We start from the raw sequence: 57,671 nt of genomic DNA on the forward strand, positions 1-57,671 counted from the left end.
GCATTCCGCCGAAGTATGCGGTGTCAAATGTCGTGGGATATTTAAAAGGGAAGAGTGCGATTCAGATCGCACGGAAGTTTGGCGTGCGGCAGAAGAACTTCACGGGCGAGCATTTCTGGGCCCGCGGATATTTTGTCTCGACGGTTGGATTAGACGAGAATATTGTTCGAGCATACATCCGCAACCAGGAAGAAGAGGACGCGTGGTACGACCAGATGAAGCTCGTCATGGGATAAACCGCCAAGGGCGGCTCATGGGTTTATGGGCGCCTTTGAGGCGCTCACCATCTCAAGCCACCGGCTTTGCCGGTGGTATTTGACTGAGTGGCCTCCCCTGTGCAGAAAACGCTGGGTCATTATACTGTCAGGTGGGAAAGATTTTATGTGACGGTGTTTACAATATGTCGTCAAATGTCGCTTCACTTTTAATGGGACATTTTGGGTTAGTACCTGTAGCTGACGCCCTGGCCGTCAGGGTCGTGCACATATTGATAAAGTGACGCAAGTTAAGCCGAGGCGATCAAGTTTCCACATCGCTTCCTTGCATGCGGTACAGGTACTGCGGCTACGACGACTTCGCTCTCATCCTTCGCAATAAACGTTCTTCTGCAAGGGATCGTACAACGAGATAAGTACCTAATCCCTTACAGCCTATACAGGTTCTGAGATTCACACGGCTTCGCCCTGTTCCTTTGCAATAAATGCACATTGTCGACACATGATGAATACTTGGACCCTCTAGCATATAGTTCTCCTGACTTTGGGTAATGAGGTACTAAAACCAGTTTTGGCTGGATATGTAGCGGGGTCAAGCAAGATAACATAGGGTACGTCAAGATTAGATTTCGAAAATGTGATTAATTCGTCATTGTTTAAGTGTAAAAAGGCATTAAAAAAGACGGCAACTCACCCTTTTTTCCGAACTCGCCTGAACCCCGGAATGGACTTCCCCCGGTCTAGCGGGCAAACCGGGCAATTCAATTCTCTGTTCGTTGGCTAACAAAGTACGAAAGCATTTCTCTGAGCATAACGAGAAAACCGAAATGACAGGGCGACTAGGGCTGGTAACGGGGAAGGGGTTGGCGTTTATTCAGAGGCGGTTGAATAGTAGGGAGGAGATGAGTGTATGGGTTAATTAAGAGCGGAGGGGCGTTCAGCGTAACAATGGCGCTGGAAATTGCAACCTCTGTTTGACCATGCGTCTCATCTTGTCACTGAATCAATTCCCTAATAACTTGCTTTTTTTTATCACCAACTATCCATAAATGGACGTAATTTAAGACTTGATAGTAAATCTGCCCTGACTTGGGGCGGCTATCAATTTTTGATTTATTCCAAGTCTAGTCATTGGGCAATTATTAGCATTTTTTCGGTGTGAATCGCCCCGGATTTCATGGAGGCTGTTTGGTTTAAGTTAGACTTCTACCGTGGTCATTTAATAGTTTACCTCAGCTTCAGCCGGTGGAATGTAACCGATAGGTTCGAGTAACCGGTGGTGGTTAAACCAAGATACCCATTCCAGGGTGCTCGGCGATGGATCAGTTCGGCCTTGTACAGTCCGTTGATTGACTCAGCCAAGGCGTTGTCGTAGCTGTCTCCCCGACTGCCTACGGAAGGCTCAATTCCAGCTTGGGCAAGGCGTTCCGTATAGCGAATGGAGATGTACTGGGATCCTCTATCGCTGTGATGCACCAGAGCATCGGATTGCTTGGGCTGGCGAGCGTAGAGTGCCTGCTCCAGGGCATCGAGGACGAAGTCCGTGTGCATGGAGCTGCTCACGCGCCAACCCACGATGCGCCTGGCAAATACGTCGATGACAAGGGCCACATACAGCCAGCCCTGCCACGTTGATACATACGTGAAATCTGAAACCCATAGCTGGTTTGGGCGATCGGCCTTGAATTGACGATTGACCCGATCCAATGGGCAAGGTACTGCCGCGTCGGTAATCGTGGTTCGCACAATCTTGCCACGCCGCACGCCCTGGCGTTTCATGAGCTGCTCCACCGTGCAGCGAGCCACAGGGTGACCTTCACGGTTCAGTTGTCGCCAGACTTTGTCAGCGCCGTAGACCTGCATATTGGTTTGCCAAACCCGTTCAATTTCTGGATTCAACATGTCCTCGCGCTTGGCGCGAGCACAACGCAATGCAGGATTCCTCTGCTGTGCAGCAGAGCGTCGATAGCCTGACGGGGCAATCTGCAACACCTTGCAGATCGGCTCGACCCCATAGGTATCCTGATGCTGGTCGATAAACTGCCTCAGGACTTGAATCGGCGGTCAAGTTCCGCCTAGGCGAAAAAAGCGCTCGCCAGTCGCAAAATCTCATTGGCTTTGCGCAGTTCTCGAACTTCGCGCTCCAGTGCTTTTAACCGGTCACGCTCGGTGCCTGTCACGCCATCGCACATGCCAATGTCGATCTCGTGCTTACGCACCCAATCATGCAAGGTCTGGGGAACACAACCGATCTTGGGCGCAATGGATTCAACGGTTGCCCACAACGACGGATACTCGCCACGGTGTTCGAACACCATGCGTACCGCACGTTCACGTACTTCGGGGGAAAACTTGTTTGATTTCTTCATGGCTCCATTCTCTCAGATGTTGGAGCCTTCTCAAAACCCGGGGCGGTTCAGGGAGAATATTATGTATACAGCGACTATTAAAAAAATCCTTCAGATATTCATTGTCAAATGTGTCTTAAGTAGCATTTTAATTTCAAATTCCGCTAATGCCGCAATCATTTATGATCAACCGGGAAGTACACTTCCTGGTCTAAATTCCGACAATAGAGGTATTTACGACGACTTCCAGCTAGCATCAAATTTCATCCTGACAAGATACGAATGGACAGGCGGCACAGTGTCCTTCGCGTCTCCTCCCGGAGACGCACCCCCGTCCCTCTTTGGAGGGATAGCTGAAGATGCTTCGGGTCAACCCGATGGTCCTGTTGTTGACATATTTAATATAGTAGTCAACCCTCCGACCGCAGTCTTTCTAGGCTCAACTTCATCTGGTGGTATAACCAGTAACGTTTACAGATATTCGGTTGATCTGACCAGCCCAATAACCCTCCAAGGGGGTCAACGATATTGGTTAGGAATTAACGGGTCTTTTTCCCATCTCCAGCTGATCCTACGTTAGAGTGGCATTGGGCGTTTGGTTCTGGAGGGAATAACCAGGCGCTTCTTTTTACCGGATCAGTTCCAAGGACACCCATAGAGGCTGATTTCAGCTTTACATTGATTGGATCGGCAATTACTTCTGTTCCCGAACCTAGTCTGCTGTTGCTACTTGGGATCGGTTTACTAGCATTTTACTTCAGTAGCCGCCTAAACTCCCTTGAGGCCACCCCGGCATAAGCGCGAGGATCGGGCGAACCAAAGATGCCGCACAACGTAACAAGCATATCAAATGCCAGTGCGCCAGGTTCGCTAAAAGAGCCCAGCGGACCAAGCAAATCGAGAGATCACCTACGGCTTGTAAAGTAGTAATTCTGGCTTATTGTTAATGAAAAAATTCCGAATTTCCCACTTGCATTTTTCGAGAAGCACCGTTCGATAACTTATAAAATGAGGACAATCTGCACTTCTCATGACAGAGAAAAATGACGGAGAATGGGGGGCGTAGAAAGAACTTACTTGAATTTGATAGCATCACCGTTGCAAATAACGCTTTCCGAGCAGTCATAGCTGTTATCGCGCTGACGGTCACATTGCAAATTAATGATTGCATCTGCGCCAGCTTGTTGAGCCCAATAACGAGTTTGAAGAACCGCTTCTCTTGTCGTTGCGGCATGACCCCACATAGAACTCTTACAAGAGATACCATGGACGGTTGTTACGGTCTCGAATTGCCGCTTAATCCGTTTTGTTTGAGTATAAATCTTAATTCCCTCCAAGGCATCGAGTTGTTCCGGTGATAACTGATGAATGCTCGCTACAGGTGGAGGCTTCGTGGTACCGCAGCCAGAGAGTAATAGTACCGAAAGCAAAATTAAGGCATTATTTCCAATTTGCATAGACTCACCCGTAAATTTTATAGGAATGGGTAGGGGAGGTCTTTCCATATCAAATAAAATAAAAAGGATGGCTTATTAGACCATCCAAGGAGGAGAGAATTACGCCCAAACTCCGCGCCCAATCTTCCCATTTTGACGCGATGTTTGTCTAAGCAGCGATCTGCTGATCAGTTACGCTGCATATTCCAGTAAGGGTATTTCAATATCGCTAATTTAGCCTAGCAGGTTTTACCGTTAATACAAATCAAACCCATAAAAAACAATTGCATTTTCCGGAAAGCGCTGATAGAAGTATTCTATAGAGTGAGAAATAGTCACTCCAAATACCGCCGAAAGGCGGTTTTTTATTTCTAACCCACTGCTAATCCAGTGGGTTTTTTTTGGGTAACGGATCTAAGGGTGCTATCCCCATGCTTGGTCCCACCTTGCTTGCCCAGAATACAATGGTTTCCGGGAAGTCTATCAGCGGTTCTTCATGCTCATAAGAGCCTAAAAGAGCACCATCGGGACGATTAACAATAATGTTTCCGAGGCGCTCAATATTGCCTTCTTGGGCTCGCAGGTAGAAGACGTATTTAGGCATTTTGTAGTTTTGAAAACGAAATGCCGTGACGGGTTACGTATAGGTTAGGAATTTTTGGGCGCTAAGCCAACGCTATAGCTTTCTTTGCGTCCCCAAAACACCTTAGATTCCGGCCATCCCACGAGGATGCCAGGGGCCTAACGGACCATCCCAGCAAAAAGTGACGTGATTGTTGCGCTCGATAGTTCCTTCTGTGGTGCGGGTATAGGGGACGTATGTATTCATTTCTACCTCCTTCGCTAGCCCATCTCACTTTTAATACATTTTACTGGACAAAGTTACTTTATGGTAGGACTAATCATCGGTGCAGTAGTTCTTATACTGGTTAGTTTCGGCGGCGGCTGGGCTGTGAAAGATTGGAAGGATGGGGCCGAGGTTGCCCTGGCGGTAGCCGCAAAAGAAAAGGTTGAATCGCGCAATGCGATCCTGGAAGCGGCGAATACCAGCTGTGCCACTGACATCAAGGGCGTGAAGAAGGGGATCGCGCGGTAATTGTCAGCTAGGTGGAAGAGCGCGAGAAGACAGCATCAGCCGCTATGGCGCAAGCCGAAGTACTGGTAGCGCAGCGCAAGAAGGAAATAGCCGCGATCAAGAATCTCCCGTCGGTACCGCCAGAGCCGGAGGCGCAGTGCGCGGCTATTGTGTGGGAACAGAGAGAATACGTTCTAGCCCGTATTCAGTCCGTACGTAAATAGGAGAGAACATTGTCGTCCTGCTCTAGCATTTCCTCCAGGTGCGCCACGTTCTCTTCTTCCACATCGATAAACGCCAGATCATGCTTGCCGTTGTAGCGCGGGACCGCATCTCGCCACGTGCCATCGCAAGCAAGGGAGAGAGCATTTGCCGCAAACGATCCCTGATTATTGGCGAAGACGATTTTGTAACTTTTGGTTGCTCTCATTTTAGTTCTCCTCTTGATTTAGCTTGGTTAATCGGTTGCTGGGCATCCCCGCTCTGCTCTTAGATGCTCCGAAAGTGCGTTTGCTATCGAGTTGATCGAGCCCTGAATTTTCATATTCATGAAAAGGGCTTCCCATATTCCAAACTGGGATCAAATCCTAGTACAGATTGCGAGATAGTCAACTCAGAAATTACGAAACCTGCCATTGAGCGGGTTTTTTTTAGTCTAATTGAATTTTCTGAGATGTGAGATCCGGTGAAAGGTATATGACACTCTGGATTTAACTAGACAGGGGGCGATGGCTGAGATGGAGGATTGCTTGGAAGGGCATGGATTGATAGGGGGGATCGGCATTGTGCTATTTGACTGGATGAATCGTTATAAAATCCTTAGCGGTTTTTTTCATAAAATCGTATTTGCTCCTCGCTCGCTGGTTTGCATGCAATATATCCTGTTGACTTATCACCGATGATAACCGCCTCATATATTGAACCGCCCTTGTTTAAACACATAGCAAACAGGTCATTGTCTCCTTTAAACTTTCCCGCAACGAACGATACGACTATCGCAATGGAAACGATGATGGCAACGATAATTCTCATACCATCCTTTTCAATTCATTCGCAGAAGAAAATTACATGCTTCACGGATATTATAATAATTCTTACCGCAGGGCGTGTATGCAATCAATGCTAACCTCGGGAAGCTCTCAGGCGAGGTGACGTGAAGCGATGTGTAATTTTAGTTGACCAAGAACCCCGCCAAGAACGGCGAGGACTCCGCCAACAACTACAGGGACAGCTTTAATTAATTCAGCTGAAATTGTGGGATCGGACATATATTTACTCTTGTTAAAAACAATCACGTAAGCCAAATTCATCCGTAAATTGTATATGATCCAAAAGGTGTCATAAGGCGGGACAGCTCTCGTGACCTAGACAGTATGGTTTCAATTGCTCTTCAAAAGATCTTGGTGGGGCCGGAAACGAATAGCATCCATTCTCCTTGAGCCAAGGTCGTATTGCCAACGTTAGAGACTTTCAGTAGCTCGGATAATAAAGCGTCGTGAGGATAAAGATAGACTAAATTTACATGCCTGAAACAGACCCATAAACCTTTATCTTGGTATTTTTTTTCGAAGGTAAGACGCCCTTTCAATTGGACGCGTAAGATCGCTGAGCCGTCAAAGGGGACAGCCAGAAAATCTGCGCCGTTCCAGTCGTCTGTGAGACGGTACGTAGCAAACCCGAAGTCTGCCAAAAGACAGGATACCTTCTGGAAGTTAAAGATTTCCTTCTGGCGTGAATTCAGGTCGGCGTACTTTATGCGCTGAAACGTTGTCATTATTAGACTCTAAGGGGTCTAGCACCCAAACTCATCCGTAAATATCTAGGTTTGGGCAGGCTGTTGCGCGACCTTCAACGTACGATGGAGGCGTCGTTAATAGCGGCGACAACCTCGGCAAACGCAGTGTGCAGAAGACTCTTGTTCTTCGGGAATCGATTTACAAATAGGGGGCTCGGATGCGGAATTTGTATGATGCGAAGCACGGGGTTGAATCGCCGAAGCAAAGTTTCCGCTCTGGCTGCTTTTTGACCAACTAACACCACAACCTTTAAGTTTGGAAGCAGAGGTAATAGTGATCGAAGTGCAGGTTCAGCATCACGAATATCATTTAAGGTAACTGGTCGAATCTTTTGTCCTGTTCCTACATACCACGGCACTATATTCCATACGACGGTTCGTCGTCGATCAAGTCCCGCGTGTCGGTTGAATGTGAAGAAATTCTTTGCGGTTTCGTCAGGGTTATTTCTGGAAATAAAGCCAGATTTGACGGCCCGAGATCCAGGAGCCTCAAGTAAGAAAAGGCACTCAGCAAGTGTACCTCCATCGAAAGGGTCAAAATTTGGGATCTCATCGGTCAAATCCTGTTGGGAGCGAAGATCTTCGACAAAAGCTGTGAGAGGCGCAATGTGGCTTGCTGACAGCTGAGTTAAGCGGTGCGCGCGGATCGCAGCATCTCCGAGCGACTTTGGTTCATCTACGTGCGAGTGGTGGTTGAGATTAGAAAGCGAATTAGGCATGAATTATGGCGGAATCTGAATTGACGGTCGGAGCTAGCTCATCTGTAAATTGTATAGGAATACGCACCTGCTAGTCTGCTGACCAAGTGGAAAGTTTCCTTGCAATTCCCGGGAAGGCTGATAGAAGTATTCTATAAAGTGAGAAATGCTTACTCCAGATACCGTTGAAAGGCGGTTTTTTTATTTCTAGCCCACCTATAACCCGGTGAGTTTTTTATGCGCGGCTATCGAGGGAAGGCTGTACGCGACCAGTTCTGATGAGTCTGAGCGAGAAGCACAAGTTGGTGCCAAACCAATGGTATACCCAGTCTGGGTTCGCCAGAAAACTTTCGATTCAGGCCAACCCGTAAGCTGTTCCTCATGCATATAGGGGCCAAGCTGATCATCCCATTCAAAATTGGAATCGTCACGTGAGATAGCCCCGTCCTTAGTTCGAGTATAGATCGCGTAGATGGCCATTTTTTTCGTGAAATAATAATACCTTACGTCTATGACGTAAACTAGGATCCATCCGCGTTGCGGATATAGGGGATTAGCTGGCTCATGACACGTATGACGCAAGTAGAGAGAGTAAATATTGTAAGTGACGCGCTACGCGATTTGTGTCAGGGAAGTGTAAAGATCTGTCAATACTCCGTTCGGGGATAAAGCTGCGCGCGCCCGTGGAGGGGCGCAACTCAAAGATTGAAATGCGGTGACTGAGAAGAAGAAACCTGCGACTGTGCGTAAGCCTGCATCGAAGAAGGTGAAAAAAACGTCGTTTTATAGAGGAGTAGAAACTTGGGGAATAGTTTTCCGCTGCTGAGGCTGGTAGACTTATCCAGGCTCAACAGGCGGAGATGATCATGCGACGCTTATTGGTTTTCTCGATAGTGGGGTTTGTTTTATCTGGCTGCGCGGCAAAGGTCATAAGTTCCAGCCCGCAAACGGTTGTAGTGCGTGCACCCGATACGGGTTATGCAGAAGCACAAGCGCTTGCCGATAAAGAATGCGGCAAAAATCAGCGATATGTCAGAATGATTAAGCAGCCGACTCCGTTCGCAACTGAATTTGTTTTTGACTGTACTCAATAACTCTCATACTTTCAAGAAGCCGCCCCCCCAGGCGGCTTTTTTCATTTTGAAGAAAATAAATGGCATACACCGAGTTTAATGGTGAGCTTGATGAAGAATTGCCGGGCTATGTCGAGTTCAATAGCAGACTTAATAAGCCCAAAGCAGAAGGTGGCTTCTTTGCTTCTGCCAAACGTGCGGCTGGCGCTGGGATAAAAGGCGCTGACCAAGCTGCCGCTGACTTAATCCCTGGGGTCGAAGGATAACGCGCTCAAGAGGTACGGTCAGAGCGTTATCGATTCAGCTTGGGGACATCGCCGGTAAGCCAGGTAAGGCTGGAACCGAAGCAACCAGCTGCTGCATCGTCCATGGCCGGGATTGTCGGAGCGAGGGCTGTTGGACAGGGCATTACAGCATCATCTCTCTTGTCCGGCCCTGCCGCGCCACTCGTTGCCGCCGCCGGTCAGGTTGAATTGCGGCGCTGCCATCCTTCGGCGGTATCCGTGACAAACAAACTCTGGATGACCCTCAAAACCAGAAATCGGCGAAGGCCCATATAGTCGCCACTTTGGACGCGGCTACCGTGGGAGCCATTGAATCCCGCTTTGGTCCGCAGAATGGGCACTGACCGCAATGACGAAAGAGGGTAGAGCCCAACCGGCAGAGAAGTTCGCCGCTATCACCTTGAAAGGATCGATTGGGAAAGGTGCAGTGAAGGGCGGGCGATTGAGGGTCGGAAGAACTCGTACAGAACCCGTTGAGCAGGTCGCATCATTCGATGACCGGTGCACATCGAAGAATGTTGAAGAGACGTTGTTTGGTGGCGCTATGGACGCAATCTGCTGCGAGGCAGGAAGCCGGAAACGCTGCTTACACCCGGTGAGCCTCAACCAAACGACTTCCGCCAGGAATTAAGCCCCAGAAATACCCGGGTGGGGAACCTTCATGTACCGCGATGACGCCACCTTGCAAGCCACCTTGAATGGTCAAATGGGTACGGCGCTGGGCTACGGCATTGACGAGAAACCAGTCGGCGCGGATCAAGTCGTGACCACGCGTGACCAGAACGGAACGGTGATTTAGGACGTGGCGACGGATGGCCATCCGGAAGTTCAGCAGGGTACCGTTGCTGTGGCGGGGCCTGATGGGTTAGTGGAAGTCAGGCCAGTCCAGGGCGATGGTGGAGCAAACCGCTGGGGTAGAACGAACCAAGTTGTCTAACCTTGATGCTCGTGTGCTTGCCCAAGACTCCGCGAATTATGTTAAAACGTCTGAAACAAAGCAGGAGAATTGCAATGAAGTCACTGTACAATTCGGACATATACCCGGATCAAGTCCGGGAAATGCTATTGCAATCGGGACCGGTAGGAATCGAAATCGCAAACCGGTGGATGATGGGGTGGCCAAAGAGAGTGGTGCAGCTTCTGGTGGAGGACATGTATGAGGGCGCGTTTCAGTATCAGCTTTTGCAGGAAGAGGACGTGATAGCGAGAGCGTCCAATCTCAGCCATCTGGCGCCAATGGAGATCATCGTCATGTCGGGCCTGAGCTTGGAACCTCCGGAAGTTTAGAAGACTTCACGCCTCCTGCTTCCCAATCCGCTCCTAGCAGATCAAGTCACACAAGTCGGCACATCAATAATTGCTTGCATTTCTCGGGAAGCGCTAGTAGAAGTATTATATAGAATGAGAAAAAGTCACTCCCAATTTGAAAATCGGCTAACCCACTCACGACCCGGTGGGTTTTTGCATTTCTGGCCTGCCAACTCGGCGGGCTTTTTTATGGGCGAAGTGAAATGATCAGTCCAGCAATTACAGCAATCGTAATCGCGGTGCTGGCGGCGCTTCCCTTCGGTGGTGGGTTTGCCCTCAGTGACTGGGGGTCGGCGGCGCAGATATAACGGCTAAACTCCAACAATGCAATGTGGTCCGCTGCCAATGACAAATGTATTACCGATATTCAATCTACACGGATGGCGCTAGAAGCATTGGTTGTAGCAGCCAATCGTAAGAGCAAGTAATGCCGCTCGCTGTTGCCCTTATCGTTGCTGCGCTCGCTGGTGGCGGCAGCGCATGGATGATCAAAGACTGGTAGGAGATTCACCAATGGGCGCTAAGCCAACGCTATAGCCTTCTTCGTGTTCCCAATACACCTTAGATTCCGGCCATCCAAATAGGGCCTCTTCATGCCAACCAAAACCTAAGCGGGCAGGCCAGCAAAAAGAAACAAAATCGTTGCGCTCAATTGTTCCTTCTGGCATTCGTATATATGGGACATATGTAATCATTTTTTACTCCTTGCAATAATATATCTTACTTTAAATACTTTTTACAGTCAAAAGTTACTATAGATTATGTTAGGATTAATCATCGGTGCAGTAGCTCTCATACCGGTTGGCTTCGGTGGCGGCTGTGGCGTCAAAGGCTGGAAAGATGGTGCCGAGGTTGCGCTGGCTGTGTGTGCAAAAGAAAAGGTCGAATCACGCAATGCGATCCTGGTAGCGGCGAACGCCAATTGCGCCACCGATATTGAAGGCGTGCGTAAGGGTGTCTCGGTAGTTGTCTTCCAGGTGGAAGAGTGGGAGAGGGCAGCTTCAGCCGCTATGAAGGCAGCGGACGTCCAAGTAGCGCGGCACGCATTGGATACCGGGCAATTCGGTACGATTTAAAGTGCCGGGATGCTGTGGTGATTGAAATTCGGAGGAAAGTTTACGACACGCTCGGTGTGATTGGGAGTAGAGCGATGGAGGAAATGGCGGTGGAGCTAGAGGGGCCTGAGTTGATTAAACGAGAGCGGCATTACGCTGAGTGCAATTGCCGACGTTCTGCAAGTTTTGTGAGCTGAAATAGCGCATCCATTCATGGCGAATGACAGGGCAGCAACCCCCAAATCGCGATGGTGCTCACCTATGGAATCGATCCTTTTCACACCAAAGTTAGGGTTATACCTAGGGTTTGTTCCCCTTAGAACCTTTATCCCCGTTATTCTGGTCATATCGTTCCGTACCGTCTGTACTGTATCTGGAATTGTCCTGTTTGCTGCCACTCGAAGGCTTGTTACTTTTTTGGGGCTGCTTCTTTTCGGCTCCATTGCTAGGTGGGCATTTTTCTCTCAAGTAACCGGAATCACCCGGTCCTATAGAATCCGACGTGTCGCATTCTTTCGCCGGCACCTCCACATTTTCCGCGGCCTGCACTATCCCCATGCTCGTCATGCTAAAAATAAATGTGCTAGCCAGCACCCATGATTTTGCCGTTAATACTGAAGACTTCATGATACGCTCCTCAACTCAGAACCCAGCGACGTTGCTAATGATGCATCAAATATATGTTGCAGAAAAATTCGTGAGAAGATGACCCCAAGATACCCGTATCAAGCATGCGCGGTACCTGCATGTTATGCAGGCACCGCGGCTACGACGACTTCGACCTGATCCTCGGCAATAAACGCGCTCCCGCAATGGGTCGCGCAACCAGATAAGTACCTATTCCCTGGCATCCTATACAGGTTCTGAGATTACTACGGTTTCGTCCCGTTCCTTTGCAATAAATGCACATTGTCGGCACATGATGAATATTTAGATCTTCTAGCATATAGTTCTCCCGACTTGGGGTAATGCGCATATAGCTGTCAAAACCGCCACATAATTTTTGAGGTACTGAGACTAATTCTTCCGGTTAAATACTTATGCTGCTAATGCGAAATCTGATAAGTTTGATGTCAACCTTATTACCGTTATTTATTGGGCCAAGAATTATGTTTTGCTTGGCTGAGTCCAATCGTAAAGCTAACATCGTAAGCGATAAACTTACCGGCTCATCTGAACTCCCTACCTTCCACCTGCAAGATCGCTGAGTACACTGGAACCACTAAGGGGGAACACGAAAGCAAGTTAACATAGTGGGTGTCAAGAAAAGATTCCGAAAATGTGATTAGTTTGTCATTGTTAGAAGTGTTAACAGGTCTTAGGTTGAAACTTGGAAATGGGAGATCAGGTGAAAAGCTTACGATACTAAAGGGTTGGGGATAGAGTGATGGCGCAAGTGTCGGCGGCGGTGGCAGCATAGGTCAATGGTGGTGTGCCACCGGTGAAAGCTTACTTCCCCATAAATGTATAAAGTGTGAAGAAATAACTTACCAATACGACACCGATCAAAGATCCACCCATTACTAAACCAAAAGTTCCCGCATCAAATACACGAATTCGTTCGATCTGGTATCGCTCTGATAAAAAATTGAAAATGATAGAAACCTGTATGGCAAAAAGAAATGCTGGAATTGAGGAAGTGAGACTTTGTGAGTGTGACCATATGGTCCAAGTAGTTTTGTTGGATTCGACCGTTTTCATAAAGGCACCCCCTATTTGTGTAAAGAAATTATCCCATGTGGATAAGTCAATGGCGTGAGTTTTTATGATACGGAGAAATTCAAGTATTACTACCAGAATTGGTGTGCTGGCCAGGGCAATTAAAGGAAAAAAGACAGCAGTTAATACAAGGAAAGTTATAAAAGTATCGCGGAATGAGATTGAAAGCCTAAAAATAAAAAATGCGCAGTAAACCGGCAACACCAGTAAGAAGGATCCTATCAATAGGATTGCAGCTATGCTTGAGTAGAACTCCAAGCTAAACGGATCGATATTATAAAATCTATAGATAGCGCCTTGCGCAAAAAGTATCGTTACAAGCGCCCCTGCAAACCAAATCTTTAATGCGCGGGTTACGGCATCAGGAGTATCCGGGGTTTCATCTAAAATTGATCTACACATCTTTGATGGATTCATGATGGTAGCTACCCATGCGCGAACACTATCGATAGTGACATCAAACGGTTTGTATAGCTCCTCGAATTTCATGCTAATTCTTTTTTTTGGAATAAATAAGCCATAAAAAACCCGCTACTATGAGAAATTGGGATGTCGCGAATACTCCGTGCATCACTGCGCTGCTTAGGTCAAATGAGTCCTGATCAAAATAAAATATGGCAATCCATATTGCTGTAAGTCCAAGAGAGACTAATCCAAATAAAGCTGAAAGCGACGCGCAAATAATAATTCTAAATCTGTTTTCTGACAGAATGCCGAACGCGAGTCCCCTTAAGAAAAAACCCAATGCGACAGAGATAACAGCTATTCCGATCAACCAATAGATAGATATAGTCGAAGAATCAATACCAATTTCGTTACGAACACTGAGCGGCAACCTAAACCACCATGATGGGGAGCTCAGGACCAATACTGGCCCGGGCACCAAGAACCACCATCCTGATGTAAGGTAGAGATAAGACATCATGCCTTCAAAGATCTTTCGAAAGTCAAATGTCTTATCGTTCACAGTACCCCCGCCTCCAATATCCATGCGGTTTTTGATATGTTCCGCGGTTATACTCCCTATATTGCATGGCAGATATGTAGCAGTCAGCTGAACGCTTACGCACTAAAATATATCGGGTATTTTTCTTCTGTTTGGTCAGGTAACCGAACAGCTCCACGACAAGACTCTTCTCAAGCGTCGGGCGCAATAGGCTTGCGGTTGATCAGAGATCAGGCAGCTAACGGTTTTCTTTCATCCATCGCCACGGTGGGATAGGGTATTTAGTCGACCATAATCCCCGTTTAGCAGCCCGGGCCTCAGCTTGTAATTTGTAGAGTTCGGGATCTTTCGCGTGCCCTTCATATACCCAAGCCATCCCGCGTTTCACTTGCTCTGCACTGACATCCAACCCATTGCATTTGACTCTGGCTAAAGTGCGTCCATATTGATCCTTTGTTATGGATGTCAGTTCTGCCTCGATCCAGAAACAGAGGTCGGAAAGGGATTTTTTTGAACGCTTGGTATAAGGCTGCTTGCTTTCTGGCGCATCAATTTCCGCCAACCGCACTCTTACCATTTCTCCATCGATTACGATGGTAAGTGAATCGCCATCAACAATCTGGACCACCTGGGCACGGATTACCTGGTCGGTAAGGTCTGCGGCTGCCGGGAAAGGCAGAGTAATAGAGGTAATAAGAGCAATAGCAATAGTAATGGAGCGCATTTGACTTTTAACCAAAGCGGCAAACCAAAACCTACGTGAAAGGGTGATACAACTGTTTTTAATCGCCGCGATAACCACCAACTAGAGGAGTAGGCGGGATAAAGGTATCGCCACCCAGCATGCATTTAATCATAGCACTGTCTTGCAATTCTTGCTCTTCATGGATCCACAAGAGTATTTACTATTATAAATGATTCCTGATTTCACTTTTACAATGGTCTCACATTAGTTTTTGCCATCATTCTTGGAAGGAAGCTGCTCAGTGTTTTAGCTATCACTGTTGTGTAAATCGACTCTCCGCCCATTTTCTGGCATTGCTTCAAAGGTCCCTTGCAGAAAGGATTATTCAATCTCATCCGGTTGCCGGGTTCAGGACGATTCAATCTCAAACGCCCTATGCAATAGTACCGCATCTACTCCTACTCGCTCACAGGGTTTTGGGCCGGCAATCTGCAAGAATCCGAGCAGCCGTTTTTGCGCCGCTACGTGATTGGGTACAACCTCGCAGATGAGGTCGGTTACCCCATTCATCAAGTGTGAGTAAACATAGACAAAGTGAAACAGTGCGCCCATGACCGCACTTGTCGGTTGACCGGGCATGATGACGAACCTGCATAGTTCCGCCAGTTTCCGGCCTGAAAGCCGCATAGCGTCTAGTTCATGGGAATACGTTGCATCGCCGTATAATCCGTTAGCGGAATCCAATCGCATCATTACTGTGCCAACCACCATGCCGCATAGTTCGGCATCGAATACCATATCCGCGGATGTCATGATGTGATCCGCGGAGTAGCCCTTCCTCAAGTATGATGTTTTTACCAGACGTTCTGAGCGATCAAGGGATTTCGCGGCGCTTACGACGTAGGGACCGAAGGTTGCTTTCATGCGCCTCCCATCCATCGAGTCGGGCGTCAGACAAGCGTGGTGCAGTTTACCGGGTTGATAGTTTGCCTCCATGTACTCACCTCCCCGTGAGTTGTTCCTGGATTGAGGCATATGAATTACTCATGTTCGGTCACGCCATTCCGACATTACTATTGGTGTGCCGATTGATACGATTGAGAAAAGCCAAGCGCATATTACGACCTTCATGTTTTAATCCCTGCCGCTACTTCCCCCAATTGGTAGGGAAACATGCATGCGAGTTGAGGCTTTGCCATTGCATATGTCGCGGAATTAAAGGTTTCTGACCAAGCCCGCTGGTTAAGATCAGTTCAGCGATGCGATGGTAATGTGTGTCTGGAAGAGAGCGGAATGGTTCCGTCATTGAATCCGTATATTTCTTTGGGAGAAATTGACCTTATGACATTCTACCGGTTTTAGACGCTTCAGATACTGGACTAAAGTACACTCCCCGATTAAAACGGTTGGACTCGCAGTGATCTTGTATTTGATCGATCCTGATGAAGGAGTGGTTCTCCCATAAGACAATCTCGCATGACACTGAATTTATCTTCAAGCAGGAAGAAAAAAATTACGCAAAACTTTATTATGAATGGTTCTTTGGGGGAGTGCGGGCCCATCATCGTAAAAATCATTTATTAGTGTTGAGCAATTTCTTTAAAAGATCATCGCTGGATTGCCGAACTGATTCGAGTGCGCCATGCAACTCCAGGAGGTTCACACGGATATATTCTTTGCAGTAGCGGCAAGAAAGCCTCGGTTCATACTTTAGCCGCGAGATGGTTTCGTCGAACTTCCCGTGACAGTGAGGACACGTGATCACGATCAGCTCGGAATCGAAATTGAAGTGCAAAGGAACTCCATTGGCGGAGCGGGTTGACGTACGAGACGAAATCTTATCATGATTGGTGGAACGCCAGGTATGTGAGAAGACTAGAGATGAATATCTATTGTTCAGGCAGCGATTCCGTGATGGCTCGGCCCATAGGCTGACATGATCAGGTGCGGATCAGATGAGAGCTATAGTTTTGTTATCAGATCCTGGGCGTCAAATGGAGCCCTCACTTTGATATCGTTGTCAAAATAACAATAGAGATCGCGAGACTGTTGTTGTGGCGGGGACTGCGCCGAGATGAGATGCGCGTCATCTGGTTGGGAGCCGGTGCGCCAGGTGCGCATTCGCACTGACCAGCGCGTCAGCGCTTCGGGAGTGTAGCCGCTTGCATAAAGCACCTTGTCACCATGTAAGCGGAGATAGATGAAATCGGCGGTAATATCTTCCAGGTAGGGCCATTTTCCCGCAGTATCCGCGATAACCAATGCAATATTGTGTTCACGCAGTAGTCGCACGAATGAATCATCGATGAAGCTTTCATGCCGGATCTCAATCGCGTGGCGCAATATGCGGTTGGCGTCAATCGCCAAACATACGCGCCCGGTCATGTGAGGTTCGCGACGACGGGCAAGACTTAACGCCTGGCTGGTGTCGCGCGGCAGAAGCTCGAAAAAATGCTTCAGTTTTTCTGGATCATAATGGAAGCTGGGTGGGAATTGCCATAGAATGGGGCCGAGTTTTTCTCGAAGTTTGAATATTCCCGAAGCAAAGAAATTGGCGAGCGGGCCATCGACATCATGCAAGCGCTTGATGTGCGTGATATAGCGCGGCCCCTTGATGCTGAAAACGAAGCCCGGCGGCGTGTCGTTATACCAGCGCTCGAAACTTTCCGGCCTTTGCAGCGAATAAAATGTCCCGTTTATTTCGATTGTCGGAAATTTACCGGAGGCGTATTCGAGCTCGCGATGCTGTGGAAGACCGGGAGGATAAAAAACGCCCCGCCATGGCGGATAGCGCCAACCCGAAATTCCAATTCGAATTTCACCCATCACTTATCAATCCTGGCCGCGCGGAAATTCCTCGCCGTCGCTGGCATAGGTGGGCGGTACGTAGAAATTGAGCGTAGCAACATGTTTGGCCCGTATTGAGAATTTCATGTTTGTCGCCGTATTCTTCTTCCAGATGGGGCGTTCACTATACATCCAGCCATTGGTCAGCGTTGCGGTGCGATTTCCGGAACTGCCTTCCGCATCGCCAAGCGGTAGAATCATCTCTGCTGCCCGGGAGCCAATGGCCGCCGAGAACGACGCGAAATCCACATCTGAATCTTAAGTTCTGCCGTTCCAATCCACAAAATTGGACCATAAAAATACAATACGGTTTCGAGATGAAAGAATGTGCTTGACGCTCATCGTCGTCGTTCACGGATAACGCTGCGTTTAAGTGCTGCGCAGGAGTGGTCTTGCAAGCTTGAGATTGGTTACGAATCGGCGAGACTCATTATCCTTGTTTGGCTTGGGCACGCGCAGCAGAAATGAGGGATGGACAGTAATCAATAATAATACACCCGATATATATTTGGTTGTGGCGGTACAAACAGGCACGGGGCCGAAGACGAGGAAGCGGACGAGGACGGCGAAACCTATGCTTCGCTGGAAAAAAAGAGCGACGCCATCCAGGGAGAGATAGCGGCATTGAAAGAATCGCTGGAAGAGCTGAACGCCGTCGACCTTGCCATTGCGGGTGTCATTGTTACTGTTGACCATGCGGGCGAATTACGCATCGAGCGGGGTTTGATCCGGAAAGAGGACATGAAGAAGCTGCCCAACGCGCAGGGAGCGGAAACAGGGTTGGCAGGAAGTGGGCAGAGCGAAACGGAGAAGCCTGTGCACTCGGAAAAACTCACGCGCATGCTCACCGCGCACCGCAGCGCGGCGATTCAGGCAGAAATCATGAACCGGCTGGAAATTGCGCTGGCGGCACTTGTCCATCAACTGGCATTGCAGGTTTTCGGGAGTGGCTACCGGACTAACCGGATCGTGCAGGTCAACATCGAGCAAACCTGCCTCAAGAAGAATGCGGAGAACATCGGACAGAGCCGCGCAGCGATAGCAATCGAGGAAAAGCGTGTGTATTGGACAGAGTGTATCGAAGCAGCAGGGTAGGGCGGCAAGACGCTGTTCGGGTGGCTGCTGGAACAAGACCCTGCAGGCTTGCACAACCTGCTGGCGTTTTGCACGGCGGTTTCGATTAATACCGTATCGGGGAGGGAGCATGCGCCATCGATTGACGTGGGGGCAATCATGACCGCCTTGAGCTTGGACATGGCCGACTGGTGGGAACCTACACCGGAGAACTACCTTTTGCATGTATCCAAAGACCGGATTATTGAAGTGGTGGGAGAGGCGGTTTCCCTTCAAATAGCGCAGACCATGACGAAGATGAAAAAGGGTGAACTGGTCGAGTCGGCGAATGCGAAACTGTCCGGCTTGCGCTGGTTACCGGGAAATTTCAAGGTGGCTTCCACACAAGGAGAATAGTCCATTGCCGTTACAGGCCCGCAAGGGCCTGTAACCAGGAGCTCTAAATTCAAACCTGAGGAATTTTCGGTGGATCCGGCTTACATCCCCTGCATCGTTGCTGGCTTTGTGTACCGTCACTCATTGCACTGGAAACGAGGAACTCGCCATTTAGCTCAAACTCAACCTTAGCCTTGGATTCCAAGCTTTATGAATAAATAATATTAGACAATCTTCCCAAGGTAACTATAAGCTCTTCCATAGAGTCGATCAATATTTAACTTTAATCATGCCGAAAGTTTCCCCCGATCACCCGATTGGTTCCAGGATTGTCCAGCTGCGGCGTGAATACAGCCTTACCCAGAGTCGGCTAGGGGAAATGTGCGGCGTGACCAAAGCTGCCGTATCGACGTGGGAGAATGGCGTTGCCATGCCGGAAATAAAGAAGCTGCTTATTATCCGTTCCAAGCTTGTTTTCTCCTTTGACTGGCTCATCACCGGAGAAGGCGAGATGAGCAGGGCATTCGATATTATGGCCAACTTTACGGAGCGGCGCCATGCGAGCAGGCGCGATAGCCGGTGGTACGACAGGCGGCAGGTGCTGGACAGGCGCGACAGACAGCAGCACGACCGGCGCAAGAATAGCGGCGCCGTCTGATTCTTGGCAATACAGCATCGCCTGAAGCAGGCTGGGACTGAAGATCAAGTTTTTTTACCGCTACACCCTTAATTCGGAGAATAAAAATGAGCACTCGTTTCCGCTTCCGTGGTCTAGTGTTTCTGGGACTTGTTGCCACCGCGATGAGCGGGCCAGCATTGGCCGCATCGGTGGTCTACACTTACGATGCGTTGGGGCGGCTCTCCAAGGCCACCTACAGCACCGGTGCAATCATTACTTATGCCTACGATGCGGCCGGCAACCGCACTAGTGCTGTCACCACCGGCGCACCCTGACAGGATCGGTCTTCCCCCAGTCGTTTCCAGGCCCACTCAAGCGATCAGTCCGCGGCGACTTTCCCAGCCGTTTTATACTCAAGGAGCATACCGGTATGTCACGCTGGCAGATAGGCTTCGCTGCATCTCTCGTTTTATTGTCATCGGCCGTCACGGCTCAACCGGCTTCCTCCGTGGAGCAGTTGCCCGGCATGACTCGGCTTATCCTGGAGCCGGTCACGCCCGAGGAATCCGAACGATTCATACGCAGCCGGCCAGCCCCTATCAACCTTGTGTCCCCCTTGCCGGAGCCTTCATTGCTTCCCGGCGCGCAACGCGCTGCAGGTGCCACCGCTCCGACGGGCCCCGCATCCATTGCGGAACTCGCCCGCGCCCTGAAGAACGACCCCGACCTGATCTACGAATACGTCCGCAACAACATCGAATTCTACCCGGTGTATGGCATGCAGAAAGGTGCGGTGGGAGCGATCCTGGACGGCCAGGGCACCGCCCTGGACCAGGTGGACCTGATGGTGGCGCTGCTGCGGCAGGCGGGGTTCACAGCCAACTACATGAAGGGCGACATCAACCTGGATCCCGCGCGAGCCAGGGAATGGCTGGGGGTGGACACCGGCAACGCCTGCGCTGCGAGTCGCTTAGTGGCGAGTGGTGGAATACCCACGGTCTATACGCCAGCAGGGCCGGTCAATTGCTCGCTGCCTTTGCCGCCGCCGGTGGCGCTGATCAACTTGAAGATTACCCACTTCTGGGTCGAAGTGAACATTGGCGGCACCAACTATTATTTCGACCCCAGCTTCAAGCCGCATACCATCAAGACCGGCATCAACCTGACCGCTGCCAGCGGCTATAACGCCGCGACCTATCTCACCCAGGCGAAGAGCGGCGCAACCATTACCGCGGATACCCTTCGGGGGGCAAACCGTACCAACATCCGCAACAACCTCTCCACTTATGCCACAACGTTGGCCAATTACCTGCGCGTCAACCTGTCTGCCGCCACGCTGGACGACGCCATAGGCGGCATGACCATTATTCCGCATTCGGGCGGCAACCTGCGCCAGACCGCATTGCCTTATCAGGCCGCGCCTCCCGTCAGACTGAATGCAGCCGACGTAAACTCCTATAAAACTGTCTTGACAATCGATTATAGAAATGCCGCGGACAATGCGACTATCCTTTCCGCTTCCCTCACATCAGATGCCATCTACGGCAAGCGCCTGACCATCACCTACAACGGCTCGCACCAGCCGGTGCTGATGCTCGACGGTACTATATTGGTAACCGGCACCGCCATCCCACTCGGCACGGAGAGCAAGATCAGATTTGCCGTGACGCATCCTTATCCCACTAACCAGCCCATTGAACAGACGATCAAGGAAGGTGGCACCTACCTGATCGGCAACGGCTGGGGCCCCGCGGGCCGTGGCGTGATCGAGCTGCACCGCCGGCGGCTGGAGGAGGCAAGGGCCGCGGGAATCAGCGACGCTTCCGAAGTGGTGCTGGGATCCAGCCTGGCCGTACTCTCCTCGACCTGGGTCGGACAGCTCACCACTGCCGGGCGCATTGGCGACCAGTTGAACAATGCAAATACCCTGTACCATCATATGGTGGGCATTGCCGGCTACAATACCGCTGCCTACGTCGACTTGCCCGGGAACCTGGTAGCCAACATCAGCCGTTCAGCGGACAAAGCGAGAGAAACCACGACATTCTACAACCTGGCCACGCATGCCAGCATCCTCGAATCCGTGGCCGTGCAGCAGACTTCCGGCATCAGCGCCGTCTCCACGGTCAAGCTGATCGACATCGCGGCAATCAATAACGACTGGATCTACAGCGCCACATCCAGCAATTACGCTGCCGGCATCAACATTCAGAATCTGCTGGTGAATTGCTCGCTTCAGCAGAAAAGCGACTTCCTGGGAGCAATCAATAGATCGCCCGGCAACAACCGGCTGATCCTGCCCGGCAGATGCGGCCGGGGCGAGGGCAGCTGGACAGGGGTGGGGTATTTCGTTATCAACTCGACCGGCCTGGGCATTGGTGCCATCATCAACGGCGCCCTGGGTGGCTTCTCGACGCTCCCGCAATCGGCGTCTGCCTATGCTGGAGCTTCCTTTACCAACACCTGGAGCCAGCCTTCCCTATGGTACTCGACCGGGAACACCTGGCGTGATCCGATCGACATGACCACGGGGGATTTTCTGTACAGCAACGACGACATGAAAGTCGGGGTGGGCGATTTCCCGCATGCGCTCACCTTCCAGAAGCTCTACACCTCCAGCGCCCGGCTCCAGGCAGGTCCCCTGGGCAAAGGCTGGAGCCACAACTTCGCTTCCACCGTCACGGTCGGCAGCGACGGCTTCCAGGGCATGGGCGAGGACTCCGCGCTGGACGCGGTGAACGCCCTGGTGGAGCAGATGGTATCCTTGGACCTAATGTCCGATGCCGCCAAGCCCCTGGATAAAATGGTTATCGCCACCCTGGGCCAGCGCTGGTACGGCGATCAGCTGCTCGACAACACGGTGATCGTGCGCCAGGGCCTGAACGGCGAAGTCTTCGTCAAGCTGCCTGACGGCACCTACAATCCCCCGCCCGCCAATCCGGCGCGGCTCATCCTGAACCCTGACACGACTTACACCTACGAAACCCTGACCCGCGACCGCCTGAACTTCAATACCGCTGGGAAGATCGCCACCTTTGATCATGCCAACGGCCTGCAGGTCAAATTCACCTATACCGGCAATGACCTCAGCCAGGTGCAAAACAGCCTGGGGCGCACCCTGACCTTGACCAACGCGTCGGGGCGCGTCACCGCGGTGGGCGACGGCACCCGCAGCATCGGCTACGGCTACGTCAGCGGCAATCTCCAGACCTTCACCGATGCCGATGCCAAGGTCACCACTTTCGACTACAACGTGCCGGGCCGGCTGTTCAAAATCCTTTATCCCGCCAATCCTGCCAACCCCGCCGTCACCAATGTCTATGACACCCTGGGCCGGGTGCAGACCCAGACCAACGCCAATGGCAAGCTCTATACCTATTACTTCGCCGGCTCGCGCTCGGAAGAAGTGGGACCCTACAGCACCAGCAATGTCTCCTATGTCGATGCCTTCGGCAAGGTGCTCAAAGCGATCGATCCGCTGGGCAAGGTCATCCTCAATACCTACGACGGCCAGACACGCCTCATAAAAACCGTATTGCCGGAAGGCAACAGCGTGGAATACGCCTATGACGATGCCCCGTGCAACGATATTCCCGAAAAGCGTTGCACCCACAACATCAAGACCTTGAGCAGGCTTGCCAAGCCAGGTTCAGGAGTTGGCCCGTTAATCACGAGCATGACGTATGCTTTTTTCTTCAATAAAGTGGAAACGGTGACTGATCCCAAAGGACTCGTCACCTATTATTTCTATAACTCCTTGGGAGATCTCCAAGGCATATCCCGGCCGGAGAACGTTGACGGCTATCGGTCTTATATCATCTACAGTTTCGCCCTCTACACCCCCGCCGGATACCCCACCTTCACGCTGCCGATCAATCTGCTTTACAATAAAACGGAGCTCATCGACGTGAACAACCCAACCAGCTACAACAGCGCCAACAAGTATGTGCCGCTGACCACTATTGCGGATTCCGGCACGGGCAATCTCAACCTGACTACCACTTATACCTATGACGCCGTGGGCAACCTGACCGTGGTCAACGGGCCGCGCACCGATGTCACCGACACCGTCACCACCGGCTACGACAGCGAGCGCCGGCCTACACAGGTAACCGACGCCCTGGGCAAGCTGACCAAGCTGGCCTACGACACCGATGGCAACCTCATCCGCACCTCCGCCCAGATCGGCACGCAATGGCTGGTGTCCTGCAACACCTATACCTTGAGCGGCAAGCTGCTCAAGGCATGGGGGCCGGGCCAGACCGCAGCCCATGATATCTGCCCGGCCGCGGCCGCGCCGGTTGCGGTGACCGATTACGCCTACGACGACCAGGACCGGCTCTTCCGCACCACCGAGAACCTGCCGGCCGGCGAAGGCGGCAACCGGGTGACCGAGACCATGTATTATCTGGATGGCCGCGTGCAGAACGTCAAGCGTGCGGTGGGCACGGCACTGGCCCAGACCACTGCCGCCTACACCTACACCAACAACGGCCTGCCCGCCACGGTCAAGGACGCAAAGAATAACATGACCACCTACCAGTACGACGGCCATGACCGCCTGTTCAAGACGCTCTATCCCGACAAGGTGACAGCCGGTGTGTCCTCCGTCACCGACTATGAGCAATATGGCTATGACGACAACGATAATCTTGTCACCACGCGCAAGCGCAATGGGCAAACCGTCACCGCCGTCTACGACGCCCTCAACCGCGCCCTCAGCCGCAGCTATCCGGATCCGAACGACAATGCGACCTTCCGCTACGACATGCGCGGCCGCTTCTCTAGCGTCTCCACCAGCGGCCATGCCCTGGGCTACGTGTGGGACAATGCCGGGCGGCTGAGCAGTGTCTCCCTGAATGGGAGCCCGAGCCTTTCCTACCAGTATGACGCCGCCGGCAACCGCACCCGCATCACCTGGCCGGAGGCCACGCCGTTCTATGTCACCACCACCTACGATGCGCTCAACCGGCCATGGGTCATGAAGGAGCTCAATACCACCAACCTGGCCACCTATGCCTACGACGACCTGTCACGGCGTATGACGGTGACGCTGGGCAACGGCACCACGACCACCTATGGCTATAATACCCAGTCGGCCCTGCTCACCCTGACCCAGAACCTTGCCGGCACGGCGCAGGACAACACCTGGACCTATGCCCGCAACCAGGCGCAGGAGATTTCCACCAACACTGCCAGCACCGCCGCCTACCAGTGGAGCGGCTACGCCAACGGCACCAAGTCCTACACGCCCAACGGGCTTAACCAGTACACCGTGGCGGCTGGGGCCACGCTCGGCTACGACGCCAACGGCAACCTGAGCGGGGATGGCACCTGGACTTACGGCTACGATACCGATAACCAATTGAGGAGCGCCAGCAAGACCGGCCTGGCGGCCAACCTGGCGTATGACGGCCTCGGGCGCATGCGCCAGACCACTATTGCCGGGACCGCCACCAAACTGCTGTATGACGGCACGGATCTCGTGGCCGAATACGATGGCGGCAACGCCTTGCTGCGCCGCTATGTGCATGGGCCGGGCATCGACGAGCCGCTGGTGTGGTACGAGGGCAGCGGCACCGGCAGCAAGACCTGGCTGTACGCCGATCATCAGGGCTCCATCGCCGCCACCGCCAACAGCGCGGGCACCTCCACTGCCACTTACACGTACGGCCCCTTCGGCGAGCCGAATGTGACCACCGGCATCCGCTTCCGCTACACTGGCCAGCAGTGGCTGTCGCAGCTGGGCCTGTACCACTACAAGGCGCGGTTCTACTCGCCCGCGCTCGGCCGGTTCCTGCAGACCGATCCGATCGGGTATGGGAGCGATCTCAACCTGTATGCGTATGTGGGGAACGATCCGGTCAACCAGACGGATCCAGATGGGAACGCTGCGCAATTCTTGGTGCTTCCGGCAATAGGGGGCGGACTCAATGCCGTATTCCAGGGGTATGAGGCGAGCCAGTCGGGAGCGAGCACGTACGGGATTGCCGCCGCAGCCGGCAAGGGCTTCATATCCGGCTTTGCGGGAACGGCGGCGGGGCTTGTAGCTGTGGCTGGGGGTCCAGCACTTTCCGGGGCGGTAGGCGGAGCAGTGGAAAATGTAGTCAACTCGGGATTGAATGGCAAGATACCGAATCTGGCAAGCGTTGCCACAGCGGCTGGCATTGGAGCGGCATTCGGAAAGGGGGCAGCAATACTGTCTCCAATTATAAGACGCGACGTGCTGGGGGATGTTTATAAAACCCCGGCGAGTTACAGCCTGGCCCCCCAGAACGCCCAGAACATCCAGACCCCTGCCCAGGTTGCCACCGTCAATGCCACCCGCATGACCGACCAGACAATTAGCTCAGGCCTGGGCGGGGGCAGCGTCCAGGCGGTGGGCGGACTTGTCGGCAGGGCTTTCAGAAAACCGTAATTAGCGGCTATGGATCTTGACACGTCAGGCCGCGACCTGCTCGACATGGCGGGTGAGTGCATGGACAGGGATGATCTCGGCAATGCCAGGGAACTGATCGCGATGGCGATCGCGCAGGCGCCGGCGAATGGGAATATCGTTTTCGATGCATCAGGTTTGTTTCGCTATGCAGAGCTCTATAGCAGCGCACGGAAGGTGATTGAGGATTTCCATGAAAGAACTGGGCTAAAGCTGTATATGAGTGTTGACCGTGAAGAAATCATTCAATGGGAGCAAGCCAACCAGATGATAGACGATGTGCCGGTCTTCGATCTGGCCGAGGGGCCGCTGCAGTTCAAGAGGCTGTCGGATCTGGAGCGCGGAAGCTTTTCCAGCTATGTCACGACTTCAACCCCCGTCGAATTCATCGAAGCCTCGGAACAGGGACTGGCCATCACCCAGTCCAGAACAAAGTATGAGTTCAAGTGGGATGAGATCGCCCGCGCGAGCATCGTTACAAGAACCATCTATAAGGGCGTAGGTTTGTCAAGCACACATTACCCGCAAAAAATCTGCACGCTGGAGGCGCCGGGGAGACTGTTCCAGTTCGATGTTTCGTCGACTTACCCGGACTTCAGGGGCGTGGTGCTGCTACGCGCCATATTGACCAGGTACCTGAACATGGAATTCATCGATGAGCGCAAGCCGGGATTCAAGGTGGCAAAGGATGACCCGATCCGCAACCTGAAACGTGAACACCTTATCAGGATGGGATTGATAGCGGGAGGGATCATCCTGTTTTCCTTGTTTCTACATTTTAACCAGACGCCTTCCTGACGGACATTTTTCTGTCCCTGAAATCAAAAGATCGAGCAAACCAGGTCCCGCAATGCTTTCAAGTGCATGATTTAACCCGTATCCATTCCACCCCTTCAAGGATCTTCAACATGAAAATAAAGTTAGAGCTGGGCAGCATCGCTTTGGCTGTGGCTGCGCTTGGCGCAACACCGGCGGCCCTCACGACTATCTGTTCAAACCATTCTATCCCGACAAGGTGACGCCCAACACGTCCTCCGCCCCCGACTACGAGCAGCATGACTATGACGACAACAACAATCTTGTCACCACGCGCAAGCGCAATGGGCAAACCGTCACCGCCGTCTACGACGCCCTCAACCGCGCCCTCAGCCGCAGCTATCCGGATCCGAACGACAATGCGACCTTCCGCTACGACATGCGCGGCCGCTTCTCTAGCGTCTCCACCAGCGGCCATGCCCTGGGCTACGTGTGGGACAATGCCGGGCGGCTGAGCAGTGTCTCCCTGAATGGGAGCCCGAGCCTTTCCTACCAGTATGACGCCGCCGGCAACCGCACCCGCATCACCTGGCCGGAGGCCACGCCGTTCTATGTCACCACCACCTACGATGCGCTCAACCGGCCATGGGTCATGAAGGAGCTCAATACCACCAACCTGGCCACCTATGCCTACGACGACCTGTCACGGCGTATGACGGTGACGCTGGGCAACGGCACCACGACCACCTATGGCTATAATACCCAGTCGGCCCTGCTCACCCTGACCCAGAACCTTGCCGGCACGGCGCAGGACAACACCTGGACCTATGCCCGCAACCAGGCGCAGGAGATTTCCACCAACACTGCCAGCACCGCCGCCTACCAGTGGAGCGGCTACGCCAACGGCACCAAGTCCTACACGCCCAACGGGCTTAACCAGTACACCGTGGCGGCTGGGGCCACGCTCGGCTACGACGCCAACGGCAACCTGAGCGGGGATGGCACCTGGACTTACGGCTACGATACCGATAACCAATTGAGGAGCGCCAGCAAGACCGGCCTGGCGGCCAACCTGGCGTATGACGGCCTCGGGCGCATGCGCCAGACCACTATTGCCGGGACCGCCACCAAACTGCTGTATGACGGCACGGATCTCGTGGCCGAATACGATGGCGGCAACGCCTTGCTGCGCCGCTATGTGCATGGGCCGGGCATCGACGAGCCGCTGGTGTGGTACGAGGGCAGCGGCACCGGCAGCAAGACCTGGCTGTACGCCGATCATCAGGGCTCCATCGCCGCCACCGCCAACAGCGCGGGCACCTCCACTGCCACTTACACGTACGGCCCCTTCGGCGAGCCGAATGTGACCACCGGCATCCGCTTCCGCTACACTGGCCAGCAGTGGCTGTCGCAGCTGGGCCTGTACCACTACAAGGCGCGGTTCTACTCGCCCGCGCTCGGCCGGTTCCTGCAGACCGACCCGATCGGGTACGGGAGCGATCTCAACCTTTATGCGTATGTGGGGAATGATCCGGTTAATAATATTGATCCACACGGACTCGATACGTTCCAGCTAGGTATAGCGGCTGGCGGTACGTTTTTTGGCATCGTTGTCCCGCAAGTAGCGGCTGGAGTCGTAATCGATACTCAGGGAAATATAGGTGGTTATGTGTCTAGCGGCCTTGGTGCCGGAGTGGGTGTTCAGGCTGGGGCTGGTATGAGCGTACAGGTCTCTAACGCACCAAGCATATATCTGAGTGGTAAATCCTACAATACCAGTTTTAGTGCAGGTGCTGGTGTAGGTGGATCTGTTGATGCCTTCACCGCTCGTGGTGAGAAGGGACCGATAGTAGGAGGTGGGGTCACGCTGGGAACCGGAGTCGGCGCGTCCGCATCGGCTACGCGGACGCTGACGCAAGTATGCGGTTCACAGGGTTGCGCGGGACCAATCGCTAATTTTCGGTCATCTTCCACTCCACCGGCCCCGGTTGCTTCGAACGGTTCGCGGAGTTCCAGCAGTTTTCTATCGAATCAGGGTGGTTTCGCTGCGCAGAGTTCACCAATGGGACGACCCAAACCATGATCCTGCGCGGAAGACCGCTGGAAGCGGACTATGTTTCTGAAGATTAAAAAGATTATTGGGCTAGGTGCGGCGCTTGTATGTGTAATTGCAGGGTTCTACTCTGCGGGCATGGATAACACTTATATCGATTACTCCAGGTTTCCAAACCCAGAGACGAATAGAACCGTACCATACGCAATAAGAAACATCGTTGTCTATATAACCAAGGAAGACCAGGAGTTTCTTTCCTGGCTTCTTTGGGTACAGATCATCTCTGGCGGAGTTGCTTTACTTGTACTTCTCATACACAGAGGAGATCCGTTCAGGTCGGAGAAATGATAAGAGCTCGAAGTATCTGGTTTTGGGACGACTGTTCAAGCCGGATTTGGCGCAAGTGTTACGGCCTTATCTCAAGGGTTGGTTGATTTAAGAGCTGCGGCGAACAACAACTATCCAGCATCTGGCATGGTGTTAAACAACCCTAATAACATCTCAGTAAACAATTTCGGCAGCGCGCCAGCAAGCCAGTCAAGCGGTGGCCGCAAGCGTAATTGATCCAGGAACTGGCAGCAGATCCGGATAAGGGAACCTTGCATTCGCTGTGGAGCGGTCTTTTTATCAGTAATCATTTTTTCTGGAGATGCTGGATTGGTTATCTCGATACTTGGTGAATTGATTTGTTTGCTTGCTTGAGGGTTGGAATAGATGCTGACCATATTCTTGACTATTGCGGCTGCATATTTTTTCGCTCAGGGAGCTATTGGATGCTATTTTTTTTACGGATTACTCCAACTAAAACGCGAACAAGGAAAGATGAGCGACTTGGTAATGACAATATTGACATGGCTCATCTACGGCCTAACTTTAGGTGGAATATTCGCGCTAGCAATGTTGTATAGAGAATATAAAGCTGATGCGACTGAAGAAATGAAGGTTATTTTTGCGATTACACTTTTTGTGATGATTGGTCTCCTATTTGTTTCTTTAAAAGAATGGAATCGGTTATTACAGAAGTTGAAGTAATGCGGAGGCCTCGCGAACAAGACCTGGACCGGCTATGCCTGGAGCAACAATATCTACCAGTGGACGGGCTATGCCAACGGCACCAAGGCCTACACCCCCAACGGGCTCAACCAGTACACTGCGGCGGCCGGGGCCACGCTGGGCTACGACGGCAACGGCAACCTGACCGGGGATGGCACCTGGACTTACGGCTACGATGCCGATAACTGCTTGAGAAGCGCAAGCAAGACCGGCCTGGCGGCCAGCCTGATCTACGATGGCCTCGGGCGCATGCGCCAGACCACTATTGCCGGGACCACTACCAAACTGCTGTATGACGGCACGGATCTCGTAGCCGAGTCATCTAAAAGACCGGGCAGAAGAGGGGCGCGTTATTTTTGCAAGCCCCTTCTATAGCTGCCGTCATTACAACCAACTCAATGCTTTCTATCTACGGGAGGCCTTGGATCGTTGCCATAACTGTCGCTGTCTCGAATAGTTCCATCTTTTCGATGGATAACAACTTCGACATGTTCACGCCTCGCCTGTTCACGAGCTCGATCAATTGCTTCCTTCTGGGTATGAGTTACAGACCCAGCACGTTGTACACTTTCTTTTTTTGTGGCCCAGCCGTCCGCGTGTGGAACGACATGGATATCTCGTTTTTTGTTCATAAATAAGGTTCCTAAGTTGGATATTTGATGATGTTTCTCAGATAACGGATTATCCGTTATCTGAGAAACTTTCTTTTAAGCGTACTGCGAGAGTTTCCACGTTACTGCTCTACCGGAGTAGGGTGGCATCGTGTTGTGTTTGGCGATTGGAGCAGTTGTGCTAGGGGTTTCAACAACTTTCCATACGCCACTTTCGGGACATTTTTCGCCAGTGCGAGCGGTAGTACCTAATGGAGCTTTCATATCCATTCCTTTTTCGAGTTTAAGAAGTTTGCCTCCCTGCCGAAAAGTTCGGTATAGACGCAAAAATTATACTACCATATAAAAATTCACTTGCCAATTAAAATAAATGCGCCTACTCTGAACTTATTTATTAAGGAGTAAACATTGGCCACGCTGTTAGGAGAAAAAATCCGTACTGAAAGAAAGCGCTTAAAGCTAACGCTTGAGGAGCTTGCGGAGAAAACAGATTCAAGCAAAAGCTATATTTGGGAATTAGAGAACCGCCCCGTGGTAAGGCCATCAGCAGAAAAAATCACCAAAATTGCAGAGGTATTCGGGGTTACAGTCGAGTTTCTTTTGGATGACGAAAAGCAGACGCAGACAGAATCAGATGCTGATAAAGTATTTTTCCGTAGAGTTACCCAACTCGATTCTCAAAAAAGAGCTCAGCTAGAGAAATTCTTAAAAGCAATAGACGATGAGTGAGCCTACAACGCCTCCTGCTTGGGGTAATGAACTGGCGAAACTATGGTTGAAGGCCGGTCAGGATTTTCCTATTGGCGTTAAAGAGATTGCCCTTGAAGTGACTAAGGTCAGATATCCTAATGACCCTGTTGGAGCTATCAAAGCACATGGTATTGCAGGTATCGATGGAATGCTGTCCAAGCGGAAGTCGAAGGGTGACTGGTGCATTTCATATGATGAAACTGTCACAATTCCTGGAAGAATTAATTTTACCCTTGGGCACGAACTGGGCCATTATCTGCTCCATCGTCGATTCAGAGAGGAGGGTTTCCGGTGTGGTCAGGCTGACATGCTTGATTATGAAAGTCCGGAATCAAGAAAATTTGAAGCGGAAGCGAACAAATTTGCTTCTTATTTATTAATGCCAGCAGATGATTTTAGAGCTCAGGTTGGAGGGCAACCTGTCACTTTGGACCTTCTAGGACATTGCGCTAATCGCTATGGGACCTCATTTACCGCTGCCGCGCTAAAATGGCTTGAACTTACCGATCAAGCTGCCTTATTAGCAGTAGCACGCGACGATTTCATTTGCTGGTCTTATCCAAGCCGCCGCGCCCGTAACCTCCGTGCTTACTTACGCCCTGGAACACCTGTACCTCAATCATCGCTTGACCGGCTAAATAGTATTGTTGGGATAAATCGGAAAAATCAAGGTTTCCGTGTTCGGACCGGGGTCTGGCATCCAGAGTTAGAAGCTGAAGAATTTGCAATTCTTTCTGACCATTTTGAGATGACTATTTTTCTGGTGCAGTTTCCGTTGGCTGGCATGGCTGAGCATGAGGAGGAAAAAGAACAAGATGCATTTACATTCTTATCAGATAGAGCCCAAGGTTTTAATTGGACAAGATGAAGTGTTTTATCGATTAATTGGAAAAACCTAATCACTGGAGGAGGAAGAGTGTTTGAATCAAAATACGTCGATGGTGAAACAATTCCTCCATTCGATGATGCTGTCTCAACCATTATTTCTTCCTACAAAATTGAAGGCGGCGGTAACACGATGTGTATCGCTATCGAGAATCTTGAGGGAAAGATATATCGGGTCATCAAGAGCATTGGACTCGGAGCATACATGTATGCCACCTCATCGCTGCATGATATTGGCCTCAAAGACATATTAGCGAAGAGCATTGATGGAAAAAATGGCTATGACGGTTGGTTTGTCGTAGTGTCGAGTAACAGGGGGTTGGACTGATTCCGTTTTTCATCATGGTAAGCTAGTGTCCTGAGTTAGAAGTTCGCAGACAAAAGCGTTCGATGCTGGCAATGATGTCATCGGCGGATTTGGTCCAGACAAAGGGTTTTGGACCGGCGTTATTGAGTTTGAGGTAATGGCGAATGGCATCCTCCAATTGACGGGTCGAACGATGGGTTCCACGGCGAATTTGTTTTTCGGTCAGAGTGGCGAACCAGCGCTCGACCTGGTTGAGCCACGAGGCGGAGGTCGGCGTGAAATGTACATGGAAACGCGGATGACGGGCGAACCAGTTGCGGATGGCGGGTGTCTTGTGCGTTCCATAGTTATCCATCACCAGATGAATGTCCAGGTCACTCGGAACCGATGCCTCGATCATACGTAAGAATTTCAGGAACTCGCTGCTGCGATGCCGCCGGTGCAACTGTCCGATGACCTCGCCGGTAGCAATATCGAGCGCGGCAAACAAGGTAGTTGTGCCATGGCGCTGGTAGTCGTGCGTGCGCCGTTCTGCGATGCCGGGGGCCAGCGGCAGGATAGGCTGGGTCCGGTCCAGCGCCTGTATCTGGCTCTTCTCATCGACGCACAGCACCATGGCCTTGACCGGCGGATCGATATACAGTCCAACGATGTCACGAGTCTTTTCGACAAACAGGGGGTCGGTGGAGAGCTTGAAGGTTTCTTGTCGATGCGGTTGCAAGCCGAAGGCACGCCAGATACGGCTGATCGCCGTTTGCGACAGCTTGGCTTCGCGCGCCATGGTGCGCGTGCTCCAGTGCGTGGCATTCGACGGTTGCTCTTCCAGGGTCTTGGCGATCACGGCATCGACACGCGCATCATCAATCGTGCGCGGCGCTCCCGAGCGGGGGGCGTCCAGCAAACCATCCAATCGCATTTGCACAAAGCGTCCGCGCCATTTCGACACCGTCTGCCGCGTCACCGCAAGCTTGAGCGCAACTTCCTGATTCTCCGCCCCACCGGCACATTCCAGAACAATGCGCGAACGCAAGGCCAGCGCTTGCGCCGTTTTGCGCCGCCGTGCCCAGGCATGCAATTGTTCTTGTTCAGCTTCGTTCAACACCAGCTTCGCTCTCGGTCTGCCTGCCATCTCGTCCTCGCTGTCTCGAACCCAATATCTGGGAGACAGCCAGCACACAAAATAATTCAACGAATTTCTAACTCACTACACTAGAGAGGTTTATGCAATACCTTGAGTCCAAAAGATTTCTATTTTACAGCCTCATCACCTGAAAAACCCCATAGATTCTATGGGCAGCGAAATCAGTCATCTTATTAGCGTGGCTTCCAGAGGGTCAGAAATATGAAGTTTAAAATTGGAGATACTACCGACACCGCATTATGCATTGTCCTGAAACATGAATTTTTGCGTTGCGAGGATTCGTTCAACGATTTTGCGGAATCTGCCAAAATCATGATTATGCAAGGCGAGAATCGGAGAATTGCCTACAAAACTTATAACGCATACGCCAGATTTATTCATCATCTGTATGAATTCATGATAGGTGCGATAGCAAGAGACCGTCAGAACACTGAGAAATTACCATCCGAAATGGCAGACAAATATATCGCGAGCCATACGCAGCGTAACTTAACAAACAGAAGGGAAGCCATTTTAAATGGAACTGCCGGGGCCTGGGAAAACCATATCAGTTTCTATCCTGAAAAAGTTCCCGACACCTTCGCTGAAGAGTTTCGCAAATTTCGGAATAAGGTCAGTGCTCACGTCAATTACGAAAGATCAGATCTAAGCCTGTCTGATTTCTATGAGAAAAATCACAAATATCTTGGCTTGCTCTATTTCGATGTTAAGAGTTGGTGGGGCCGATTAGAGAACGAATTTCCCGACCTAAAGGAAATCACTTCATTCTCAGTCCTCATAAAAGATACCCCACTTTCCAAACTACAGGTATAGCAACTCACATTTGATTTTCGCAGACCGAATAATTACAACTGTATTTACCCTTGATAACCTATTTTATCATGGATAAAATAGCCCACGAATATTCCCTCATCTCCAAAACCCAAAAACGCGGATCTTTCCGAAATTCCTAAATGAATCAGAAGTCTCGGTTTTGACCTTCGCGCAATATCACCAACTGAGCGAGGTGCCGCCGGCGATCGAATGGTTCGCCAATATTGATAATCTGCAAATACGGCGTGCCTATGAAAATGACTTGTGCGGCTTCATGCAGTTTGTCGGCATCGATCGGCCGCAAGATTTCAGGACCGTTACCCGGTCCCATGTTTTAGCCTGGCGCAAAACCCTGGGAAAAAAATCACTGGCCGGCGCCACCATCCGCAGGAAGCTGGCGGCGCTTGCCGCGAAGTTCAAATTTGAAGTGTTTGACAGCGTTGGTAACATACATCTGTTCGCGGGGAATATCGACTGCCGCCAGCGCCCTTGTCGGTAGTTGCCCGGCAGGGCCGACGAATGGGTGGCCCGTAGATCTTCCTGGTCTCCAGGTTGCTCACCGATGAGCATGACTGGTGCGTGCGGGGGACCTTCGCCGAAGACAGTTTGCGTGGCATTTTCCCACAGTGGGCAGGCACGACAAACTGAAGCTGCTATGCGCAAAGCCTCAATGGATCTGTCTACTTGTGCCGCAGGATGCGAGTTAATGCCTGATGGGGTTTTCATCGCGTTTGGTTCTCATGGGCAGACGATGAGAATATTCGCAACGAACAGGGTACTCGGTAGCGCCCTTTTCCGTATGCTTGGCAGACGAATACTCAGTTGAGCGATTAAGGCATTTCGCTAATGTTCCAATAGGCGTCAATCGAGCGCATGACTTCGACGAAGCGCCGGTAATCGACCGGCTTAACCACATAACCCGCAACGCCCAGGTTAAAACTGCTCATCTTATCTTGTTGCTCTTCCGATGTAGTCAGCACAATTACCGGAATACGCTTTAATTGATCATTATGTTTTACCACCTGCAGGAATTCAATACCATTCATGATCGGCATATTCAGGTCAAGCAGAATAATGCACGGCTTTTCGCTTGCCGGGTCTTGTAGATAAAGCAGCGCTTCCTCACCGTTTTCCAGGTGTACAACTGGGTTCGTTACATGGATCTCCTTCAGGGCGCGCATGACGGTCATTGTGTCGACTTGATCGTCTTCCACCAGAAGAATGGGCTTATTGGTAGTTTTCACGTTTCTTTTCCTTTATTGGAGTTAAGGTTTGCCGCAATTTTGGGTAGGGTGAAAAAAAATGTGCTGCCTTCGCCGGCTTTAGATTCGATCCAGATTTGTCCACTATACATCTCCACAATTTTTTTCACGACGGCCAGCCCAACACCCGTACTTTCTATCCTGTCGCGCGGGGCGAGCGTCTGGAACAATTGAAAAATTCTTTCGAAATGGCGTGACTCGATACCGGGTCCATTGTCGGCGATAGAGAACTTCCATTGTTCGCCCTCAACACTACAGGCAATGCGAATATCGCCCCGGGGCTTATCCATGTATTTAATAGCGTTGGAGAGCAGGTTCTGAAATATCTGTTGGATGCGGGTGGGCTCCGCAATGATGCGCGGCAAGGGATTTTCTACCCTGATAGCAATATTTGCGGGTGGGGACAGGAGGTCAATTACCTCATGCACCACCTGGTTGAGGTCCAGTTCTACCAGTGCCTCCCTCACGCGGCCTACGCGCGAATATTGCAATATACCATCGATCAGGTTACTCATGCGATGCACCCGGCTGACAAGCAGACGCATATGTTCCTTGCCTTCGTCATCGAATTTGTCGGCATAATCCGTGGAGAGCCAGTCCGCCAATGCGCCGATGGCGCGCAATGGTGCCTTCAAGTCGTGAGATACCACATGGGCGAAATTCCTTAATTCCTCATTGGCGCTTTCCAGTTCATCCATCAGGCGCGCTTTCTGCTCTTCCTCCAGCTTGCGTTTACTGATGTCACGTACAATGGCGACAAACATGCGGTGTTCTCCCCCGTGCATCTCGACCACGGCAAGATCCATGGGGAATGCAGTGCCACCTTTACGCAAGCCGGTCACTTCAGTAGTAACGCCAAGAGCCTTGGGCTTTCCCGTTTCCAGATATTGCCTGAAATCGTCAGCATAGTGACCCTGTTCCGGCCTTGGCTTCGGAAACAGCAAGTTAACATCCCGCCCGATAATTTCGCTTCCTGCATAGCCAAAAATCCGTTCGGCCGCCGGGTTAAAGGTTTTAATCACACCCTGTTCATCAATCGAGGTCACGCCATCGATCAGATTACTCAGTAAGGCGCGGGTATGCGCTTCGCTATCGCGTATTTGGCCAATGGTATCCACCAGACTATCCCGCATTTCCTTCAGGGCTTGCATAAGCTGGCCGATTTCATCGTTCGAACGGACCTCAATTTCCTGCATAAAATCACCTACCGCGACGCCTCGAGCAATTGTCACCACATTTTCCAGAGGCCGAAAAATTGCATCATTGAGCACGACACTAATCAATGCCGCCAGTACCAGAGCGATTGCTATCGACGCAACCAGAATGTTACGTATGGTTTCGTAGCGGCTCTGCTCCCGATCGTATTCCCGGCTGATTCCATCCAGTTGCAGCTTGACCAGCGCCTTGATGCTGGTATCGACCGGTATATAAAGGGGGCGAACTTTTTCTATAAGAATTCGGTACGCTTCCCCGATTTCATTTTTACGTAAAGCGATGACCGCCGGCTTTATACCTTCCGTGATAAATTTGTCCCGATCTTCGGCGAATTGCGCGGCAAGCGCTTTTTCTTCCGCATCATGGTGGCTTGAAATGTAAGCTTGCCAGGCTCGCGTCATTTTCTCGAGATCCTGGTCAACCACTTCGGTTTTGGTTCGAATAGTCTCGGGCGTCGGCATCATCAGGGCTGCCGTCACGGCGATTCGGTTCCGCAGCAGCAGCGATTCAATTTCAGCGACCTGCTTAAGCGGGATGGCGCGATCATGATAAACGGTTCTCAAGCCTTCAATCGCGTTACTCATGCCGAACAGGCCCAGCATTTCAATTCCCAGCAGAAATATCACGAGGACGGAGAGAATAAGGATCAGGCGCGATCTAATAGTCAAATTTTTAATCATATAACCTGGATGATTAGGAGAATGGCAATTGCCTGAAAGTCTGCAGCCTCAAGCCTGGCAAATTGCTAGCCCGGGATACCAGAAAGTGTTACGCGGTAAATCTCAGATTTTACTGCAACCCGGTATCTCTTGCGGAGCTGGTTTGGGGAGCGACCCGAGTCAGATGGATGATTGTGGATAAGATATGAAAGCAATTTCTCCGCGCATCAGCAAGGCCGGTTTTCATAGATATTTTCGCTAGAAATGATGATAGAAGCACCCATAAACGTCGAACCCTGGCGATAAAACCGCGCGCATATTCATTGTTCCGCCCAGCACGCTTGATACAGTCAGAAAGTGCTATTGAAATACCAATGATGATATGTACAATGTTTTAGCCTTTCTTGTATTGCATATTCCTGGTTACAACGTTCACGATTCGCTGGTTATTCTTTGCAGCATCTGGCAGTCCACTTCATATAAAGGATAAACGATCATGAAACTCAGTACCTTGTTTGCAGGATGCCTTTTCGCGTCAGTTGCTGCCATGCCGGCCGCCGCTCACCAGATTGTATACACAACCTCGCTTGATGGACCTAGCGAGGCTCCGCCGAATATTTCTCCGGGCACTGGTACGGCAAAAATCACCGTTGATTTCGATCTGGTAACGATGCGGGTTGAGGAAAGCTTCAGCGGCCTTCAGGGAAATGTTACCGCTTCGCATATCCATTGCTGTACGGCCGTGCCAGGAGCCGGCACCATCGGCGTGGCCACTACGTTACCCACATTTACGGACTTTCCATCTGGCGTGACATCGGGCACTTATGATCGCACCTTCGATATGACGGATGCCTCAAGCTACAATCCGGCATTCGTCACAGCCAATGGAAGCGTCGGTGGCGCCTTCAATGCACTGGTGGCAGGGCTGGATGGTGGTACCGCCTATGCTAACATTCACACCAATATATTTCCTGCCGGGGAGATTCGCGGCTTTCTCGCACCTATCCCTGAACCCGAGGCCTATGCCATGCTGTTGGCCGGTCTTGGTATGATAGGCGCGGTTGCTCGCCGCCGACGCGGCTGACCCGGAAAACGGGTTTTGACTTGAAGAACAACAAGGAGCCATCGGCTCCTTGTTTCCATCAGTGCTTGCTGTGGTGAGTTTTGCTGGCCTTAAAATTCAGGGATTCCCTAGAATACAGGCACTTTGGTGGCGTTCAGGGAGTTCAAGGGTATATTGATTTCCCTGGCTTTGGATTGAACTGCTGTCGAAGTCCTGCCTAACTTCAATGCAATTCGTCTTACCGGAATATGCTGCTCCGCGAGATTTCTTAAAATCTGCTCCTGCTGTATCGTCCAGGGTTTACCGGAATTGGCGGACTGCTGTCGCCTATCACGTTGCCGCCTTTCGCCCAACCTTTGTTGATGCTCTCGCGGTAAGGTTCTCACAGGAGTCTGTTCTTGAATCTGATGCGGCTTGCAGATCCCGGATACAATCTGTAGCGCCCTCAGGCGAATAGAATCGGCTGGTTCCTGAGATTCCGCGCTTTCGGATAGAATTTGAAGCAAACTAATAAGCTCCTTCCGAGCATGGGAGGGCAGGCCCGCCATGAGTGCCTCAAGGATGGAGTGAGAGCGTTCAAGTTCCTCAAGTGAATGTTCTGATCGCTGTTGATCTAACTCAATGACTTTCATAGTTTGATTTGGCTCCGTGACTTCCATTCTCACCCGCTAATGAGGTAGGGAATGGTTCGTTCTATAACCTGCCAGGAATTTCCTTAAAATTTCTATCGGCGCTGATTGAATCGAGGAATAATTAGTGCTGCCCGCGGACTAACAAACTTGATGTCAACCCTGGCGATTTGTTATCCCCCTTTCATATTTTCGCCTGTCTTTAGTTCCGTGCCATTTTGGGTTATCGATTTTTCTGCGTTCAATAGTTCTTCGATCTGACCAGAATGGCGAGGAGACAGGGCAGAATGAATGATCGGGTGCGAGCTTCCGGGTAGCAGGGGCATTCTTCTGCTTTTCGATATTGTGTTTTTCTTTACTAAATTTTTTACATAGTTCCGCGATTAAGTGCATGTCTTCTAATGACATAGACCTCATCGCGTCTATTACATCAATAATAAGAGACTCGCTGGGCTGATCGGACTGCATTCCAGCGCTCATGTCGCCTTCTCCAGTAGCGATCCACATCGGATAAGCGCCGATTCTGGCTTCAATTTCAATCAGATTTCTTCGTGGAACGCCTCTGCTTTTCCAGTTGTGGAGCGCTTGTTCCGAAATATTGAGCAGCAGGGCAACGGCCGCCTCATTTTTCGCTCCTCTGAGTTCCTTGGCTGCTTTTAGCAGACGCGCATAGCTATCTTCCATTTGTATGTTTGATCACCAATAATATTTATTGTAAACAGATTGTTTGATTAAATAAACTATTTGTTTACAATTTGCCATAAAAGAATAGAAGATGGAACACGACTAAAAATTACTTAATGCACCGGCATCCGAAGCTCCGGCTGCGCCAATCAGGCACTCAATGGATAACAATCGGCGCAATACAGGACATTGACTGTACCCAAGCTTATGCAGTATTACGCTAACCCCAATCACTTGTTATTCGCCGGAGAGGTGACCTCTAAAATAGTAATTCGTACTGACTGCCAGAAACTACGATTCAATCAAGGCAGTATCCTTACGTGAATAAAATACCTCGAACTGTTCGAATGTCAGTGGCCGGCTAAAAAGGTAGCCCTGGTAGGCGTCGCAGCCATGCTGGGAGAGGAAGTTTTTCTGTGCATTGGTTTCCACGCCCTCGGCAATCACGGATAACCCCATGCTTTTTGCTAGAACCAGAATGGCCCGAACAATAGTGGCGTCATGAGGGTCGGTTAGCACATCCCGGATGAAGGACTGATCGATTTTCAGCCAGCCCAGGGGCAGGCGTTTCAAATAATAGAGTGAGGAATAGCCGGTGCCGAAGTCGTCCAAAGCAAAACCCACACCGCGGGTTTTCAGTATAATCATTTTAGCAATGATGTCTTCCACATTGTGCACAAGAAGATTCTCGGTAAGCTCAAGCTTAAGTTTCCGTGGATTGGCGCCGGTGTGATCGAGTGCGGAGAATACCTGCTCGACGAAATCCGGATGGCGGAATTGACGGGGGCTGACATTTATAGCCATATTAAGCTGAGCTGTTTCCGGTCGTGCGGACCAGGCCGACAGTTGCGTGCATGCGGTTTCCAGCACCCAGTGGCCCAAGGGATAGATGAGACCGGTTTCTTCGGCGTGAGGAATAAACTCAGCTGGAGGCAACAGGCCGCGTCGTGAATGCTGCCATCGCACCAATGCTTCAACACCTGTCACATCCCCATTACTGTCCACCTGGGGCTGATAATGAAGGAGAAACTCACTTTTTTCTAAACCCTTGCGTAAATCGGATTCAAGAACCACACGGACATTCACGACTTCCTGCATGTCTGGATCGAAAAAACACATGGTGTTACGGCCTGATGCCTTGGCCTGATACATGGCAAGATCGGCCCGTTTCAGTAATTCGTCCAGTGTGGTTGGCTGGTCGTTGAATAGGGCGACACCAATGCTTGGAGTACTGTGGTGCTCATAGGCTCCCAAATGGAACGGCTCATTGAACGCAGCAAGAATTCTTTCGCACACCATCCTTATTTGAGCAACGGCTTCATGAGAATGTAAACCTAAATCACCTGTCAGGACTATCACAAATTCGTCACCCCCCAGACGGGCCACCGTGTCGCTTTCGCGTACACAAGAGACGAGACGCGGAGCCGCCTGCCGCAGCAGTAGATCTCCTATATCATGGCCGAGCGTGTCATTGAGGGTTTTGAAATTATCCAGATCAATAAACAATAGTGCACCCATGTTATGATTACGGGCACTTGCCGCCAGAGCCTGCTGCAGGCGATCAAGCAGAAGTTGCCGATTCGGTAGTTGGGTCAAGGAATCATAGAAGGCGAGATGGTGAATTTCGTTTTCTGCCGCCTTGCGTTGGGTGATGTCGGTGTTGATGGTGAGAATGGATTGCGGCTGGCCCTTGTCATTCCGAACCAGGGTCCAATGGCTTTCCGTTATTAAAGTACTTCCATCTTTGCGGCGTTGTGTGAGTTCGCCATTCCATTCATCGTTACGTAACACCAATTGCATCGCCTCATGGAAGGCTATGGAGTCATCATATAAAAGATTTTCTATGGATTTATCGTTCACTTCCTCCAGTGTCCATCCATAAAGCCGCTCAGCACCCTGGTTCCAAAACTGAATACGATGATTGATGCTGCGGACAATAATCGCGTCTTTTGCCTTGTCAAGCAGCGACGCCTGCTCGCGGATACGTGCATCGGCCACCCTGCGCGCCAGTTCAGCGTCTTTGCGCTGGGTGATATCCGAAAAGATAACAACAGTGCCAGTTGTTTTCCCATCCTCTATAATGGGGTGTGACGTAAATTCCACAGGCAGGCGTTTTCCATCTTTCCGCCAAAAAATATCGTCATCCGCGTGACTGGGCCGCTGGGTCTGGAGCGTCTGAAGGATTGCGCATTGCTCTGCCAGATAAATTGAGCCGTCGGCGTGACGGTCATGCGTCAATGTGTGCATGTGCTGGCCGAGTAAGTCCGATACCGGGTAACCCAGCATATTGGCTGCCGCACTATTGATGAACGTGCAGCGCCCTTCAAGATCAATTCCATAAATCCCTTTGCCTGTAGATTCCAGTAGCAGCAGTTTCTCCTGATATAGTTTCTCCCGCTCGGTCTCTGACCGCTTTCGCTCGGTAATATCGCGAAAATAAACAGCCAGGCCTTCTTCCGAAGGGTAAACATGGACTTCGAACCATTTAGCGAGCGGTGAATAGAAATCTTCAAAAGTCATCGAAGCATTCTCGTATAGTGCCCGGTGAAATTCGCGATCAAAGGTGCTGTCAATGGCCTCCTTGAATTCCTGGCAGACATTCTTGCCGAGAAGAGCAGCACGGTTTCGCCGCAATAGCGTTTCGGCTTCTTTATTCAAGTAGGTAAAGCGCCACTCGCGGTCGAGTGTGAAAAAAGCGTCAGTAATGCTTTCCAGTATTCTTTGAGTACGAAGTTTTGAGTTGGAGAGCTCCACGGTTACCGCTTGCTGATCTTCAATTGCGGATAGTAATTCCTTATTTGCTTGCCTTATGGCATCGACCTTTTCCTTGTTTACTGCGAGCATAAATGAAACGACGGCGGTCAGAATGCTTACCAGAATTCCGCCGAGCAATACGAGCAAGGGTTCCTGGCTATTGATGGCTTGCTCGAACCGGGGACGTGAAGCAACGTCAATCGTCCATGTCTGGCCATAAACCGGCATGGTGATTGTTTTTCTGAATCGCGGTACGGAAGCTTGTACAGGTTGATTCCTGTTACTGTCGAAAAGCAAAAAATCCTGTGCAACGGATTGGGTGTCAAAGATTTTTATATCAAGATCATCAAGCTCGACACGAAGAACGGCTCCGATGAAATCATCCATTCTGAAAGGCGCGTAGACATAGCCAACAAGCGATGAGCGTCTTTGCTCAAGTGTCCCCGGTAACTTTCCGGGCCCATAGTACGGTGTATACATGAGAACACCCGCCTGACCATCCGCTTCGGTTTCCTGCACAAGCCTTACCTTGCCGGAGAGCGTGGTCTTTCCGGAATCCCGGGCATGCGACATCGCTGCGCGCCGGACGGGATGTGAATACATGTCGTATCCCAGCGCCCGCATATTCTTTCCGGAGAATGGTTCGAGATAAACAATCGAGGTATATTCTTCCCGAGATGTCTCAGGCCAAACCCTATATGCTGGAAAACCTTCCGCACGCATCGAGGCAAGATGCGTGGCCATTTCATCCGGATGAATGTGTTTTGCAAACCCGATACCCAGAATTGCCGGGTAGCTATCCCCTAAATGTAGCGTACCCACATACTTGCGCCATTCATCGCGGGAAACGAATTCAGAAGCAAGCAAGTGCCCCAAGGCGCCTTTCAGTACTTGATCATAGTTTGAGAAGCTGGCCTGGATCTGTGAGACAACATCGGCCAAACGGCCATCAAACCGATTGTTTGCATCGCGCTCCTGTAAATCCCTGACAACCGACCAGCTCACTAGCGTAAGGGACAAAAAGACTGCGAATGTCAAAACGGCAACTATGTTCCGTGAAGGGATACGGTAGAAAAGGAAATTATTTCTGTAAATACTGATTTTCGTCTCCAATTGAGGCAGTCAGGATATTTCGCCAGAGCGGCTCAAAAAATTGACGTCAGCGGCGTGAATAACGCTGGCCAGCAGAGCTGGGCTCGTTTGAACCCTCGTCAGCCTTTGCGGATCTGCCGGGTGTTTTGCGGTGTTTATTGCGGCCCCATTTGCGTCGCTGGATTTCGCTTCACCAGCCCGGCTGCTCATTCATAGCTTATGCCATCCAAGCAGTAATCCATATCTGGGTAAGCACCGATCGTGGTTACCATTCAGCTGAAACTCCCACGGAGCGGTGCTCCCATTATTTCACTATGCAAGGCTTGCAATAAACGTCCTTATAATAAACAAATTGTTTATTAAAATAAACAGTTCGTTTATATTTTTATTGATATGAGGAATGAAAAGGAGAAAGACAGAATAAACCACCCCGCCGCAAGCAGCGGAGCATTAACTGCGCTCTTACAATTTGCTGGCTTGCAGCCGGTCTTCGCCCCAAGGGGCGGGGAATTAAACCCGCAGAGATTAAAAGTTAGTACATGCCAGACAGTCGTTCAAATCCAGCGATTGTTTTGATTGCCGATCGCGCTATAAACCAGGTGTCAGCGCCGCTTTTATCTCTTATTGTTCCAGTATTCAGGATAAACGAACCTGGCGTGTTCATACGGGTCGGTGCAAAGTATGTGATAGAATTTTTACAAGTACCAAGCATTTATCATTATTAGAATCTGCCCGGTTTTTGTATCAACTGCTAAAATGCCGGGTTCCGACATAACGTGACGCAATTTATTCAGCAAGTCAAAGCGCCCGGATGGTGAAATTGGTAGACACAAGGGACTTAAAATCCCTCGACTGGAAACGGTTGTGCCGGTTCGACTCCGGCTCCGGGCACCATAGAATCAGTGAGTTACGGTCAATCAGGGGATTGAATTGGCCCAGATGTCGTTATCATAGCGTGTTTTTTTTGCTAGAGGTAATCTCAAAATAAGCTCTTTTAACCTCTCTGAATACAGGTGAGAGTACCTTTCTGATGATTGAACCGAGTCATGACTAAGCGTTTGTCCGACTTCTCCCAACGCGGCACCTGACGATAGCGACGCCGATGCGAGAGAGTGCCGTTCATCATGCAGCCAGAGATGTTTCATTCCAGCTGCCTCCCTGGCCCTCCAAAACCTCAAATAGTAATATCTGCCTCTCCAGTTAAAAGGGACATACCGCAGCGCATTAATCGTATTCGGGCGGACAGGTATCATATGCGGCATACCGTTCTTGGTATCCGGCAACCAATCCATGCCTGATCATTGACGATTATGATCTGCTCTGGCCGCGAGGTAAGCATTTCCGATCTCCAAATCAGAAATCAATAGGGCGCTGCGCTGACCGGTTGAATCCATCCACCTTAGCATCGGACTATCTTCCGGTGGGGTCTTGCGATGATCGTAAATAACGCAAGCGTAGCCCTCGTTCAAACTTCTATTGCACTAATCGTTGAGGCTGCGATACAATTACGAATAATTCGCATTTACATCTGGATCAGGTGCCGGGCGCCTGGTCCGCAACGGGATGCCCATGTCTGTCGCCAAGTTTACCTTGCAGCAGGAAATCCAAGCGCTTTACAGCAACCATCATGGTTGGCTGTATGCATGGCTGCGCAAGAAATTAAGCTGCTCATACCGCGCTGCTGATCTGACGCAAGACATCTTTGTACGCCTGCTTTGCCGCGAAGAGCCGATATTGATTCAGGAGCCACGCGCATTTCTGACTACGGTTGCGAAGCGCCTACTGGCCAACCATTGGCGGCGCGAACAATTCGAGCGTATCTACCTTGAAGCACTAGCCCAAGCACCACAAGGACTTGCGCCGTCTCCTGAAGAGCGTGCTATTTTGCTGGAAACGCTTTTGGAGATCGATCGGGTGCTTGAAGGCTTACCACCCCTGGTCAAGAGGACGTTTCTACACGCCCAGCTTGATGGTATGAGCCAAGCCGAAATTGCGACCGAACTCAGCATCTCCATCACCACCGTCAAGCGCTACCTGTTGCGTGCTTGCACCCAGTGCTACTTCGGACTGGCACTCTCCTGACGGCAACTGAATGAGACTGGATGCGCGCTTTGGTAAGAATGGCGAGCCCGCAGGACGGGATCTCGATAATACTGAATGTAATGGCGTAGTTCAGAATTGCGACCGCCTCGTTCATCCGAGCGACATCCCACCTCGTGTCGCCCAGCACGCGGTGGAGTGGCTGATGGAACTTCAATCGGGCGATACAACCGATACGACTTGGCAAGCCTTGCAGCAGTGGCGTAGCCAGCACCCCGACCATGAACGTGCTTGGCAACATATCGAATCCATCAATAGCAAATTGCGCAGTGTGGGAGCGGTCTCGAGCATCGCACACGCCGCACTCACGCAGCCGCGTTCAGCCAAACGCCGTGAAACCATCAAGGCCCTCTCAGTATTACTCTTTGCCGGCGGCACCACTTGGATGGTCCATGACCAGACGCCATGGCGCGAATGGCTGGCCGACGAGCGCACCGGCGTGGGCGAGCGACGTACCATCCGATTAGCCGACGGCACCACAGTGGACTTGAACACGGACAGTGCCATCAGTGTGCACTTCAGTGCCTCCGAGCGGCGGGTACAATTGATCAGTGGTGAAATCCTGGTCTCTACCGGCAAAGAGGCCAGGTATACATCGCTTCCCTTCGTCGTCGAGACGGCGCACGGTGAATTGCGGCCGCTGGGCACGCGTTTCCTAGTGCGTCATCAGGGTAGTGCCAGCCACGTCGATGTTTTCGAAGGTGCTGTCATGATTTGCCCGAGCGATGGGATCGAGTCAATGCGTACACTGCACGCGAACGAGGGGGTTCGCTTCACCCGTGGCGCCATTGACGAGCCCGTGCAGACCAATGACGCTCACATCGCGTGGACCGATGGCATGCTTGTTGCCAGTGGCATGAGCCTGTCCGATTTTCTCTTCGAGCTTGGTCGCCATCGTCCAGGCTACTTGAGTTGCGATCCTTCGATCGCCGAGTTACGTGTCTCCGGCAGCTACCCATTAGTTGACACCGATCGTATTCTCGATATTCTGCGCAGTACGCTGCCAATAGAGATTCACTTCCTTACCCGGTATTGGGTCACGGTGCGACCACGGCATTCTTAGCTGTTGGAGTCTTACCACAATCAGTCACCGCAAAGCGCAAAAAGTCTGACCGGGGTGATCTGTTTTCGATTTTCGCGGGTCATAAGGGGTGAGCACATCATCGCCTCGTCCAATTGGATGGGCCTCAACTCCAGCCATCCAAAGAGAAATCGAACATTGAGCAACACAGCCGGACGGGAGCGCAATTCAGCATCTCGCGCTTAGCGTACCGGTATGCGCCATTGCTCGATCTTTGCCCTCACTTTGTTGCCAAGCTTGGCGTAAGCAGCAGGGGAGCCCACGCCAGCACCTATAGTTCCTAAAGCCTACGACATCCCTGTTAGCTCGCAGGAAGATGGACTCAACCACTTCGGACGCGAGATAGGCATCTGCTGGGTGACGGTGACCCTATTCAATATTCTGTTCACCATACTGTCGGTGGAAATTCACTTTCTGATGGGGTACCGGGCCGCGGTGCGGTCACGATGCTTCTAGCCGTTTATACCGTGTCGCAAGTCGGTCGCCGCAAAGTACAAAAAAAGTTTGGTCGGGGTGGTCTGTTTTCGATTCTCGCGGGTCATAGTAAATGAGCATCAAAACCATTCTCATAATTAGATCGGCGTTTACTCTAATCAGAAAACGACAAGAATGAATTTATCAATTGCGGCGGCGGCTAAATGCCAATTATTACGTAAATCGACTACCAATGAAGATTTGGTGTGGAATGCCGCAGTGGAATGGGTGATGCGCGGGCATGAAATTCTAACTCCGGATGAGCTTATAGAATTGATGACCTGGTTGAAAGCAGATCCTGCTCATTTGGCTGCTTATGATGAGGCCTCATATCTTTGGAAACTCACCGGGATTGCAATGCAAAAAACAGATTATTGATATTTATAAATTTTAATAGAAGGGGAGAATACTGTGTCACTTAGCCATATCAGCCATTGGGAATCCGGGCGCGGTTGGGTCATTGCGAATGTCAGGCAAGGCTCAAGAAATCGTTGCCGGATTCCGTTTCCTTTATTGCAAACGCTGCAGTGTGGATTAATCTGCTTTGGAGTGGGCGCTGCGATGATGCTTCCGCAAAACGTTTTAGCCGAGTCTGCGACCAGTAGCACAGCGTCCAACGGACTTGCAGTTCATCAGTTCAATATTTCTTCAGGGCCACTGGAAACGGCACTTAATGCGCTTGCAAAACAAGCAATGATACCTATTTCATTCGACAACCTGGATGTAAAAGATAAAACTGCCCAGGAACTGAAGGGCAGTTTTACTGCGCAGGCCGGGTTGAATCATCTGCTGTCCGGAAGCGGCCTGGAAGCCGTCGCACAATCGGGTGGCTATATCGTCAGGAAATCCGCCATAACAGCTAATCAGCCCGCGACACTGCCACCGGTCAATGTCACTGCACAGCCCATCATAGGCCCGACGGATGGCTATATGGCCACGAAAAGTTACACCGCGACTCGGACCGATACCCCCTTGCGCGATGTCCCGCAATCCATCACCGTGGTGACCAAGGATTTGATTAAAGATCAAAATATACTGAGCATGGATGCTGCAGTGCGCTACGTGCCGGGTGTCGGTATATCGCAAGGGGAAGGCAATCGGGATGCAGTGATTTTCCGCGGCAACAATTCAACGGGAGATTTTTTTGTGGATGGGTTGCGCGATGACGTTCAATATATTCGCGATTTTTACAACACTGACCGGATTGAAGTCCTGAAAGGAGCCAATGGCATGATTTTCGGCCGTGGCGGCGGCGGGGGCGTGATCAATCGCGTCACCAAGCAAGCCAGCTGGACGCCGATTACCGAGATTGGGGCGACGTATGGGTCCTATAGTCAGAAACGGGTGACCGTCGACATCGGCCGGGCCATCAACGAGGTGGCTGCGTTTCGACTCAATGCCATGTATGAGCACTCGAACAGCTTCCGTAATGGCTTTGAGCTGGAGCGTGGCGGGGTCAATCCCACGTTTACCATCAAGCCCACCGCGCGAACCACGGTTATCCTGGGCGGCGAATACTTTACCGACAACCGCACCGCAGATCGCGGCATCCCCTCTTTTGGGGCCACATTCGCGGGTGGAGGCATGCCCGGGGTCGTGGCTTCAGGCCGCCCCTCCGATACCCATCGGTCGACATTCTTTGGTAATGCGGCCACCAGCCCGACCCATACCGACGTCTGGGCATTAAACTCGACCCTCGAGCATGCGTTCGACAATGGGCTCACCGTGCGTAATCGCACACGTTATGCCAATTACGACAAGTTCTATCAGAACGTTTTTGCCAACGGTCCGGCCACGGCCCAGGATGCCACCGGAACGGTAGCCATCGCGGCATATAACAATGCGACTCAGCGCGACAATATCTTTAACCAGACGGATTTCCTGTACACGCTGAATACCTGGGGGATAAAGCACGAGTTCATGACCGGCGTGGAGTACGGCCGGCAGGTGACGACTAATCTGCGTAATACCGGGTTTTTCAATAATACCGCTACCAGTGTGAATGTCCCTTTTTTCAACCCCCTGGCCTTGACGCCCATCACCTACCGGCCCAATGCCACCGACGCCAACAATCACGGTGTGGTGGAGGTAGTGGGCGTCTATTTGCAAGATCAGATTACGCTCCATCCCCAGCTCAAAGCGGTCCTGGGCATACGCTACGATAACTTTGACACGAATTTCGTCAACAACCGTACCAGTACCCGGATCCATACCACCGATAATTTGGTCTCGCCCCGAGCGGGGCTGATTTACAAGCCCATCGAAACGATGTCGATCTACGGCAACTACAGCCTGGCCTATGTCCCGCGCGCCGGAGACCAGCTCTCCTCGCTGACGCCGACCAACGCAGCACTTAAACCGGAACAGTTCATGAATCTGGAGGTGGGCGCAAAATGGGATATCCGTCCCGACCTGTCCCTGACTACGGCGTTGTATCAGTTGGAACGCAATAATGTCATCGTTCCCGTTCCCAATGATCCTACCCGGACCATGCTGGTTGACGGTCAGCGTGCCAGAGGCGCCGAAGTGGGCTTGATGGGCCGCATCACCCCGCAATGGAGTGTCATGGGAGGCTACGCCTATACGGATGCCGAGATCACCAAGACCCAATCACTCACTGCCCAGGCGGGTGCGGTCGTGGCGCAGGTCCCCAAACATACCTTCTCGATGTGGAATCGCTATGATTTCGCGCCCTGGCTGGGCTTGGCTCTTGGGGTAGTTCATCGCACCCACATGTACGCCGCGGTGGATAATACCGTGCTATTGCCGGGCTTCACGCGACTGGACTCAGCCATGTACGTCAGGCTCAACAAGACGCTGCGCGTCCAGGCGAATATCGAGAATATCGCCGATATCGAATATGTCGCATCTGCCAACAATAACAACAACATCATGCCGGGTGCGCCGCGCATCTATCGCTTGACGGTTGTTGCCAATTTCTAGATTCGGATTCGGAATCGTTCAGGTATGCCCCATTCATGAATATCCCAACTGGGAATTAGTGAATGGGGCATCTTGAATGCTCTGCCTAAAAAATGCTATCCCAAAATGGGGCATACCTTAACTCTAGCGGGTTTCATAGATGCATAAATACGCTGGCATAGAATCTATTGAGCGAATAATTGTTAGAAGTAACAAGTATTAAGATAGCTGATGGCTTGATGTAAATTCAATCCAAATATTCCCTCTCTTTTGGCAGGGAAGCCTTTGCCTAGGCGGGATGGTAACTTTTATCAATTGATAAGCCCCCAGGATTTTGCCTACAAGGTGTCCGATCCTGGGCCTTTGGGATATCTTCGAAATGCATATTTTCAAACAGCAGTTCTCTATCCTGAGAATTGCTATGCTTTATTTGGCGTTACTCTCTGCGGGCGCGATAGCATTGTTGTCATACCGAAACATCCAGGCGGGGGAAAAAGCTAATGAGTAGTATAGGATCAGTCAACGAGTAGTCAATCTCAGCCAGGAAATACTTTCCTAGGGCCTGTTAACACTTATTTTGCACCCGCGACGGCGACGGATTTCATCCAGCACGAGGCATGAGCCGTGCGGCGGAGCAGGCCTCCGTAAGCAGCGAGTAACGAAGGGCTGGATGAAAGCCGTCCCGTCCCTTCGGGTTGCGCACAAAAAACGCGGATGCCGCGTTACGAAGTTTGGTCATAGGCCTGCTATGGCCTGCGCTTCGCGCCTTGCCTCCGCGTTTTTTGTGTAGCAACGCGGGTGCGAAATAAGTGTTAACAGGCCCTAGCTTAAGGATGCTGAAACTGGGCAGCGTGAATTTATTCTGACGGGTGAAGAACAATACCTTGAGCCATATAATCATGCCGTCGGGGCCATACCGGAGTTGCTGGAGCAATTCGAGACCCAAGTTAGCACGTCTAAATTGGATCAATTTGAGAATATGCGAAATCTAGAACCGGTGGTTTTAGCCAAACTTGCCGAGTTGAGAGATGCCCTTGAGCTCAGTCGATCAAACCGACAAATGGAAGTAAAGAAAATCCTTGAGTCGGATCGCGGGGTAATGCTTATGAATGAAATTCGCGGTCATTGTGTTGCCATCGACGAAATTGCAAAAATTCGCATTGCAGGATCTGTCGCTGCGGCAGAGAAAAGTTCAAGTATCTTAAGATTGATGAGCATGTCCGCCAGCATTCTTCTCTTTGTTTTTCTTTCCATCTCAGCGGTAGCTACCTTTCATCACGACGCGCCGTAAAGTGCCTCCCGGACCGGCCACACCAAAAAGCGTGGAACCCGAGCCCTTTAGTACCTCGATACGCTGACAAATTAGCCACGGCAGTTATGATCGCCAGTCCTATGCCGAACTCATGGTGGACCGGTCGTCGTCGGGCGTAATTCATTCTTAAGGCAGGATAATGCTTTGTTGTGGAAGTCCGGTCGATGGTGGCTGATGATTTCATCACCAAGCCTTTAAATGAACGGCCGTACGAACCTCCGTATGCAGTTTGCATGCAATGCCGGTATCTGTTTAACAACCAGTGAGGAGTCGTTCTTGTGACTGTGAGCTTGGGAGTCACGACTGGGAGCATACGATTGCATTATAGCTCTTTCTAATCATAACCATTGACAATGATTCTCATTCGCATATTATGTCCATCGGAATTGAGAATTAATATTTACTTTTAGACCTTTTATTGTAGGTCAAACTTTTTAGTATCTGAAGCAGATTAGTAAACCGGCACCCCGGTTTTCCCGCCAGCCGTCGGATGTTCCATCTGACAAAGCCAGCTGCCCATGAAGCCTTTCGAAAGAAAGGCTTCAGTATCACCTGCCAGCCAGATCTCACGATTTAAGCCAGCTCGATAAGAAGACGCACGCATACGCTTGATTATGTACCGCATCGATACGTTGCAGGTATGTGCCGGGTTACGTAAAAGGCATACGCATATTTAATTCATTTATATATGGAGGGTTTTGACGTGAAATTGAGAACTATGAGTGTAATTGCCGGACTGCTGCTCGCGAGTCCAGCCCTTGCCGACATCACCAACGGGCCTGATCCTTATACTGCGGGTTTCGGCTTCGATAAGCCCGATGACGCCACCGCTGCGTGGGGCGGCTGGACCCGCGGCGACGCGGGCACTGCCTATGCGGAGTGGGATACCTTTTCAGGTGCCCCCGGCACTCCCTATTCCACGGTTTATGGCTCATCCGGGGTGAGCAACAGCACATTGACCTGGAATACCGTCACGTTTGCGGCAAGTACCTCGGGAAATCTGTACAGCTTCTCCGGCACCCAGGTGTATGACATCGATATCACGTCATCTACCGCGTTCAGCGGCCCCGTCACCGTCGCGCTACAGTTCGAGACCTGGGGCACTGCAATGGATTACAGCAGCATTCTGCTGAATGGCGCAGCGCCTACCAGCGGTGCCGTAACCTATTCCGACCCCGCATTTTCCAGCTCCATGGGGCCGGTCGAGCTGAACCAATATCTCGCAGTGTGGACGCTGAATTCGGCGCCCACTAATTTCCACATCGATCTGCAAAGCGCCGGCCCCCACCAGAGCTTTGCACAGGTTGCCGTGGATATCGCCGCTCCCATACCGGAGCCTGGTGAATGGGCCATGCTGCTGGCCGGACTTGGCTTGATGGGCGCTATTGTCCGGCGACGTAACGCGAAAAGCGCCTGATGCATAGCAAAGAGTGATTGTGCGCAGCCCAGCCAGATGTTGCACGAATGTAAAGTCCGCCTTCTGGCGGGCGCGCTACTGATGCTTGCATGTACGGCATACGCCGAGACCGCTATCAAACCGGTCTCTACTCCTTCTCCATGCGAGGGACGTGAACCTGAAGGTCCAGTCGCTCCCATGTCACCGGAATCCACTCCTGCAGCCGGTTCCCAGCTGACCGCGGGAGTCCCGTGCGTTGATTCCCCACCCAAAGAGGCGGAAGGCACCGGAAATATGCTCCGCACCATCTCGGTATCCGCTCCTCGGGTAGAGCGGGATATGAAAAACGTGCCCGTCACGCTAAACGTCATTTCCGCCGAAACGATCAAGGAACAGATGGCCACGTCGATCAAGGATCTGATCCGCTATGAGCCAGGCATCTCGGTGGGCAACAATCCATCCCGGTTCGGCCAGAGCGGCTTCAACATCCGGGGACTGGATGGAAACCGCATACTGATCCAGATGGATGGCATACGTCAGCCGGATAATTTCATCATCGGCGGCTTCTCCAACGCCGGACGCAACATGGTCGATGTCGGCATGCTTTCCGGCGTTGAAATCCAGCGCGGGGCCGGCTCCTCATTGCAAGGTTCGGAGGGGTTGGGCGGTGTCGTATCCTTTCGATCACCCGAACCGGAAGATTTTCTGAAGGGCCGTTCCTTTGCCATCAGTCCCGAGGGTATCTATCAGAGCGTGGATCGCTCGCTGGGGCTTATCGGTACTGTGGCGGTTGGGAATGAATATCTCAAGCTGATGCTGCGAGGGGTTCAGCGCAACGGTCACGAAACCGCAAACATGGGCACGGTGGGCGGTACGGGCATCAATCGCACCAAACCCAATCCGCAGGATGTGGATACGATGAACGGGCTCGCCAAGCTCGTTTTCACCCCGTTTGCCGCCTACCGTGCGACGTTTGCGGCGGAAGGCTTCGAAAGAGTCGTGGATACCGATGTATTGTCCTTGCCAAGAGGTTTGACCGTTGGCCTTACGGCCAAAGATACGTATGACCGTAACCGCATTTCGCTCGATCAACGTATCGCGAACACGCCGCTGGGAATCATCAATTTAAAACTCTATCAGCAGACAAGCAGGACTAAGCAGTACACGCATGATGAGCGTCTGCTGCGTTTTCTCGCGGGCAATCAAAATGCCTTGATTGAACGCTGGTTTGATTTCAAGCAAACACTCACCGGCGCAAAGCTGCAAACGGAATCGGTATTTGAAATGTGGGGCGCCCACAGCCTGACCTGGGGTGGAGAAGCATTCCGTACGGATACCATACAGGGACGTGACGGTCTGGACAGTAATCTCACGCTCGGCACACAGTCTAACCGGATTGGTCTGGAGGTGCTTCCGACGCGGGATTTCCCTCCATCAAGCGCTACGCAGTTGGCGGCATTCTTCCAGGATGAATGGTGGCTCTCCGATCGGGTAACCATCATCGCGGGACTGCGCTATGACAACTACTTTCTCAACCCCAAGCCTGATGCGCTCTATACGGCACGTAATCCAGGGGTAGATGTGGCCGATGTCAGGCTGAGCGCATTCTCTCCCAAACTTTCCGGCATCTGGCACATGGGACGCGGTTTCTCAGCCGTTGCCCAGTATTCGCAGGGGTTCCGGCCGCCGCCCTACAATGATGTGAATATCGGCTTTACCAATATGGGAGCACGTTATACGGCGGTTGCCAATCCCAATCTGAAACCTGAAATCGTGCGTGGTGTCGAGCTATCGTTGCGTCATAACAGCGACAGGGGCACCGCATCTTTTACCGCCTACGATAACCGGTACGAGGATTTCATCGACTCTTCGCGCCCACTTGTCTGTCCGGGCGATCCTCTCTGCGTGCCGGGATTATCGACATTCCAGTCCCGTAATCTGCCCCGGGTCCGCATCTATGGTTTTGAAGGCAGGCTGGACCAGCAGATTTACCCGGGATGGCGTTTGCGGGCCAGTTTCGCCTGGACAAAGGGACGCGATCTGGATACGGGGCTTCCCATTATTCAAGTCAATCCGGCCACCGGCGTACTTGGCCTGTCCTATGAACGAGGATCGCTACGCATTGAATCACTTGTCACTGCCGCGATGAGCAAAACGGCCGGTGAATCAAGAGGGGTGGAACGTCTGCTGTTGCCGCCTGGTTATGCGGTGGTGGATCTCCTCGCCCACTGGAAATTCGCGCGAACCGGCAGGTTGTCCGTAGGGATATTCAATCTGCTGGACGAGAAATACTGGCAATGGGCAGATGTGCCGGTTAAAGATGTACACACAGCCGACTCGGTCGGCGGACCTGATCGCTATACGCGGCCCGGTCGTAACTTTTCCGCAAGCCTCAGTTATCAATTCTAAACCATGAAAAATTCCAGAGACCAAAAATACATGTCAACGTTCAAATACTGTTATTGCTTTGCGCTGGTTGTACTACTGGCGGTGACATCGATCAAATCCGGCTTTGCGGAAGAGTCCTTAAGCAGAAAGGACCGATTGACGGGTTTTCTGGTGGTGGCTGCGGATCGCGGTTTTGTCGGCAACGAAGAAATTATCGATGAGTTCCAGCTATTTGCAAAGGGACGAAACGCATCGTTGATATTCGTTACCGATTCACGCACACAAAATTATCTCGGCACAGGCGTCGATCAGCTGTTGAATAAAGGGGCGGAGCGTATTGTGGTGATGCCTTTATTCATCTCTGCCGCGGACCCCCGAAACATACTAGCCCGCCAATTGCTGGAGCACGGGAAGGTTGCGGTGCCGGTTTCCTATGTCCGCCCTTATGGGGAAAGCGTCTTTGCGGTTGAGGATCTGGCCGATAAATTCCGTACTATCAGGCAGCCTTCAGATACAAGCCTGATAGTAATGGGCTATGGTGCGGTCGATAATGATAGCGAGCAGAAGATGCTGACGGACTGGCGGCGCATTGTAGAGAAGGCCGCCGCCGGTTTTGGCTTTTCATCGATCAAGGTGCTGATTGGCCATGATAAAAAAGATGAAGACGCGGAGAAGGATACCGCTGGATTAAAGCAGGCAATGGCCGATGCCGCAGGCAGCGGGGTCAATACCGTCGTGGTGCCGTTTCATCTCGGCCCCAGGTTCGACAGCATGATGTCTTTCGACGCAAAGCTTAAATGGTTGTTGCCTCATGGCGTCCAATTAATCGGTGACGGCAATTCGGATACCCACGCAGCAGATGACAGGGCCAATTCCAACAAAGATGCCACTGCAATTTCCCGGGGATTGGCGACTTGGTTGCAACGTGAAGCCAACCGCAGCCAGCCACTTGCTGCCGAAGATACCGGCGTTGTGTTCTTATCTCATGGCGCCGATTTTAACTGGAACGAGACCATGCGCGAGGCGGTGCTGCCGCTGATGAAACGGTACAAAATCGAGTTCGCTTTTTCCATGGCCGATCAATCGACGATCGAACGCGCTATCCGAAAATTGGAGCAACGTGGGGCAAAGGCCGCGATTATTGTGCGTGTATTTGCCATGGAGGACAGTTTTCGCAAGCCCGTAGAACGAATGGCCGGCCTGGATATAGAAGGTGCGGCACAGGACGCGGTAGGTGTTCATGCCGCGCACGGTCATGATCATGGTCATGGTCATGGAGCCCCCACCGTTCCGGTACCCCGTATTCGAACCAGCCTGCCGATTCAAACCGTGGGCGGACTTGGCTCCAGCCCCTTGTTTGCGACCGCGTTACTTGATCGGGCGCTTGCACTGTCTAAAAATCCAGCGCGCGAGACCATTATCCTGGTCGCGCATGGTTCTGGCAGTGATCATCAGAACAGGCAATGGAAAAAGGCGTTGGAGGAAATCGCAGAGCACATGCGTAATGGGCAAGGGGATAAGTTTCAAGCAATCAAGGTGGCGACATGGCGCGAGGACTGGCCCGACAAGCGTGCGCCCTGGATCGAAAAAGTGCGGAATATGGTCGGGGATGCAAAAAAAGAAGGAGGGCAGGCTATTGTAATTCCAGCCCGAACTACCGGACAGGGGATGGAAAAAATGTTTCTGGCCGGGCTTGACTATGAGTTAGGCAGCGGCTTTGCCCCCCATCCGATGTTCGTGCAATGGGTGGATGAAAACGTCAAGGCAGGACTGGCGCAATTGGCGGAGGGTCGCCATGCCGCCCGGATCAATGAGCAGGATTACGTCTCAAATTCGGAAGCCGAATTATGGTGGTAACGCTTAGAAACAAGTTCCCCAGCCGCTACTCACCCGCAATCAACCCAATGCCACCGGGGCGCATGCCGAAGACTATGGCATCTGGGGAGGCTCCATTTGGTTCAATGCTAACAATGACTGGTATTTTGGCGAGGATTCGAGTGGCTTGGGGCCTGGCCATCCGGATTTTCTCACCACCACTACCCATGAGTTGGGCCATATTCTCGGCTTTGGCGAAGCGGATTCTTGGCATTCCCAAATAGACAATGCCAGAGGAACCTTTCTCGGCGCAAGCTCTGTGGCAGCCTATGGGAACCCGGTACCGCTGGATCAGTACCGCATGCATTGGGCTTATGGTACAGCCAGCACGCTTGACGGCATATTGCAGAACACCATGATGGATCCCAGTACTGTCAAAGGGCAACGCGAACTACCTACCGTATTGGA

The 57,671-nt window shown here is 51.5% G+C and carries 57 protein-coding genes, 1 tRNA gene, 3 pseudogenes and 1 other annotated feature (2 of these 62 cut by a window edge); of the genes and pseudogenes, 35 read left to right on the top strand and 26 right to left on the bottom strand.

Features of this window, described 5'->3' with window-relative positions:
- Window positions 1-236, top strand: partial view of an IS200/IS605 family transposase gene (tnpA, locus tag BLR00_RS08470; RefSeq protein ID WP_074631949.1) — the 3' portion only. The gene continues 199 nt to the left of window position 1, outside the view; only the last 236 of its 435 coding nucleotides appear in the window; its start codon lies beyond the left edge, outside the window; its stop codon occupies window positions 234-236.
- Window positions 237-1,434: 1,198 nt separating this feature from the next.
- Here tnpA and BLR00_RS08475 read toward each other — a convergent pair.
- A pseudogene (locus BLR00_RS08475) lies at window positions 1,435-2,584 on the bottom strand (IS3 family transposase).
- Window positions 2,190-2,306: a sequence feature (AL1L pseudoknot), on the bottom strand. It overlaps the preceding pseudogene by 117 nt.
- Before the next feature lie 657 nt (window positions 2,585-3,241).
- On the opposite strand from BLR00_RS08475, the gene BLR00_RS17185 reads away from it, so the two are divergent.
- Window positions 3,242-3,361 carry a PEP-CTERM sorting domain-containing protein gene (locus BLR00_RS17185; protein ID WP_176759955.1) on the top strand — a complete coding sequence of 40 codons (120 nt, stop codon included), beginning with the start codon at window positions 3,242-3,244 and terminating at the stop codon, window positions 3,359-3,361.
- A gap of 275 nt (window positions 3,362-3,636) precedes the next feature.
- On the opposite strand, the gene BLR00_RS08495 is transcribed toward BLR00_RS17185, so the two are convergent.
- The 3 genes from BLR00_RS08495 to BLR00_RS16945 form a co-directional block, all read right to left on the bottom strand.
- Complete coding sequence (locus BLR00_RS08495) at window positions 3,637-4,020, bottom strand: hypothetical protein (protein ID WP_176759956.1); 384 nt, start codon at window positions 4,018-4,020, stop codon at window positions 3,637-3,639.
- A 361-nt stretch (window positions 4,021-4,381) separates the two neighbouring features.
- A complete protein-coding gene (locus BLR00_RS08500) occupies window positions 4,382-4,603 on the bottom strand; it encodes a hypothetical protein (RefSeq protein ID WP_074631953.1) in 222 nt (73 codons plus the stop codon).
- Between the two features lie 102 nt (window positions 4,604-4,705).
- The gene (locus tag BLR00_RS16945) at window positions 4,706-4,828 is read right to left on the bottom strand and encodes a hypothetical protein (protein WP_256324090.1); all 123 of its coding nucleotides are present in this window, start codon (window positions 4,826-4,828) and stop codon (window positions 4,706-4,708) included.
- A 123-nt stretch (window positions 4,829-4,951) separates the two neighbouring features.
- Between BLR00_RS16945 and BLR00_RS16645 the strand changes: the two genes are divergently transcribed.
- Both BLR00_RS16645 and BLR00_RS16650 read left to right on the top strand, forming a co-directional pair.
- Entirely contained in the window at window positions 4,952-5,095 is a 144-nt protein-coding gene (locus BLR00_RS16645; protein WP_176759957.1) for a hypothetical protein, read from the top strand.
- Between the two features lie 44 nt (window positions 5,096-5,139).
- Window positions 5,140-5,298: a hypothetical protein gene (locus BLR00_RS16650; protein WP_176759958.1), complete on the top strand. Its 159-nt coding sequence runs from the start codon at window positions 5,140-5,142 to the stop codon at window positions 5,296-5,298.
- Here BLR00_RS16650 and BLR00_RS08510 read toward each other — a convergent pair.
- The 4 genes from BLR00_RS08510 to BLR00_RS08525 all read right to left on the bottom strand — a co-directional run bounded on the left by BLR00_RS08510 (window position 5,280) and on the right by BLR00_RS08525 (window position 7,588).
- Entirely contained in the window at window positions 5,280-5,504 is a 225-nt protein-coding gene (locus BLR00_RS08510; protein WP_074631955.1) for a hypothetical protein, read from the bottom strand. The genes BLR00_RS16650 and BLR00_RS08510 overlap by 19 nt on opposite strands.
- Window positions 5,505-5,893: 389 nt before the next feature.
- The gene (locus BLR00_RS08515) at window positions 5,894-6,106 is read right to left on the bottom strand and encodes a hypothetical protein (RefSeq protein ID WP_074631956.1); all 213 of its coding nucleotides are present in this window, start codon (window positions 6,104-6,106) and stop codon (window positions 5,894-5,896) included.
- 358 nt (window positions 6,107-6,464) lie between these two features.
- Complete coding sequence (locus tag BLR00_RS08520; protein ID WP_074631957.1) at window positions 6,465-6,848, bottom strand: hypothetical protein; 384 nt, start codon at window positions 6,846-6,848, stop codon at window positions 6,465-6,467.
- Between the two features lie 74 nt (window positions 6,849-6,922).
- Window positions 6,923-7,588, bottom strand: a complete 666-nt coding sequence (locus BLR00_RS08525; RefSeq protein ID WP_074631958.1) for a uracil-DNA glycosylase — start codon at window positions 7,586-7,588, stop codon at window positions 6,923-6,925.
- Window positions 7,589-8,433: 845 nt separating this feature from the next.
- Between BLR00_RS08525 and BLR00_RS08530 the strand changes: the two genes are divergently transcribed.
- From BLR00_RS08530 to BLR00_RS08545, 4 genes are all read left to right on the top strand, one after another.
- Window positions 8,434-8,661, top strand: coding sequence for a hypothetical protein (locus BLR00_RS08530; RefSeq protein WP_074631959.1), 228 nt, complete (start codon window positions 8,434-8,436; stop codon window positions 8,659-8,661).
- Between the two features lie 59 nt (window positions 8,662-8,720).
- Window positions 8,721-8,906, top strand: a complete 186-nt coding sequence (locus BLR00_RS08535; RefSeq protein ID WP_074631960.1) for a hypothetical protein — start codon at window positions 8,721-8,723, stop codon at window positions 8,904-8,906.
- A 679-nt stretch (window positions 8,907-9,585) separates the two neighbouring features.
- The gene (locus BLR00_RS16655) at window positions 9,586-9,723 is read left to right on the top strand and encodes a hypothetical protein (protein ID WP_176759959.1); all 138 of its coding nucleotides are present in this window, start codon (window positions 9,586-9,588) and stop codon (window positions 9,721-9,723) included.
- Between the two features lie 212 nt (window positions 9,724-9,935).
- Window positions 9,936-10,211: a hypothetical protein gene (locus BLR00_RS08545; protein ID WP_074631962.1), complete on the top strand. Its 276-nt coding sequence runs from the start codon at window positions 9,936-9,938 to the stop codon at window positions 10,209-10,211.
- Between the two features lie 509 nt (window positions 10,212-10,720).
- Here the strand turns inward: BLR00_RS08545 and BLR00_RS16275 are convergent.
- Window positions 10,721-10,927, bottom strand: a complete 207-nt coding sequence (locus BLR00_RS16275; protein WP_143007630.1) for a hypothetical protein — start codon at window positions 10,925-10,927, stop codon at window positions 10,721-10,723.
- A 66-nt stretch (window positions 10,928-10,993) separates the two neighbouring features.
- On the opposite strand from BLR00_RS16275, the gene BLR00_RS08550 reads away from it, so the two are divergent.
- Window positions 10,994-11,308, top strand: a complete 315-nt coding sequence (locus tag BLR00_RS08550) for a hypothetical protein (protein WP_074631963.1) — start codon at window positions 10,994-10,996, stop codon at window positions 11,306-11,308.
- A gap of 279 nt (window positions 11,309-11,587) precedes the next feature.
- On the opposite strand, the gene BLR00_RS08555 is transcribed toward BLR00_RS08550, so the two are convergent.
- From BLR00_RS08555 to BLR00_RS08585, 6 genes are all read right to left on the bottom strand, one after another.
- Complete coding sequence (locus BLR00_RS08555; RefSeq protein WP_074631964.1) at window positions 11,588-11,914, bottom strand: hypothetical protein; 327 nt, start codon at window positions 11,912-11,914, stop codon at window positions 11,588-11,590.
- A gap of 822 nt (window positions 11,915-12,736) precedes the next feature.
- Entirely contained in the window at window positions 12,737-13,495 is a 759-nt protein-coding gene (locus BLR00_RS08560; RefSeq protein ID WP_074631965.1) for a hypothetical protein, read from the bottom strand.
- 695 nt (window positions 13,496-14,190) lie between these two features.
- Complete coding sequence (locus BLR00_RS08570; protein WP_074631967.1) at window positions 14,191-14,676, bottom strand: thermonuclease family protein; 486 nt, start codon at window positions 14,674-14,676, stop codon at window positions 14,191-14,193.
- A 369-nt stretch (window positions 14,677-15,045) separates the two neighbouring features.
- The gene (locus tag BLR00_RS08575; protein WP_074631968.1) at window positions 15,046-15,633 is read right to left on the bottom strand and encodes an N-acyl amino acid synthase FeeM domain-containing protein; all 588 of its coding nucleotides are present in this window, start codon (window positions 15,631-15,633) and stop codon (window positions 15,046-15,048) included.
- A 966-nt stretch (window positions 15,634-16,599) separates the two neighbouring features.
- Complete coding sequence (locus BLR00_RS08580; RefSeq protein WP_074631969.1) at window positions 16,600-17,463, bottom strand: DUF72 domain-containing protein; 864 nt, start codon at window positions 17,461-17,463, stop codon at window positions 16,600-16,602.
- Window positions 17,464-17,469: 6 nt separating this feature from the next.
- Entirely contained in the window at window positions 17,470-17,733 is a 264-nt protein-coding gene (locus BLR00_RS08585; RefSeq protein ID WP_074631970.1) for a hypothetical protein, read from the bottom strand.
- A gap of 375 nt (window positions 17,734-18,108) precedes the next feature.
- Between BLR00_RS08585 and BLR00_RS08590 the strand changes: the two genes are divergently transcribed.
- The 6 genes from BLR00_RS08590 (at window position 18,109) to BLR00_RS08615 (ending at window position 26,786) form a co-directional block, all read left to right on the top strand.
- The gene (locus tag BLR00_RS08590) at window positions 18,109-18,579 is read left to right on the top strand and encodes a hypothetical protein (protein ID WP_074631971.1); all 471 of its coding nucleotides are present in this window, start codon (window positions 18,109-18,111) and stop codon (window positions 18,577-18,579) included.
- 48 nt (window positions 18,580-18,627) lie between these two features.
- The gene (locus BLR00_RS08595; protein WP_074631972.1) at window positions 18,628-18,954 is read left to right on the top strand and encodes a hypothetical protein; all 327 of its coding nucleotides are present in this window, start codon (window positions 18,628-18,630) and stop codon (window positions 18,952-18,954) included.
- A 268-nt stretch (window positions 18,955-19,222) separates the two neighbouring features.
- A complete protein-coding gene (locus tag BLR00_RS08600) occupies window positions 19,223-19,591 on the top strand; it encodes a helix-turn-helix domain-containing protein (protein ID WP_074631973.1) in 369 nt (122 codons plus the stop codon).
- An 86-nt stretch (window positions 19,592-19,677) separates the two neighbouring features.
- On the top strand, window positions 19,678-19,887 hold the full coding sequence (locus tag BLR00_RS08605) for an RHS repeat domain-containing protein (protein WP_218124314.1): 210 nt from the start codon (window positions 19,678-19,680) through the stop codon (window positions 19,885-19,887).
- 95 nt (window positions 19,888-19,982) lie between these two features.
- Window positions 19,983-25,970, top strand: a complete 5,988-nt coding sequence (locus tag BLR00_RS08610) for an RHS repeat-associated core domain-containing protein (RefSeq protein WP_074631974.1) — start codon at window positions 19,983-19,985, stop codon at window positions 25,968-25,970.
- A 9-nt stretch (window positions 25,971-25,979) separates the two neighbouring features.
- Window positions 25,980-26,786: a hypothetical protein gene (locus tag BLR00_RS08615; protein WP_074631975.1), complete on the top strand. Its 807-nt coding sequence runs from the start codon at window positions 25,980-25,982 to the stop codon at window positions 26,784-26,786.
- Window positions 26,787-26,844: 58 nt separating this feature from the next.
- Here BLR00_RS08615 and BLR00_RS16950 read toward each other — a convergent pair whose 3' ends face one another.
- On the bottom strand, window positions 26,845-27,222 hold the full coding sequence (locus BLR00_RS16950; RefSeq protein ID WP_074631976.1) for a hypothetical protein: 378 nt from the start codon (window positions 27,220-27,222) through the stop codon (window positions 26,845-26,847).
- Between the two features lie 174 nt (window positions 27,223-27,396).
- Between BLR00_RS16950 and BLR00_RS08625 the strand changes: the two genes are divergently transcribed.
- A complete protein-coding gene (locus BLR00_RS08625) occupies window positions 27,397-28,827 on the top strand; it encodes an RHS repeat-associated core domain-containing protein (protein WP_256324091.1) in 1,431 nt (476 codons plus the stop codon).
- A 30-nt stretch (window positions 28,828-28,857) separates the two neighbouring features.
- Entirely contained in the window at window positions 28,858-29,145 is a 288-nt protein-coding gene (locus tag BLR00_RS08630) for a hypothetical protein (protein ID WP_074631978.1), read from the top strand.
- A 110-nt stretch (window positions 29,146-29,255) separates the two neighbouring features.
- On the opposite strand, the gene BLR00_RS08635 is transcribed toward BLR00_RS08630, so the two are convergent.
- Window positions 29,256-29,522 (bottom strand): hypothetical protein, encoded by a 267-nt coding sequence (locus BLR00_RS08635; protein ID WP_074631979.1) that lies wholly within the window; start codon window positions 29,520-29,522, stop codon window positions 29,256-29,258.
- Between BLR00_RS08635 and BLR00_RS08640 the strand changes: the two genes are divergently transcribed.
- The gene (locus tag BLR00_RS08640; RefSeq protein ID WP_074631980.1) at window positions 29,512-29,829 is read left to right on the top strand and encodes a hypothetical protein; all 318 of its coding nucleotides are present in this window, start codon (window positions 29,512-29,514) and stop codon (window positions 29,827-29,829) included. The two genes, BLR00_RS08635 and BLR00_RS08640, sit on opposite strands and share 11 nt — an antisense overlap.
- 210 nt (window positions 29,830-30,039) lie before the next feature.
- Window positions 30,040-30,225, top strand: a complete 186-nt coding sequence (locus tag BLR00_RS16280) for a hypothetical protein (RefSeq protein ID WP_143007631.1) — start codon at window positions 30,040-30,042, stop codon at window positions 30,223-30,225.
- A 20-nt stretch (window positions 30,226-30,245) separates the two neighbouring features.
- Here the strand turns inward: BLR00_RS16280 and BLR00_RS08645 are convergent, their stop codons facing one another.
- Window positions 30,246-30,482, bottom strand: a complete 237-nt coding sequence (locus BLR00_RS08645; RefSeq protein WP_074631981.1) for a DUF2188 domain-containing protein — start codon at window positions 30,480-30,482, stop codon at window positions 30,246-30,248.
- 387 nt (window positions 30,483-30,869) lie between these two features.
- On the opposite strand from BLR00_RS08645, the gene BLR00_RS08650 reads away from it, so the two are divergent.
- From BLR00_RS08650 to BLR00_RS08660, 3 genes are read left to right on the top strand one after another with little or no spacing between them, the layout of a single operon-like run.
- The gene (locus tag BLR00_RS08650; RefSeq protein ID WP_074631982.1) at window positions 30,870-31,190 is read left to right on the top strand and encodes a helix-turn-helix domain-containing protein; all 321 of its coding nucleotides are present in this window, start codon (window positions 30,870-30,872) and stop codon (window positions 31,188-31,190) included.
- A complete protein-coding gene (locus BLR00_RS08655) occupies window positions 31,183-32,079 on the top strand; it encodes an ImmA/IrrE family metallo-endopeptidase (RefSeq protein WP_074631983.1) in 897 nt (298 codons plus the stop codon). Before BLR00_RS08650 ends, BLR00_RS08655 begins: the two co-directional genes overlap by 8 nt.
- Window positions 32,080-32,127: 48 nt before the next feature.
- Window positions 32,128-32,424, top strand: a complete 297-nt coding sequence (locus BLR00_RS08660) for a hypothetical protein (RefSeq protein WP_074631984.1) — start codon at window positions 32,128-32,130, stop codon at window positions 32,422-32,424.
- 22 nt (window positions 32,425-32,446) lie between these two features.
- On the opposite strand, the gene BLR00_RS08665 is transcribed toward BLR00_RS08660, so the two are convergent.
- Entirely contained in the window at window positions 32,447-33,532 is a 1,086-nt protein-coding gene (locus tag BLR00_RS08665) for an IS630 family transposase (RefSeq protein WP_074631760.1), read from the bottom strand.
- Window positions 33,533-33,745: 213 nt separating this feature from the next.
- Between BLR00_RS08665 and BLR00_RS08670 the strand changes: the two genes are divergently transcribed.
- Together BLR00_RS08670 and BLR00_RS16955 are read left to right on the top strand one after the other, a co-directional pair.
- Entirely contained in the window at window positions 33,746-34,357 is a 612-nt protein-coding gene (locus tag BLR00_RS08670; protein ID WP_074631985.1) for a hypothetical protein, read from the top strand.
- Window positions 34,358-34,631: 274 nt separating this feature from the next.
- Window positions 34,632-34,721, top strand: a pseudogene (locus BLR00_RS16955) (hypothetical protein); the annotation flags it as partial.
- Here the strand turns inward: BLR00_RS16955 and BLR00_RS16960 are convergent.
- The 3 genes from BLR00_RS16960 to BLR00_RS08685 form a co-directional block, all read right to left on the bottom strand.
- A complete protein-coding gene (locus tag BLR00_RS16960; RefSeq protein WP_256324195.1) occupies window positions 34,722-34,841 on the bottom strand; it encodes a hypothetical protein in 120 nt (39 codons plus the stop codon). It abuts the pseudogene before it with no gap.
- A 346-nt stretch (window positions 34,842-35,187) separates the two neighbouring features.
- Window positions 35,188-35,601 carry a response regulator gene (locus BLR00_RS08680; RefSeq protein ID WP_074631987.1) on the bottom strand — a complete coding sequence of 138 codons (414 nt, stop codon included), beginning with the start codon at window positions 35,599-35,601 and terminating at the stop codon, window positions 35,188-35,190.
- Window positions 35,598-37,502, bottom strand: coding sequence for a Tar ligand binding domain-containing protein (locus BLR00_RS08685; protein WP_256324092.1), 1,905 nt, complete (start codon window positions 37,500-37,502; stop codon window positions 35,598-35,600). The genes BLR00_RS08680 and BLR00_RS08685 overlap by 4 nt, the downstream gene beginning before the upstream one ends.
- Window positions 37,503-37,989: 487 nt before the next feature.
- Here BLR00_RS08685 and BLR00_RS16965 point away from each other — a divergent pair, with 487 nt between their 5' ends.
- Window positions 37,990-38,577, top strand: coding sequence for a CHRD domain-containing protein (locus BLR00_RS16965; RefSeq protein WP_074631989.1), 588 nt, complete (start codon window positions 37,990-37,992; stop codon window positions 38,575-38,577).
- A 107-nt stretch (window positions 38,578-38,684) separates the two neighbouring features.
- Here BLR00_RS16965 and BLR00_RS16970 read toward each other — a convergent pair whose 3' ends face one another.
- The 3 genes from BLR00_RS16970 to BLR00_RS08705 form a co-directional block, all read right to left on the bottom strand.
- The gene (locus BLR00_RS16970) at window positions 38,685-39,188 is read right to left on the bottom strand and encodes a hypothetical protein (protein ID WP_107797648.1); all 504 of its coding nucleotides are present in this window, start codon (window positions 39,186-39,188) and stop codon (window positions 38,685-38,687) included.
- Window positions 39,189-39,341: 153 nt separating this feature from the next.
- Window positions 39,342-39,869: a helix-turn-helix domain-containing protein gene (locus tag BLR00_RS08700; protein WP_074631990.1), complete on the bottom strand. Its 528-nt coding sequence runs from the start codon at window positions 39,867-39,869 to the stop codon at window positions 39,342-39,344.
- Window positions 39,870-40,160: 291 nt separating this feature from the next.
- Window positions 40,161-43,643 (bottom strand): EAL domain-containing protein, encoded by a 3,483-nt coding sequence (locus tag BLR00_RS08705; RefSeq protein ID WP_143007632.1) that lies wholly within the window; start codon window positions 43,641-43,643, stop codon window positions 40,161-40,163.
- Window positions 43,644-44,520: 877 nt separating this feature from the next.
- Between BLR00_RS08705 and BLR00_RS08715 the strand changes: the two genes are divergently transcribed.
- From BLR00_RS08715 to BLR00_RS08740, 5 genes are all read left to right on the top strand, one after another.
- Window positions 44,521-44,609: transfer RNA gene (locus BLR00_RS08715), tRNA-Leu, on the top strand.
- 675 nt (window positions 44,610-45,284) lie between these two features.
- Complete coding sequence (locus BLR00_RS08725) at window positions 45,285-45,797, top strand: sigma-70 family RNA polymerase sigma factor (protein WP_074631994.1); 513 nt, start codon at window positions 45,285-45,287, stop codon at window positions 45,795-45,797.
- A gap of 10 nt (window positions 45,798-45,807) precedes the next feature.
- Complete coding sequence (locus tag BLR00_RS08730) at window positions 45,808-46,878, top strand: FecR domain-containing protein (RefSeq protein ID WP_081346689.1); 1,071 nt, start codon at window positions 45,808-45,810, stop codon at window positions 46,876-46,878.
- A gap of 627 nt (window positions 46,879-47,505) precedes the next feature.
- Entirely contained in the window at window positions 47,506-47,748 is a 243-nt protein-coding gene (locus BLR00_RS08735; protein WP_074631995.1) for a FecR/PupR family sigma factor regulator, read from the top strand.
- Between the two features lie 183 nt (window positions 47,749-47,931).
- On the top strand, window positions 47,932-50,313 hold the full coding sequence (locus tag BLR00_RS08740; RefSeq protein WP_256324093.1) for a TonB-dependent siderophore receptor: 2,382 nt from the start codon (window positions 47,932-47,934) through the stop codon (window positions 50,311-50,313).
- 580 nt (window positions 50,314-50,893) lie between these two features.
- Here BLR00_RS08740 and BLR00_RS16660 read toward each other — a convergent pair.
- Window positions 50,894-51,031, bottom strand: a complete 138-nt coding sequence (locus BLR00_RS16660) for a hypothetical protein (RefSeq protein ID WP_176759960.1) — start codon at window positions 51,029-51,031, stop codon at window positions 50,894-50,896.
- A gap of 99 nt (window positions 51,032-51,130) precedes the next feature.
- Between BLR00_RS16660 and BLR00_RS08750 the strand changes: the two are divergent.
- The 5 genes and pseudogenes from BLR00_RS08750 to BLR00_RS08770 form a co-directional block, all read left to right on the top strand.
- Window positions 51,131-51,583 (top strand): annotated as a pseudogene (locus BLR00_RS08750) (CHASE3 domain-containing protein); the annotation flags it as partial.
- Window positions 51,584-52,307: 724 nt separating this feature from the next.
- Complete coding sequence (locus tag BLR00_RS08755; protein ID WP_218124315.1) at window positions 52,308-53,021, top strand: PEP-CTERM sorting domain-containing protein; 714 nt, start codon at window positions 52,308-52,310, stop codon at window positions 53,019-53,021.
- Between the two features lie 36 nt (window positions 53,022-53,057).
- Window positions 53,058-55,409, top strand: coding sequence for a TonB-dependent hemoglobin/transferrin/lactoferrin family receptor (locus BLR00_RS08760; protein WP_074631998.1), 2,352 nt, complete (start codon window positions 53,058-53,060; stop codon window positions 55,407-55,409).
- 30 nt (window positions 55,410-55,439) lie between these two features.
- Window positions 55,440-57,245 (top strand): sirohydrochlorin chelatase family protein, encoded by a 1,806-nt coding sequence (locus BLR00_RS08765; RefSeq protein ID WP_074631999.1) that lies wholly within the window; start codon window positions 55,440-55,442, stop codon window positions 57,243-57,245.
- Window positions 57,246-57,390: 145 nt separating this feature from the next.
- On the top strand, window positions 57,391-57,671 hold the 5' portion of the coding sequence (locus BLR00_RS08770) for a PEP-CTERM sorting domain-containing protein (protein ID WP_074632000.1). Its footprint extends 172 nt past the window's final position; 281 of the gene's 453 nt are visible here — the first part of the coding sequence; its start codon is at window positions 57,391-57,393; its stop codon lies off the right edge, out of view.

The organism is Nitrosospira multiformis, assembly GCF_900103165.1.
Taxonomy (GTDB): Bacteria; Pseudomonadota; Gammaproteobacteria; order Burkholderiales; family Nitrosomonadaceae; genus Nitrosospira; species Nitrosospira multiformis_D.

Coding starts and splice junctions, on each gene's coding strand:
- BLR00_RS08495 (WP_176759956.1), bottom strand. CDS start 4,020: ATGCAAATTGGAAATAATGCCTTAATTTTGCTTTCGGTACTATTACTC.
- BLR00_RS08500 (WP_074631953.1), bottom strand. CDS start 4,603: ATGCCTAAATACGTCTTCTACCTGCGAGCCCAAGAAGGCAATATTGAG.
- BLR00_RS16945 (WP_256324090.1), bottom strand. CDS start 4,828: ATGAATACATACGTCCCCTATACCCGCACCACAGAAGGAACTATCGAG.
- BLR00_RS16650 (WP_176759958.1), top strand. CDS start 5,140: ATGGCGCAAGCCGAAGTACTGGTAGCGCAGCGCAAGAAGGAAATAGCC.
- BLR00_RS08510 (WP_074631955.1), bottom strand. CDS start 5,504: ATGAGAGCAACCAAAAGTTACAAAATCGTCTTCGCCAATAATCAGGGA.
- BLR00_RS08515 (WP_074631956.1), bottom strand. CDS start 6,106: ATGAGAATTATCGTTGCCATCATCGTTTCCATTGCGATAGTCGTATCG.
- BLR00_RS08520 (WP_074631957.1), bottom strand. CDS start 6,848: ATGACAACGTTTCAGCGCATAAAGTACGCCGACCTGAATTCACGCCAG.
- BLR00_RS08525 (WP_074631958.1), bottom strand. CDS start 7,588: ATGCCTAATTCGCTTTCTAATCTCAACCACCACTCGCACGTAGATGAA.
- BLR00_RS08530 (WP_074631959.1), top strand. CDS start 8,434: ATGCGACGCTTATTGGTTTTCTCGATAGTGGGGTTTGTTTTATCTGGC.
- BLR00_RS08535 (WP_074631960.1), top strand. CDS start 8,721: ATGGCATACACCGAGTTTAATGGTGAGCTTGATGAAGAATTGCCGGGC.
- BLR00_RS16655 (WP_176759959.1), top strand. CDS start 9,586: ATGTACCGCGATGACGCCACCTTGCAAGCCACCTTGAATGGTCAAATG.
- BLR00_RS08545 (WP_074631962.1), top strand. CDS start 9,936: ATGAAGTCACTGTACAATTCGGACATATACCCGGATCAAGTCCGGGAA.
- BLR00_RS16275 (WP_143007630.1), bottom strand. CDS start 10,927: ATGATTACATATGTCCCATATATACGAATGCCAGAAGGAACAATTGAG.
- BLR00_RS08550 (WP_074631963.1), top strand. CDS start 10,994: ATGTTAGGATTAATCATCGGTGCAGTAGCTCTCATACCGGTTGGCTTC.
- BLR00_RS08555 (WP_074631964.1), bottom strand. CDS start 11,914: ATGAAGTCTTCAGTATTAACGGCAAAATCATGGGTGCTGGCTAGCACA.
- BLR00_RS08560 (WP_074631965.1), bottom strand. CDS start 13,495: ATGAAATTCGAGGAGCTATACAAACCGTTTGATGTCACTATCGATAGT.
- BLR00_RS08570 (WP_074631967.1), bottom strand. CDS start 14,676: ATGCGCTCCATTACTATTGCTATTGCTCTTATTACCTCTATTACTCTG.
- BLR00_RS08575 (WP_074631968.1), bottom strand. CDS start 15,633: ATGGAGGCAAACTATCAACCCGGTAAACTGCACCACGCTTGTCTGACG.
- BLR00_RS08580 (WP_074631969.1), bottom strand. CDS start 17,463: ATGGGTGAAATTCGAATTGGAATTTCGGGTTGGCGCTATCCGCCATGG.
- BLR00_RS08600 (WP_074631973.1), top strand. CDS start 19,223: ATGCCGAAAGTTTCCCCCGATCACCCGATTGGTTCCAGGATTGTCCAG.
- BLR00_RS08605 (WP_218124314.1), top strand. CDS start 19,678: ATGAGCACTCGTTTCCGCTTCCGTGGTCTAGTGTTTCTGGGACTTGTT.
- BLR00_RS08610 (WP_074631974.1), top strand. CDS start 19,983: ATGTCACGCTGGCAGATAGGCTTCGCTGCATCTCTCGTTTTATTGTCA.
- BLR00_RS08615 (WP_074631975.1), top strand. CDS start 25,980: ATGGATCTTGACACGTCAGGCCGCGACCTGCTCGACATGGCGGGTGAG.
- BLR00_RS16950 (WP_074631976.1), bottom strand. CDS start 27,222: ATGGCCGCTGGTGGAGACGCTAGAGAAGCGGCCGCGCATGTCGTAGCG.
- BLR00_RS08625 (WP_256324091.1), top strand. CDS start 27,397: ATGAAGGAGCTCAATACCACCAACCTGGCCACCTATGCCTACGACGAC.
- BLR00_RS08630 (WP_074631978.1), top strand. CDS start 28,858: ATGTTTCTGAAGATTAAAAAGATTATTGGGCTAGGTGCGGCGCTTGTA.
- BLR00_RS08640 (WP_074631980.1), top strand. CDS start 29,512: ATGCTGACCATATTCTTGACTATTGCGGCTGCATATTTTTTCGCTCAG.
- BLR00_RS08635 (WP_074631979.1), bottom strand. CDS start 29,522: ATGGTCAGCATCTATTCCAACCCTCAAGCAAGCAAACAAATCAATTCA.
- BLR00_RS08645 (WP_074631981.1), bottom strand. CDS start 30,482: ATGAACAAAAAACGAGATATCCATGTCGTTCCACACGCGGACGGCTGG.
- BLR00_RS08655 (WP_074631983.1), top strand. CDS start 31,183: ATGAGTGAGCCTACAACGCCTCCTGCTTGGGGTAATGAACTGGCGAAA.
- BLR00_RS08665 (WP_074631760.1), bottom strand. CDS start 33,532: ATGGCAGGCAGACCGAGAGCGAAGCTGGTGTTGAACGAAGCTGAACAA.
- BLR00_RS08670 (WP_074631985.1), top strand. CDS start 33,746: ATGAAGTTTAAAATTGGAGATACTACCGACACCGCATTATGCATTGTC.
- BLR00_RS16965 (WP_074631989.1), top strand. CDS start 37,990: ATGAAACTCAGTACCTTGTTTGCAGGATGCCTTTTCGCGTCAGTTGCT.
- BLR00_RS16970 (WP_107797648.1), bottom strand. CDS start 39,188: ATGAAAGTCATTGAGTTAGATCAACAGCGATCAGAACATTCACTTGAG.
- BLR00_RS08700 (WP_074631990.1), bottom strand. CDS start 39,869: ATGGAAGATAGCTATGCGCGTCTGCTAAAAGCAGCCAAGGAACTCAGA.
- BLR00_RS08725 (WP_074631994.1), top strand. CDS start 45,285: ATGTCTGTCGCCAAGTTTACCTTGCAGCAGGAAATCCAAGCGCTTTAC.
- BLR00_RS08730 (WP_081346689.1), top strand. CDS start 45,808: ATGAGACTGGATGCGCGCTTTGGTAAGAATGGCGAGCCCGCAGGACGG.
- BLR00_RS08735 (WP_074631995.1), top strand. CDS start 47,506: ATGAATTTATCAATTGCGGCGGCGGCTAAATGCCAATTATTACGTAAA.
- BLR00_RS08740 (WP_256324093.1), top strand. CDS start 47,932: ATGATGCTTCCGCAAAACGTTTTAGCCGAGTCTGCGACCAGTAGCACA.
- BLR00_RS16660 (WP_176759960.1), bottom strand. CDS start 51,031: ATGACCAAACTTCGTAACGCGGCATCCGCGTTTTTTGTGCGCAACCCG.
- BLR00_RS08760 (WP_074631998.1), top strand. CDS start 53,058: ATGTTGCACGAATGTAAAGTCCGCCTTCTGGCGGGCGCGCTACTGATG.
- BLR00_RS08765 (WP_074631999.1), top strand. CDS start 55,440: ATGTCAACGTTCAAATACTGTTATTGCTTTGCGCTGGTTGTACTACTG.